The organism is Zoogloea sp., from assembly GCF_030157465.1.
Taxonomy (GTDB): Bacteria; Pseudomonadota; Gammaproteobacteria; order Burkholderiales; family Rhodocyclaceae; genus Zoogloea.
The window spans coordinates 1-55,494 of the sequence record NZ_JAOAUU010000005.1 but is presented as its reverse complement, the minus strand read 5'-3'; the positions used below and the strand labels follow the sequence as shown (position 1 = coordinate 55,494).

General features: G+C 62.4%; 54 protein-coding genes and 2 tRNA genes (1 of these 56 only partly in view). 36 read left to right on the top strand and 20 right to left on the bottom strand.

The window, feature by feature from the left end:
• From tig to Q1W26_RS00995, 10 genes are all read left to right on the top strand, one after another.
• Positions 1-935: the 3' portion of a trigger factor gene (tig, locus tag Q1W26_RS01040; RefSeq protein WP_300434688.1), read on the top strand. It extends 370 nt beyond the left edge of the window; 935 of the gene's 1,305 nt are visible here — the last part of the coding sequence; its start codon lies beyond the left edge, outside the window; it ends in the stop codon at positions 933-935.
• A gap of 25 nt (positions 936-960) precedes the next feature.
• Complete coding sequence (gene clpP / locus Q1W26_RS01035) at positions 961-1,605, top strand: ATP-dependent Clp endopeptidase proteolytic subunit ClpP (RefSeq protein ID WP_300434685.1); 645 nt, start codon at positions 961-963, stop codon at positions 1,603-1,605.
• Positions 1,606-1,642: 37 nt separating this feature from the next.
• A complete protein-coding gene (clpX, locus tag Q1W26_RS01030; RefSeq protein WP_300434682.1) occupies positions 1,643-2,914 on the top strand; it encodes an ATP-dependent Clp protease ATP-binding subunit ClpX in 1,272 nt (423 codons plus the stop codon).
• 86 nt (positions 2,915-3,000) lie between these two features.
• Complete coding sequence (gene lon / locus Q1W26_RS01025) at positions 3,001-5,427, top strand: endopeptidase La (protein ID WP_300434679.1); 2,427 nt, start codon at positions 3,001-3,003, stop codon at positions 5,425-5,427.
• A gap of 217 nt (positions 5,428-5,644) precedes the next feature.
• The gene (locus Q1W26_RS01020) at positions 5,645-6,421 is read left to right on the top strand and encodes an alpha/beta hydrolase (protein ID WP_300434676.1); all 777 of its coding nucleotides are present in this window, start codon (positions 5,645-5,647) and stop codon (positions 6,419-6,421) included.
• 231 nt (positions 6,422-6,652) lie between these two features.
• Positions 6,653-7,435, top strand: coding sequence for a type I 3-dehydroquinate dehydratase (gene aroD / locus Q1W26_RS01015; protein WP_300434673.1), 783 nt, complete (start codon positions 6,653-6,655; stop codon positions 7,433-7,435).
• A gap of 69 nt (positions 7,436-7,504) precedes the next feature.
• Positions 7,505-8,320 carry a shikimate dehydrogenase gene (gene aroE, locus Q1W26_RS01010; RefSeq protein WP_300434814.1) on the top strand — a complete coding sequence of 272 codons (816 nt, stop codon included), beginning with the start codon at positions 7,505-7,507 and terminating at the stop codon, positions 8,318-8,320.
• A gap of 57 nt (positions 8,321-8,377) precedes the next feature.
• Entirely contained in the window at positions 8,378-9,109 is a 732-nt protein-coding gene (locus Q1W26_RS01005) for a TerC family protein (protein ID WP_300434670.1), read from the top strand.
• A gap of 12 nt (positions 9,110-9,121) precedes the next feature.
• Positions 9,122-9,547, top strand: coding sequence for a universal stress protein (locus tag Q1W26_RS01000; protein ID WP_300434667.1), 426 nt, complete (start codon positions 9,122-9,124; stop codon positions 9,545-9,547).
• Positions 9,548-9,752: 205 nt separating this feature from the next.
• Positions 9,753-11,069 carry a citrate transporter gene (locus tag Q1W26_RS00995; RefSeq protein WP_300434664.1) on the top strand — a complete coding sequence of 439 codons (1,317 nt, stop codon included), beginning with the start codon at positions 9,753-9,755 and terminating at the stop codon, positions 11,067-11,069.
• Positions 11,070-11,176: 107 nt separating this feature from the next.
• Here the strand turns inward: Q1W26_RS00995 and Q1W26_RS00990 are convergent, their stop codons facing one another.
• Positions 11,177-11,980, bottom strand: a complete 804-nt coding sequence (locus Q1W26_RS00990) for an alpha/beta hydrolase (RefSeq protein ID WP_300434662.1) — start codon at positions 11,978-11,980, stop codon at positions 11,177-11,179.
• Between the two features lie 164 nt (positions 11,981-12,144).
• Positions 12,145-13,044, bottom strand: coding sequence for a LysR family transcriptional regulator (locus Q1W26_RS00985; protein WP_300434659.1), 900 nt, complete (start codon positions 13,042-13,044; stop codon positions 12,145-12,147).
• An 83-nt stretch (positions 13,045-13,127) separates the two neighbouring features.
• Here Q1W26_RS00985 and Q1W26_RS00980 point away from each other — a divergent pair, with 83 nt between their 5' ends.
• Positions 13,128-14,504 carry an amidohydrolase gene (locus Q1W26_RS00980; RefSeq protein ID WP_300434657.1) on the top strand — a complete coding sequence of 459 codons (1,377 nt, stop codon included), beginning with the start codon at positions 13,128-13,130 and terminating at the stop codon, positions 14,502-14,504.
• A 96-nt stretch (positions 14,505-14,600) separates the two neighbouring features.
• Here the strand turns inward: Q1W26_RS00980 and Q1W26_RS00975 are convergent.
• From Q1W26_RS00975 to Q1W26_RS00955, 5 genes are all read right to left on the bottom strand, one after another.
• Positions 14,601-14,675: transfer RNA gene (locus tag Q1W26_RS00975), tRNA-Arg, on the bottom strand.
• 80 nt (positions 14,676-14,755) lie between these two features.
• Positions 14,756-15,232, bottom strand: a complete 477-nt coding sequence (bfr, locus tag Q1W26_RS00970; protein WP_300434655.1) for a bacterioferritin — start codon at positions 15,230-15,232, stop codon at positions 14,756-14,758.
• The gene (locus tag Q1W26_RS00965; RefSeq protein ID WP_300434653.1) at positions 15,229-15,462 is read right to left on the bottom strand and encodes a (2Fe-2S)-binding protein; all 234 of its coding nucleotides are present in this window, start codon (positions 15,460-15,462) and stop codon (positions 15,229-15,231) included. The genes bfr and Q1W26_RS00965 overlap by 4 nt, the downstream gene beginning before the upstream one ends.
• A gap of 35 nt (positions 15,463-15,497) precedes the next feature.
• Positions 15,498-15,659 (bottom strand): hypothetical protein, encoded by a 162-nt coding sequence (locus tag Q1W26_RS00960; protein WP_300434651.1) that lies wholly within the window; start codon positions 15,657-15,659, stop codon positions 15,498-15,500.
• A complete protein-coding gene (locus Q1W26_RS00955) occupies positions 15,656-15,847 on the bottom strand; it encodes a hemin uptake protein HemP (protein ID WP_300434649.1) in 192 nt (63 codons plus the stop codon). Before Q1W26_RS00955 ends, Q1W26_RS00960 begins: the two co-directional genes overlap by 4 nt.
• A gap of 213 nt (positions 15,848-16,060) precedes the next feature.
• Between Q1W26_RS00955 and Q1W26_RS00950 the strand changes: the two genes are divergently transcribed.
• Positions 16,061-17,986 (top strand): ATP-binding cassette domain-containing protein, encoded by a 1,926-nt coding sequence (locus Q1W26_RS00950; RefSeq protein ID WP_300434647.1) that lies wholly within the window; start codon positions 16,061-16,063, stop codon positions 17,984-17,986.
• Between the two features lie 9 nt (positions 17,987-17,995).
• Here Q1W26_RS00950 and Q1W26_RS00945 read toward each other — a convergent pair whose 3' ends face one another.
• Positions 17,996-18,880 carry an HDOD domain-containing protein gene (locus Q1W26_RS00945; protein ID WP_300434645.1) on the bottom strand — a complete coding sequence of 295 codons (885 nt, stop codon included), beginning with the start codon at positions 18,878-18,880 and terminating at the stop codon, positions 17,996-17,998.
• 149 nt (positions 18,881-19,029) lie between these two features.
• Here Q1W26_RS00945 and Q1W26_RS00940 point away from each other — a divergent pair, with 149 nt between their 5' ends.
• The 6 genes from Q1W26_RS00940 to Q1W26_RS00915 all read left to right on the top strand — a co-directional run bounded on the left by Q1W26_RS00940 (position 19,030) and on the right by Q1W26_RS00915 (position 25,684).
• Positions 19,030-20,022 carry an oxidoreductase gene (locus Q1W26_RS00940; RefSeq protein ID WP_300434811.1) on the top strand — a complete coding sequence of 331 codons (993 nt, stop codon included), beginning with the start codon at positions 19,030-19,032 and terminating at the stop codon, positions 20,020-20,022.
• A gap of 26 nt (positions 20,023-20,048) precedes the next feature.
• Complete coding sequence (locus tag Q1W26_RS00935; protein WP_300434643.1) at positions 20,049-21,230, top strand: diguanylate cyclase; 1,182 nt, start codon at positions 20,049-20,051, stop codon at positions 21,228-21,230.
• Positions 21,231-21,296: 66 nt separating this feature from the next.
• Positions 21,297-23,189, top strand: a complete 1,893-nt coding sequence (locus Q1W26_RS00930; protein ID WP_300434640.1) for a propionate--CoA ligase — start codon at positions 21,297-21,299, stop codon at positions 23,187-23,189.
• Between the two features lie 85 nt (positions 23,190-23,274).
• Positions 23,275-23,685 (top strand): hypothetical protein, encoded by a 411-nt coding sequence (locus Q1W26_RS00925; RefSeq protein ID WP_300434637.1) that lies wholly within the window; start codon positions 23,275-23,277, stop codon positions 23,683-23,685.
• Positions 23,682-24,650: a CapA family protein gene (locus tag Q1W26_RS00920; protein ID WP_300434635.1), complete on the top strand. Its 969-nt coding sequence runs from the start codon at positions 23,682-23,684 to the stop codon at positions 24,648-24,650. Before Q1W26_RS00925 ends, Q1W26_RS00920 begins: the two co-directional genes overlap by 4 nt.
• 173 nt (positions 24,651-24,823) lie before the next feature.
• Positions 24,824-25,684 carry a hypothetical protein gene (locus Q1W26_RS00915; protein WP_300434633.1) on the top strand — a complete coding sequence of 287 codons (861 nt, stop codon included), beginning with the start codon at positions 24,824-24,826 and terminating at the stop codon, positions 25,682-25,684.
• 6 nt (positions 25,685-25,690) lie between these two features.
• Here the strand turns inward: Q1W26_RS00915 and Q1W26_RS00910 are convergent, their stop codons facing one another.
• Both Q1W26_RS00910 and Q1W26_RS00905 read right to left on the bottom strand, forming a co-directional pair.
• The gene (locus Q1W26_RS00910; protein WP_300434630.1) at positions 25,691-26,299 is read right to left on the bottom strand and encodes a xanthine phosphoribosyltransferase; all 609 of its coding nucleotides are present in this window, start codon (positions 26,297-26,299) and stop codon (positions 25,691-25,693) included.
• 66 nt (positions 26,300-26,365) lie between these two features.
• On the bottom strand, positions 26,366-27,706 hold the full coding sequence (locus tag Q1W26_RS00905; RefSeq protein WP_300434628.1) for a TAXI family TRAP transporter solute-binding subunit: 1,341 nt from the start codon (positions 27,704-27,706) through the stop codon (positions 26,366-26,368).
• A gap of 147 nt (positions 27,707-27,853) precedes the next feature.
• Here Q1W26_RS00905 and Q1W26_RS00900 point away from each other — a divergent pair, with 147 nt between their 5' ends.
• The 6 genes from Q1W26_RS00900 (at position 27,854) to Q1W26_RS00875 (ending at position 31,501) form a co-directional block, all read left to right on the top strand.
• The gene (locus Q1W26_RS00900; protein WP_300434625.1) at positions 27,854-28,828 is read left to right on the top strand and encodes a tRNA-dihydrouridine synthase; all 975 of its coding nucleotides are present in this window, start codon (positions 27,854-27,856) and stop codon (positions 28,826-28,828) included.
• Positions 28,829-28,837: 9 nt separating this feature from the next.
• Positions 28,838-29,533, top strand: a complete 696-nt coding sequence (locus Q1W26_RS00895) for a methyltransferase domain-containing protein (protein ID WP_300434623.1) — start codon at positions 28,838-28,840, stop codon at positions 29,531-29,533.
• Positions 29,530-30,246 carry a UPF0149 family protein gene (locus Q1W26_RS00890; RefSeq protein WP_300434621.1) on the top strand — a complete coding sequence of 239 codons (717 nt, stop codon included), beginning with the start codon at positions 29,530-29,532 and terminating at the stop codon, positions 30,244-30,246. Before Q1W26_RS00895 ends, Q1W26_RS00890 begins: the two co-directional genes overlap by 4 nt.
• 3 nt (positions 30,247-30,249) lie before the next feature.
• Positions 30,250-30,582, top strand: coding sequence for a YkgJ family cysteine cluster protein (locus Q1W26_RS00885; protein ID WP_300434619.1), 333 nt, complete (start codon positions 30,250-30,252; stop codon positions 30,580-30,582).
• Between the two features lie 109 nt (positions 30,583-30,691).
• On the top strand, positions 30,692-31,180 hold the full coding sequence (lysM, locus tag Q1W26_RS00880) for a peptidoglycan-binding protein LysM (protein ID WP_300434616.1): 489 nt from the start codon (positions 30,692-30,694) through the stop codon (positions 31,178-31,180).
• A gap of 102 nt (positions 31,181-31,282) precedes the next feature.
• The gene (locus tag Q1W26_RS00875) at positions 31,283-31,501 is read left to right on the top strand and encodes an RNA-binding S4 domain-containing protein (RefSeq protein ID WP_300434614.1); all 219 of its coding nucleotides are present in this window, start codon (positions 31,283-31,285) and stop codon (positions 31,499-31,501) included.
• A gap of 63 nt (positions 31,502-31,564) precedes the next feature.
• Here the strand turns inward: Q1W26_RS00875 and gstA are convergent, their stop codons facing one another.
• Complete coding sequence (gene gstA, locus Q1W26_RS00870) at positions 31,565-32,173, bottom strand: glutathione transferase GstA (protein WP_300434611.1); 609 nt, start codon at positions 32,171-32,173, stop codon at positions 31,565-31,567.
• Positions 32,174-32,192: 19 nt separating this feature from the next.
• Positions 32,193-32,579: a YchJ family metal-binding protein gene (locus Q1W26_RS00865; protein ID WP_300434609.1), complete on the bottom strand. Its 387-nt coding sequence runs from the start codon at positions 32,577-32,579 to the stop codon at positions 32,193-32,195.
• Positions 32,580-32,767: 188 nt separating this feature from the next.
• Between Q1W26_RS00865 and Q1W26_RS00860 the strand changes: the two genes are divergently transcribed.
• The 5 genes from Q1W26_RS00860 to Q1W26_RS00840 all read left to right on the top strand — a co-directional run bounded on the left by Q1W26_RS00860 (position 32,768) and on the right by Q1W26_RS00840 (position 40,800).
• A complete protein-coding gene (locus tag Q1W26_RS00860) occupies positions 32,768-35,314 on the top strand; it encodes an ATP-binding protein (protein ID WP_300434607.1) in 2,547 nt (848 codons plus the stop codon).
• Positions 35,315-35,327: 13 nt separating this feature from the next.
• On the top strand, positions 35,328-35,708 hold the full coding sequence (locus Q1W26_RS00855; RefSeq protein WP_300434604.1) for a response regulator: 381 nt from the start codon (positions 35,328-35,330) through the stop codon (positions 35,706-35,708).
• A 210-nt stretch (positions 35,709-35,918) separates the two neighbouring features.
• On the top strand, positions 35,919-38,516 hold the full coding sequence (acnB, locus tag Q1W26_RS00850) for a bifunctional aconitate hydratase 2/2-methylisocitrate dehydratase (protein WP_300434602.1): 2,598 nt from the start codon (positions 35,919-35,921) through the stop codon (positions 38,514-38,516).
• Positions 38,517-38,776: 260 nt separating this feature from the next.
• Complete coding sequence (locus Q1W26_RS00845) at positions 38,777-40,045, top strand: putative Na+/H+ antiporter (protein WP_300434599.1); 1,269 nt, start codon at positions 38,777-38,779, stop codon at positions 40,043-40,045.
• Positions 40,046-40,149: 104 nt separating this feature from the next.
• On the top strand, positions 40,150-40,800 hold the full coding sequence (locus tag Q1W26_RS00840) for a helix-turn-helix domain-containing protein (RefSeq protein WP_300434597.1): 651 nt from the start codon (positions 40,150-40,152) through the stop codon (positions 40,798-40,800).
• A gap of 115 nt (positions 40,801-40,915) precedes the next feature.
• Here Q1W26_RS00840 and Q1W26_RS00835 read toward each other — a convergent pair whose 3' ends face one another.
• From Q1W26_RS00835 to Q1W26_RS00825, 3 genes are all read right to left on the bottom strand, one after another.
• Positions 40,916-41,155, bottom strand: coding sequence for a hypothetical protein (locus tag Q1W26_RS00835; protein ID WP_300434594.1), 240 nt, complete (start codon positions 41,153-41,155; stop codon positions 40,916-40,918).
• 213 nt (positions 41,156-41,368) lie between these two features.
• Entirely contained in the window at positions 41,369-42,037 is a 669-nt protein-coding gene (locus Q1W26_RS00830; protein WP_300434592.1) for a pseudouridine synthase, read from the bottom strand.
• Positions 42,038-42,171: 134 nt separating this feature from the next.
• The gene (locus Q1W26_RS00825) at positions 42,172-44,022 is read right to left on the bottom strand and encodes an ATP-binding protein (RefSeq protein ID WP_300434589.1); all 1,851 of its coding nucleotides are present in this window, start codon (positions 44,020-44,022) and stop codon (positions 42,172-42,174) included.
• Between Q1W26_RS00825 and Q1W26_RS00820 the strand changes: the two genes are divergently transcribed.
• The 5 genes from Q1W26_RS00820 (at position 43,990) to Q1W26_RS00800 (ending at position 47,742) form a co-directional block, all read left to right on the top strand.
• Positions 43,990-44,325: a hypothetical protein gene (locus Q1W26_RS00820; protein WP_300434586.1), complete on the top strand. Its 336-nt coding sequence runs from the start codon at positions 43,990-43,992 to the stop codon at positions 44,323-44,325. The genes Q1W26_RS00825 and Q1W26_RS00820 overlap by 33 nt on opposite strands.
• Before the next feature lie 168 nt (positions 44,326-44,493).
• Positions 44,494-44,934 carry a ProQ/FinO family protein gene (locus Q1W26_RS00815; protein ID WP_300434584.1) on the top strand — a complete coding sequence of 147 codons (441 nt, stop codon included), beginning with the start codon at positions 44,494-44,496 and terminating at the stop codon, positions 44,932-44,934.
• 307 nt (positions 44,935-45,241) lie between these two features.
• Positions 45,242-46,660 (top strand): circularly permuted type 2 ATP-grasp protein, encoded by a 1,419-nt coding sequence (locus tag Q1W26_RS00810; RefSeq protein ID WP_300434581.1) that lies wholly within the window; start codon positions 45,242-45,244, stop codon positions 46,658-46,660.
• A gap of 1 nt (position 46,661) precedes the next feature.
• Positions 46,662-47,609: an alpha-E domain-containing protein gene (locus tag Q1W26_RS00805; protein ID WP_300434578.1), complete on the top strand. Its 948-nt coding sequence runs from the start codon at positions 46,662-46,664 to the stop codon at positions 47,607-47,609.
• Positions 47,610-47,665: 56 nt separating this feature from the next.
• Positions 47,666-47,742, top strand: a tRNA-Pro gene (locus Q1W26_RS00800).
• 555 nt (positions 47,743-48,297) lie between these two features.
• Here Q1W26_RS00800 and Q1W26_RS00795 read toward each other — a convergent pair.
• The 5 genes from Q1W26_RS00795 to Q1W26_RS00775 all read right to left on the bottom strand — a co-directional run bounded on the left by Q1W26_RS00795 (position 48,298) and on the right by Q1W26_RS00775 (position 52,008).
• Positions 48,298-49,239 carry a branched-chain amino acid ABC transporter permease gene (locus tag Q1W26_RS00795; RefSeq protein ID WP_300434575.1) on the bottom strand — a complete coding sequence of 314 codons (942 nt, stop codon included), beginning with the start codon at positions 49,237-49,239 and terminating at the stop codon, positions 48,298-48,300.
• Positions 49,240-50,124, bottom strand: coding sequence for a branched-chain amino acid ABC transporter permease (locus Q1W26_RS00790; protein WP_366143623.1), 885 nt, complete (start codon positions 50,122-50,124; stop codon positions 49,240-49,242).
• Between the two features lie 118 nt (positions 50,125-50,242).
• Positions 50,243-50,950, bottom strand: coding sequence for an ABC transporter ATP-binding protein (locus tag Q1W26_RS00785; protein ID WP_300434570.1), 708 nt, complete (start codon positions 50,948-50,950; stop codon positions 50,243-50,245).
• Positions 50,950-51,756, bottom strand: coding sequence for an ABC transporter ATP-binding protein (locus tag Q1W26_RS00780; protein ID WP_300434567.1), 807 nt, complete (start codon positions 51,754-51,756; stop codon positions 50,950-50,952). Before Q1W26_RS00780 ends, Q1W26_RS00785 begins: the two co-directional genes overlap by 1 nt.
• 27 nt (positions 51,757-51,783) lie before the next feature.
• The gene (locus Q1W26_RS00775; RefSeq protein ID WP_300434565.1) at positions 51,784-52,008 is read right to left on the bottom strand and encodes a hypothetical protein; all 225 of its coding nucleotides are present in this window, start codon (positions 52,006-52,008) and stop codon (positions 51,784-51,786) included.
• A 298-nt stretch (positions 52,009-52,306) separates the two neighbouring features.
• On the opposite strand from Q1W26_RS00775, the gene Q1W26_RS00770 reads away from it, so the two are divergent.
• On the top strand, positions 52,307-53,587 hold the full coding sequence (locus Q1W26_RS00770) for an ABC transporter substrate-binding protein (RefSeq protein ID WP_300434563.1): 1,281 nt from the start codon (positions 52,307-52,309) through the stop codon (positions 53,585-53,587).
• 160 nt (positions 53,588-53,747) lie between these two features.
• Complete coding sequence (locus tag Q1W26_RS00765) at positions 53,748-55,106, top strand: porin (RefSeq protein WP_300434560.1); 1,359 nt, start codon at positions 53,748-53,750, stop codon at positions 55,104-55,106.
• Positions 55,107-55,494: the final 388 nt, after the last annotated feature.

The following is a 55,494-nucleotide window of genomic DNA, read 5'->3' as shown; positions in this document are numbered from 1 at the left end:
AAGTCGAGCGCCCGCTGCTTGAAGTCGGCGATGCCGAAGTCGACCAGACCCTCGAGGTCCTGCGCAAGCAGCGCACCACCTTCGCCGCCATCGAGCGTGCCGCCCAGGATGGCGACCGCGTGGTCGTCGACTTCACCGGCCGCAAGGACGGTGTCGAATTCGAAGGCGGCAAGGCCTCCGATTTCGCCTTCGTGATCGGCGCAGGCCAGATGCTCAAGGATTTCGAAACCGCTGTGCTCGGCCTGAACACCGGCGACAGCAAGACTTTCGACATGACCTTCCCGGCTGATTACCACGCGGCCAATCTGGCCGGCCAGACCGTCCAGTTCGACGTGGTCGTGAAGAAGGTTGAAGAGCCCAAGTTGCCTGAGGTCGATGCCGAGTTCGCCAAGTCCCTGGGTATCGCCGACGGCGATGTCACCAAGATGCGCGAAGAAGTGAAGGGCAACCTCGAGCGCGAAGTGAAGCGTCGCATTCAGGCCAAGATCAAGGAGCGCGTCATGAACGTGCTGATCGAGACCAACCCGATCGAAGTGCCGAAGGCACTGGTCGATCAGGAATCCCAGCAGCTGGCTGAAAACGCCAAGAAGGATTTCGAAGCCCGCGGCATGAAGACCAAGGATCTGCCGATCGACGCCGGCTGGTTCACCGAGCAGGCTGCCCGCCGCGTCAAGCTCGGCCTGATCATGTCCGAGCTGGTCAAAAGCAAGGAACTCCACGCCAAGCCCGAGCAGATCCGTGCCACCATTGAAGACTTTGCCGCCAGCTACGAAGATCCGAGCGAGGTGGTGAGCTGGTATTACTCCCAGCCCCAGCGCCTGGCCCAGGCCGAAGCGCTGGTGATCGAAGACAACGTGGTGGAGTGGGTCGTCAGCAACGCCAAGACGACCGACAAGGCCACCTCCTTTGACGACCTGATGGGCAATGCGGCTTAATTTCCGCGAAGAGAGCGACGTTTAAATGAATCCAATGACACCCCCGTATTCTCAAAGTGACTGGAATCCGGTCGGCCTCGGCCTCATTCCGATGGTGGTCGAGCAGAGCGGTCGCGGCGAGCGGTCCTACGACATCTACTCGCGTCTGCTCAAGGAGCGGGTGGTGTTTTTGGTGGGCCCCGTCAATGACATCACGGCCAACCTGATCGTCGCCCAGTTCCTGTTCCTTGAATCCGAAAATCCGGACAAGGACATTTTCTTCTACATCAACTCCCCCGGCGGTTCGGTCACGGCCGGCATGGCGATCTACGACACCATGCAGTTCATCAAGCCGAACGTGAGCACCCTGTGCATCGGGCAGGCGGCCAGCATGGGCGCCTTTCTGCTGGCGGCCGGCGAAAAGGGCAAGCGTTTCTCGCTGCCCAACTCGCGGGTCATGATTCACCAGCCGCTCGGCGGTTTTCAGGGCCAGGCCTCGGACATCGAAATCCACGCCCGCGAGATCCTGGCGCTGCGCGCCAAGCTCAACGGCATGCTGGCCAAGCACACCGGTCAGTCGATCGAAAGCATCGAGCGGGATACCGACCGGGACAACTTCATGTCTGCGGAAGACGCGGTGCGCTACGGTCTGGTGGACAAAGTCCTGACCAGTCGCGCCGAAGCGGCTTGATCCTCCCCTAGCATCAGTACAGAGAGAAAGGGCAGTAATGGCGGACAAGAAAACGAGCGGAGAAAAGCTCCTTTATTGCTCGTTCTGCGGCAAGAGCCAACACGAGGTCCGCAAGCTGATTGCGGGCCCGTCCGTGTTCATCTGCGATGAATGCATCGAGCTCTGCAACGACATCATTCGCGATGAAATTACTGCAGATACCGGCGGCGCCAAGGGCGTCAAGGGCGAGCTTCCGTCACCCCGCGAGATCAGCGAGATCCTCGACCAGTACGTGATTGGTCAGGGCCCGGCCAAGCGCATCCTCGCCGTGGCGGTGTACAACCACTACAAGCGACTGCGTCACCTGTCCAAGACCCACGACGATGTCGAGCTGTCGAAGAGCAACATCCTGCTGGTCGGCCCCACCGGCTCCGGCAAGACGCTCCTCGCCCAGACGCTGGCTCGCCTTCTCAACGTGCCTTTCGTGATGGCGGATGCGACGACGCTCACCGAAGCCGGCTATGTCGGCGAGGACGTCGAGAACATCATCCAGAAGCTCTTGCAAAAGTGCGACTACGATGTGGACAAGGCGCAACAGGGCATCGTTTACATCGACGAAATCGACAAGATTTCCCGCAAGTCCGATAACCCGTCGATTACCCGCGACGTGTCCGGCGAAGGCGTCCAGCAGGCACTGCTGAAGCTGATCGAAGGCACCATCGCATCGGTGCCGCCGCAAGGCGGACGCAAGCATCCGAACCAGGATTTCGTGCAGGTGGATACCACCAACATCCTGTTCGTCTGTGGCGGTGCGTTCGATGGTCTCGACAAGGTGATCCGCAACCGTACCGAGAAATTCGGGATCGGTTTCGGTGCCGAGGTGAAGAGCCGCGAGAACAAGAACATCTCCGAGTCGCTGCGTGAAGTGGAGCCGGGTGACCTGATCAAGTTCGGCCTTATCCCCGAACTGATCGGTCGTCTGCCGGTGGTCGCGACCCTCCAGGAACTCGACGAGGAAGCCCTCATCCAGATTCTCGTCGAACCTAAAAACGCGCTCATCAAGCAGTACCAGAAACTGTTCTCGATGGAAGGTGTCGAACTTGAAGTGCGTCCGGCGGCCCTGCAGGCGATTGCCCGCAAGGCCCTGAAACGCAAGACGGGTGCCCGCGGCCTGCGTTCCATCCTTGAAGGCACGCTGCTCGACACCATGTATGAATTGCCCTCCATGGAGAATGTGTCCAAAGTAGTGATCGACGAGGGCATGATCGACGGCGGTACCAAGCCGATCCTGATCTACGCCGATCAGCCCAAGGTCTCCGGCTCCAACTGACATCGAGCAGAAGTTTTTTTCCGGACTGCTTGAATTGATGTCGCTAGGGCCCCATATGGGGCCTTAGTGCCTTTTAAGGAATAATCATGTCGAGCACGCTTGACCTACCCGAAGACCAGATCGAACTCCCGCTGCTCCCCCTGCGCGACGTGGTGGTGTTTCCGCACATGGTGATCCCGTTGTTCGTGGGTCGCCCCAAGTCCATCAAGGCGCTTGAAAACGCGATGGAAGCCGGCAAGAGCATCCTGCTGGTGGCACAGAAATCCGCCGCCAAGGACGAGCCTTCGGCTGAAGACCTCTACGACCTCGGTTGCATCGCCAACATCCTGCAGATGCTCAAACTGCCCGATGGCACCGTGAAGGTGCTGGTCGAAGGCGTGCAGCGTGCCCGCGTGCTGTCGGTGGAAGACCTGCGCACCCTGTTCGTGGCCAAGGCCCAGCCGTTGCCGGCGGTCGAGGCGCCCGACAATGAAGTCGAGGCCATGCGCCGGGCGATCATCAGCCAGTTCGACCAGTACGTTAAGCTCAACAAGAAGATTCCGCCGGAAATCCTCAGCTCCCTGTCGGGCATCGAGGATCCGGGTCGTCTCGCCGACACCATCGCCGCTCACCTGCCGCTCAAGCTCGAGCAGAAGCAGGAAATCCTCGAAATGTTCGATGCCGGCCAGCGCCTCGAACGGCTGCTTAACCAGCTCGAAACCGAGCTCGACATCCTGCAGGTCGAGAAGCGCATCCGCGGCCGCGTCAAGCGCCAGATGGAAAAGAGCCAGCGCGAGTACTACCTCAACGAGCAGGTCAAGGCCATCCAGAAGGAGCTCGGTGAAGGGGAGGACGGCGCCGATCTCGAGGAGATGGACAAGAAGATCAAGGCTGCCGGCATGACCAAGGAGGCCATGGCCAAGGCCCAGGGCGAGCTGAAGAAGCTGCGCCTGATGTCGCCGATGTCTGCCGAAGCGACCGTGGTCCGCAACTACATCGAGACCCTGATCGGCCTGCCCTGGAAGAAGAAGTCCCGCATCAGCAAGGATCTCGCCGAAGCCGAGAAGGTGCTCGACACCGAGCACTACGGCCTCGAGAAGGTCAAGGAACGCATCCTTGAATATCTTGCCGTGCAGCAGCGCGTCGACAAACTCAAGGCGCCGATTCTGTGCCTGGTCGGCCCCCCGGGTGTCGGCAAGACCTCGCTGGGCCAGTCAGTCGCCCGTGCCACGAACCGCAAGTTCGTGCGCATGAGTCTTGGCGGCGTGCGTGACGAGGCCGAGATCCGTGGCCATCGCCGCACCTACATCGGTTCGATGCCTGGCAAGATCCTGCAGAACATGTCGAAGGTGGGCGTGCGCAACCCGCTTTTCCTCCTCGACGAGGTGGACAAGATGGGCCAGGACTTCCGTGGCGATCCGTCGTCGGCCCTGCTGGAAGTGCTGGACCCGGAACAGAACTCGACCTTCGTCGACCACTACATTGAAGTGGAATACGACCTGTCGGACGTGATGTTCGTGGCGACCGCCAACACCCTCAACATCCCGGCGCCGCTGCTCGACCGGATGGAGCTGATTCGCTTGTCGGGCTACACCGAAGACGAAAAGGTGAACATCGCCGAGCGTTACCTTGTTCCGAAGCAGATGAAGAACAACGGGATCAAGCGCGAAGAGCTGTCGGTTACCGAGGATGCGCTGCGCGACATCGTTCGTTTCTATACTCGCGAGGCGGGCGTGCGCGGCCTGGAGCGTGAAGTCTCCAAGGTGTGCCGCAAGGTTGTGAAGGCGCTGGTGCTGGGCAAGCGCAAGACCAAGGTGGTGGTTAACTCCAAGAACATCGACAAGTACCTGGGCGTGCACAAGTACAGCTTCGGTGTTGCCGAGAAGGAAAACCAGATCGGCCAGGTTACCGGGCTTGCATGGACCGAAGTTGGCGGCGAGTTGCTCACCGTCGAAGCGGTCGCCCTGCCGGGCAAGGGCAAGATCATGACCACCGGCAAACTCGGCGAGGTCATGCAGGAGTCCATCCAGGCGGCCTTGTCGGTGGTGCGTCGGCGCTCGAAGTCGCTGGGCATCCAGGAAGATTTCTACCAGAAGTCCGACATTCACATTCACCTGCCGGAAGGCGCGATTCCGAAGGACGGTCCGTCGGCCGGTATCGCGATCTGCACCGGCCTGGTGTCGGTGCTGACCGGTATCCCGGTGCGTTGTGATGTGGCGATGACCGGCGAAATCACCCTTCGCGGCGAAGTGTTGCCGATCGGCGGCCTGAAGGAGAAGCTGCTTGCCGCTGTACGTGGCGGCATCACGAGGGCGCTGATTCCGCAGGAAAACGTCAAGGATCTCACCGAGATTCCGGACAACGTCAAGAACTCGCTGGAGATCATTCCGGTCAAGTGGATCGATCAGGTGCTCGAACACGCGCTGGAGCGCGTGCCCGTCGCCCTGCCCGAGACGACTGCGGCCCCCGCAGCAGAAGTGGCTGCGGCCCAGCCGGCCGAGCCGGTTGAAAACGGTGGTCTGGTCAAACACTGACCCTGCCACATGAAGTTCGACAAGGCCGGCAGATATTGCCGGCCTTGTCGTTTCCGGCCGGAGCCCGCCGTTTGCCGAATTCATTGCGTCGACGCCTCATCCAGTGCTTTCCATGACCACAAGCGCAAACCCGTCTTCCCGCTGCGAGCGAATCGAAGTGAATGGCCTCGGCTGCACTGTGCGGCACTGGGGGCCGCCGGACGCGCCGATACTTTTCATGCTGCACGGCCGCCAGGATGCATCACCGACTTTCCAGTTCGTGGTTGAAGCACTCCGGAAGGAGTGGCATGTGATTGCCCCGGACTGGCGGGGGCATGGCCAGTCGGAATGGCAGGGGCGGCCATACTGGATTCCGGATTTCTGTCCGGATCTCCTGACCCTGCTTGACCGGTATTCGCCGGGGAGACCGGCGCGAATCCTTGGGCACAGCATGGGTGCCCGCATTGCAGCGCTGCTTGGCGGGGCACGCCCGGAACGGGTGGCGCAGCTTTTGATGATCGACCATTTGGGCCTCTTGCCCGACTACCCGCTGGATGCTCCGAAGCGCATGCGGGCCTGGCTCGATGCCTTTGCCGAGGCGCCGCAGATGCGTGGCTATCCAGATCGCCAGTCACTGGCCGCGCGCCTGGTCAAGGCCAATCCGCGCCTCACGCCTGGGCGGGCGGAATTTCTCGCGGCGGAAATCGGCTTTCAGCGCAGCGATGGGCTGTTTGCAATGGCTTTCGATCCGTGGCTGAAAGTGCTTCCTCCGGTGCCTTACCTTCCCGATGACGAGATGAGCCTGTGGCGCTCGATCCGTGCGCCGGTGTTGCACGCGATTTCCGATGAAGGTTTTATCCAGGAACGTTTTAGCGATGATCCTGCTGAGTTCGAACGGCGGATTGCCTGTTTTGCGACGCACACCCGCGTGGATATCAGCCAGTCAGGGCACAACGTCCAGCACGACCAGCCGGAGCGGCTGGCAGAAGTGATCGAGGATTTCTTTGTGCGCTGACGCTTGGTGCGGCGTGAGAAAACAATCTGCAAGCGCGTGCATCAGGCTCTGAGCGTAGCTGACATGCGTCGCTCATTGGTATTTCGATAGTTGCGGATAGGCTGAATTTGCCCGACTTTACGGTCAGATTGCAGGATATGGCTGCCTTTTCTCGCCTGTGAGGTTTGCTTATGGTAAAACTCTGCAGTGCTGGACAAAATTTTTGCTTTGACTGCAACCGGAGTGTGACTGATGACGTTTTCGAGGCCGATCGAACTGAAGAACACGGTGCTGGCGGCCGGCAAGGAACCCCTGGTGTGTACGCCGCTGGTTGGCGCGGATGAAGATGCCGTGTTTCGCGAACTGGCCGCGATTCTCCCCAAGAAGCCGGATCTGCTGGAATGGCGGGTGGATTTCTTTGTCGGCATTGCGGATGTCGCCCGGGTTGTTGCGCTGTGCCGGGCCATCCAGGAAAAGTCCGGCGGCGTGCCGCTCGTTTTTACCCGCCGTTCGATCCGCGAAGGTGGCAATCCGATTGTTCTCGATGAAGCGCAGGTTTTTGAGCTGTGCGCGGCGGTGTGTCGCTCGGGTGCGGTCGATCTGCTCGACTACGAGCTCAGCGTCGGGGAAGACTATTTTGGGCAGGCGGTTGGTCTGGCCAGGGAAACCGGTGTTCGGCTGATTGCGTCCTTCCACAATTTTCAGGAAACGCCGAGCGCCGAGGCGCTGGTGGCCAAGTTCGTCGCGATGGAAAAGGCTGGTGCCGATTTGGTCAAGATTGCCGTGATGCCGCGGGAGCTGCGCGATGTGCTCACGCTGCTCGATGCAACGCTGACGGCGCAGAGCGCGGTTTCCGTGCCGGTCATCAGCATGTCGATGGGCGGCTTCGGCTCGCTGAGCCGCCTGTTTGGCTGGGTGTTTGGTTCGTCGGTGAGTTTTGCGGTGGGCGAGGCGAGTTCGGCGCCGGGGCAGGTGCCCATCGAGCAGTTGAACGCGGTGGTGGATGTCGTCCATCGCTGCCTCAAGGGGCAGTGATGCCCGGTCATCGGGATTGTGCGGGGCGGAGCCCTGGAGTCGTCTTTTTTGCCCATCGAGGTTGTTGCCATGACTGATCGCTACGCCGTAATTGGCAATCCCATTGCGCACACGAAGTCGCCCGTTCTTCATGCGGCGTTTGCGCTTCAATGCCATCAGGACATGAGCTACGAGGCGATATTCGGGCCGATCGGCGAGTTCCGGGAAACCGTCGAAGCCTTTCGCCGTGCCGGTGGGCGGGGCATGAACGTGACGGTGCCCTTCAAGGTCGAGGCGCTTGCCCTGGCCGACAAGCTGACGACGCGGGCCCGGCTAGCCCAGGCCGTGAATACCTTGCGCTTTGACGATGACGGAATCTTCGGCGACAACACCGATGGCATCGGGCTTGTCCATGATATCCAGGGCCGTCTGGGCTTCGGTGTGGAGGGCAAGCGCATCCTGATCCTGGGGGCTGGCGGGGCAGCACGGGGTTCCGTGCTGCCGCTGGCCGAACAGCGCCCGGCTTGTCTGACCATCGTCAACCGCACGCCGGAAAAGGCTGAGGCCCTCAAGGCGCAATTCGCCGAGTTTGCGACGCTGGAGGCCGGAGGCTATGGCGATGTTGCGGGAAGGTGCTTCGATCTGGTCATCAACGCCACTTCGGCAGGCTTGCATGGCGAGCACTTGCCCTTGTCCGCGGGGCTCTTTGCTCCCGGTGCGCTGGCCTATGACATGGTCTACGGTGGAACTGAAACGCCCTTTTTGAAAGACGCGCGTGCCTTGGGTGCCGCGCAGGTGTCCGACGGCCTTGGCATGCTGGTCGGGCAGGCTGCGGAATCCTTCTTTTTGTGGCGGGGCGTGCGCCCGGATACCGGCCCCGTTCTGAAGAGCCTGCAGGGCGGTTGAACCGCGCGCCGGACTCACCCGCTTTCACCGTTTTCAACCGCAATCCCGAAACAGGTCATGGACGCCTCTACCTTTTTGCTCGCTGTTCTCCAGATCATCATGATCGACATCCTCCTGGGTGGCGACAACGCGGTCGTCATCGCGCTGGCCTGCCGCCGCTTGCCGGAGGCCCAGCGCGCCAAGGGGATTTTCTGGGGTGTTGTCGGCGCGATTGCCGTCCGGATCGTGCTCATCTTTTTTGCGTTGCAACTGCTTGCGCTGCCCTACCTCAAGCTGCTGGGTGCGGCGCTGCTGCTGTGGATCGGCATCAAGCTGCTGACTCCCGACGAAGAGGATGGCCATGAAGGCCTGGCGAGCAGCGACAACCTGTGGGGGGCGGTCAAAACCGTGATCGTCGCCGATGTGGTGATGAGTCTCGACAATGTCATCGCCGTGGCGGGCGCCGCGCACGGCAATCTCACGCTGGTCGTGTTCGGCATTCTCGTGAGCGTGCCGATCATCGTCTGGGGAAGCCGCTTCGTGCTCAAGCTGATGGACCGCTTTCCCGTGGTCATCACCCTGGGAGGGGCGCTGCTGGGCTGGATTGCCGGCGAAATGGCGGTTTCCGATAACGCGGTGACCGGCTACGTCGGTGCCGGGATGCCAGGCTGGGTCAAGTACGCCTGTGGCGTGACGGGCGCCCTCCTGGTCGTGGTGGTCGGCAAGTGGCTGGCCAGTCGCAAGGTCGTGACGACTGAAATCGTGGAAGTGCCCCTCGACGCCTCCCCGGCGTCGCCCCAGGACAAATAAGGCGGTTTGGACATGATTACAACTTTGATTGCCGTCGATGGTTCCGAGCACAGCCTGCGGGCGGTCGAATCCGTGTGCCGGCTGGCGGCAGCCGGGCTTGTCATGGATGTGCATGTGCTGAATGTCCAGATTCCGGTGGAGTCCGGGCATGTGCGTATGTTTGTCGAGGCCGACATGATCGAGGACTACTACCGGCAAGAAGGGCTCGCGGCCCTGAAGGATGCCTGCGGCCTGCTCGACGGGGCCGGCATCAAATACACGCGCCACATTGCCGTTGGCCATGTCGCCAACACCATCGCCCATTACGCGACAAAGCTGCAGGCCGAACAGGTGGTCATGGGCTCCCATGGCCGGGGGGCGCTCAAGCACATGTTGATGGGCTCTGTCGCGAGCGATGTGATTCGCCAGGCTGGCTGTGCGGTGACGCTGGTTCGATAGGGCGGCTGGCGCGCGGGGTCACCGTCGTCGTCACGCCACCGTTTGACGCGTGTTTGCTGCCGTGGAAGGGTGTCCACGGCAGCACACACGCGTCGATCCTGTCAGAATGCCGGGTTGCCGTCCTGGTCTTTCGTTGATCCAGCTGTCGGGCCGGTCGGGATCTCCATGAGGTACGGCTGGCCTGATGTACCCCCGTGGAGATCCCATGCATCGCGTGTTGTTGTTGCTTTTGCTGTTACCCCTGTCGGCTTTTGCCGCGGGCGATCTGCCGTCTGTCGGCGGCATTCCCGTCGAATTCATCCTCTTTGCCCTGACCCTGCTCGGCGTCGCGCTGTTTCACCATGCCACGCTGAATGTTGCTCTGACCGGCCTCTTCACGATCAGCGCCTACAAAATATGGGTTACCGGTTTCAAGACCGGCGCCGGCCTTGCCGGCTTCGTTGGCCACCTGGGCCATGAATGGGTGACGATCGTCAATCTTTTCTGCCTGCTCACCGGTTTTGCGCTGCTTGCCCGGCATTTTGAAAAGAGCCACGTGCCGGTGATTTTGCCGAAGTTTTTGCCCGCCGACTGGAAGGGCGGTTTCATGATGCTGGTGATGGTCTTCATCATCTCGAGCTTTCTCGACAATATCGCCGCCGCCCTTATCGGTGGCGCGATGGCTCACCAGCTGTTCCGGGCCAGGGTGCACATCGGCTACCTTGCCGCCATCGTGGCGGCCTCGAACGCCGGCGGTTCCGGCTCGGTGGTGGGCGACACCACCACCACCATGATGTGGATCGATGGCATCAGCCCGCTGATCGTCCTAGACGCCTACGTGGCGGCCGTCGTGGCGCTGGTGATCGTCGCCTATTTTGCCGCCAGGCAGCAGCACGCCTATTCGCCCATCATCAAGCACGTGCACCAGCACACTCACATCGACTGGGGGCGCATCTTCATCGTGGGCACCATGCTGGTGTTTGCGGTGGGCACCAATGTCACCATCAACGTGAAGTTCCCGGAGCTTGCCGAACACTTTCCGTTCATTGGCGTCGCGGTGTGGGTGGCGCTCATCCTGACTATTCCGGTACGCCGCCACGACTGGGAGCTGATGCCGGAAGCCATCAAGGGCTCGGTCTTTCTGCTTTCGCTGGTGCTGTGCGCCTCGATGATGCCGGTGGACAAGTTGCCGCCGGCATCATGGGTTTCGGCACTGGCGCTGGGCTTCATCTCGGCGGTTTTCGACAATATTCCGCTTACCGCGCTGGCCTTGCGCCAGGGCGGCTACGACTGGGGCTTCCTGGCCTACGCGGTCGGCTTTGGTGGCTCGATGCTGTGGTTCGGTTCGTCGGCTGGCGTGGCGTTGTCGAATATGTATCCGGAAGCCCGGTCGGCAGCCCAGTGGATCAAGCACGGCTGGCATGTGCCGGTGGCCTACGTGGTGGGCTTCATGGTGCTGCTGTTCACGCTTGGCTGGCACCCGGATGCCAGCCACAAAAACGGGGTCGAGCCGCCGGCTGTTAGCGCTGCTCCGGCGCACTGAACCCTGCGGGTTCAGTAAAAAGAGGCTGCTCCCGCAAGGTGCAGCCTCTTTTTTTGTCTGATTCAAACGTCGAGGTGGGGCAGGGCAGAGGGATACGTGAAGAAGGTTCAGTTCAGCCCCTGCAGGAAATCCGCGACCATGGCAACGACCGTACTTTCCCGCTCGCGATGGGGAACGTGCCGCGTATCGGCCATGACCTCGACCTGGGCCGTTCCGCCTGAAAGCTGCCCGATCAGTTCGGGGTGCCGCGACGAGCCGTACTCGTCATCGATACCGTGGACAACCAGCACGGGGCATTTCACCCGGGGCAGCACCGGCAGCAGCGACCAGGACGCAAAATCCGGACTCAGCCAGGAGCCAATCCAGGCACCCAGCACCCATTCCGCTTTTTCGCCGTGATACTTCTTCAGGCGGTCTACCTGGGCGGGGTCCTTGAATAGCTCCCGCGCTTCTTCAATGCCCTGAATGGTTCTGTCCTCGACAAATGCCTGGGCCGATTCGGTAATCAGGCCGGCGCACGCCTCGCCAAAGCTCGCCGCACAGTTGACCGCCATGCCGCCGCCCACGCTATGACCGAAGACGATGAAGCGGTCGATGCCGAGCTGCTGCCGAAGCGCTGCGAAATCGGTTTCGGCTTCACGGGCGACGAAATCCACGCCCAGTTTTCCTGGATGGCTATCGGATTGCCCAAAGCCGAGCCGGTCGTAGGCAATCACCTGTCGCCCGGATCGGGCACACAGTTCGGCAGGAAAGTTTCGCCACAGCTCAACGCAGCCCAGTGAATCGTGGAGCAGAAAGACGGGAGACTGCGCGCCCGGCCTTTCAGGCGACCAGATGCGCACGAACAGCGTGCCGTTCGCACCCTGGATCCATTTTTCTTGTGAAGTGACTGGATTGCTGGAGTGGGTCATTTTCGGGATGTGTCCTGGTCGTGCAGGTGTGTCGGTGACACCAGATGGTGATGGCCTTCAAAACATCATTGGACATTACGTTTACGTAAACGTCAATTGGGGGCGACCTTGATCTGTACCGTCTTTGCGCCGTCAAGCTGGGTCGGGGCAAGTCATCATTTTCTTCAGTCGTGAAAGTGGCTGAAGGCGAAATTCCGGAAAAGGGTCATCGCGGGAGAGTCGCTGCGCCTCGCCAGGGTGACCAGGGCGTATCGCCCTGCGCGTTCGAAGTGGGGTTGAACCTTTATTTCCTGCAACTGGCCAGCGGAAATTCTTGCTCTGGCGCTGGCAAAGATGCCAAAAAATACCGCATCTGTTGCTTCAACGACATCAAGAAGGCTGTTCACGTCCTCGCTGTTTATGGTCATCAACTGTGCGGGCCGGGCCTCGATTCCCAATTGGGTGACCAGGTTTTGCGCAATCTCGTCACTTAGCGGCATCGATGCCACCGGGTATTGCTGCAGCGCGGCCAGATCAATCCGTGCCAAGGCCCGCAAAGGGTGCTGACTCCGGCACAGGAACCCGCCTCGAAGGGGAGGCAGGGCTTCGATCCGCAGGTCTTCGGCGGCGCTCAGGGCGCGCAGATCGACAACGATGACATCGACCGTTTCATCACGCAGTGACTGGGTGAGCAGGGGCACGGAGCCGCGCGCAAGCTTGACCTGGACTTTCGGATGGTGGTTTGCCATCTGAATCAGGAACGGAGTCATGAGGATCGAGGCCGGCGTGGGGCCGAACCCGATGCCGATCGTGCCGAGCTCACCGTCCTTGAGCAGCGTGATGCCGCGTTGCAGTTCGCGGGCTTCGAACACGATGCGCCTGGCGCGACTGACGACTTGCTGGCCGTAGGCGGTGAGCGTGTTCCGTTTGCCATCCCGGTCGATGAGCCTTACGTCGAGTTCGTGCTCCAGGGCCTGAATGCTTCGGCTCAGTGCCGGCTGGGTCAGGCACAGTGCATCGGCCGCCTTGCGGAAGGATTGATGCTCCGCCAGCGCAATCAGGTGCCGCAGATGGTTCAGGTTCATTGATTACACCTTGTAATCGAAATACAAAAATATTCGCATTGGACGCATATTAATCCGGTTTGTATGATCGCCGTGGCGCTGCGTTGGCCTACTCGAACCAGCCTGTTCGCCCAATAATAATCAGGAGACAAATCATGAAATTCAATAAATTGGCGATGGCCTTGGGGGCCAGCCTGCTTGGCGCCATGTCGTCTGCCCATGCCGTCGACGAGCGCGTGTTGCTGGACATCGACTCCCACATCCGCACTGTTGAAAGCAGAATGATCGGCTGGCGCCGGGATATTCATCAGCATCCGGAACTCTCCAACCAGGAGTACCGCACCGCCAAACTGGTGGCCGATCACTTGCGCAGCCTGGGGCTGGAGGTGAAAACGGGCGTGGGCGGCACGGGCGTGCTGGGCGTGCTCAAGGGCGGAAAGCCCGGCAAGGTCGTGGCGCTGCGCGCCGACATGGACGCCTTGCCCGTCAAGGAGCTGGTCGATCTTCCGTTCGCCTCGAAAGCCAAGGGCAAGCACATGGGCAAGGAGGTGGACGTCATGCATGCTTGCGGTCATGACGGACATACCGCGATCCTGATGGCGACCGCCGAAGTGCTTGCCAAAATGAAGGACCAGGTTCACGGCACCGTGAAGTTCATTTTCCAGCCGGCTGAAGAAGGGCCGTCCGAGGCGTCCCACAAGGAAGGCGATCACATTGGCGCGCTGGCCATGGTCGATGCGGGTGTCCTGGACAATCCGAAAGTCGACGCCGTGTTCGGCCTGCACCTGATTCCGGCTTTCCCGACAGGCACGATTGGCTACCGATCAGGGCCGATCCTGGCTTCGGGCGACACGTTTTCGATGAAGGTCACGGGCAAACAGACCCATGGCGGCTTTCCGTGGAATGGAATCGATCCGATCGTCAGCACCTCGCAGATCGTCATGGGGCTGCAAACCATCGTCAGTCGTCAGCTCAATCTGTCGAAGGAGCCTGCAGTCATCTCCATCGGCTCGATTCACGGTGGCAATCGGGAGAACATCATTCCGGAGAGCGTCGAACTGCTCGGCACGGTGCGTGCATTCGACGATGGCATGCGGGACGATATTTTGAAGCGCATGCAGGTCACGGCCGAATCGATCGCCCAGTCCAGCGGCGCGAAGGCCGAAGTGAAGTTTCTCAAACCGGGCTACTCGACGACCGTCAACGACGAAAACCTGTCCGCCCGGATGCTCCCGACCATGAAGCAGGTCACCGGCGGCAAGGCCGTGGTTGCCCCCAAGCTGAGTGCGTCCGAAGATTTTTCCGAGTTCCAGAAGAAGGTTCCAGGCGTGTTTTTCTTCCTCGGTTCGACCGACCCGAAGAAGGGCACCGCAACGGCCGCACCGAACCACTCGCCGAAGTTTGAAATCGACGAGGCCGCGCTATCCGTCGGAGCCCGCGCCATGACTGCGCTCGCGCTGGATTTTCTGAATCAGCCGTAACACCACGTTGCATGGACGCCCAAAACGAAAAAGCCCGCGATTGCGGGCTTTTTCGGGTGTTTCTGATGCTGCTTGATACTGCCTGAATCAGTATCTTGGTCCCCCCGACAGGAATCGAACCTGTATCTGGCGCTTAGGAGGCGCCCGTTCTATCCATTGAACTACGGAGAGAGGGCAGCATTCTATCCCGGGAGGGCGGGAAAACGCCACGCCTGTTTGTTCTCCGTTGACCAGGGGGGGCGCAGATTGGGTCAGGAGCCGGCTTCCATCTGGGATTGAAGGTAGTTCTGGAGCCCGACCTTGTCGACGAGTTCGAGCTGGGTTTCGAGGTAGTCGATGTGTTCCTCGGTGTCTTCGAGGATGTGCTGGAAGATGTCGCGGCTGACGTAATCGCGGACGGACTCGCAGTAGGCGATGGCGTCCTTCAGGTGGGCGTGGCCGCCTTGTTCGACTTTCAGGTCGCCCTGCAGGCATTCGGGAACGTTCTCGCCGATGAGCAGCTTGTCGAGGTTTTGCAGGTTGGGCAGGCCTTCGAGAAAGAGCACGCGCTCGATCAGCAGGTCGGCGTGTTTCATTTCTTCGATGGATTCGTCGTACTCATGCTTGCCGAGTTTTACGAGACCCCAGTTTTTGTACATTCGCGCATGCAGAAAATACTGGTTGATGGCGGTCAGTTCGATGGTGAGCTGCTTGTTGAGGTGTTGCAGGACTTTCTTGTCGCCTTTCATGCTGCCTCCTGTATCAATGAAAAATGGCCGGGGCCGGGCCTGGGGCGAAGAACGGGCTGGCTGTTTCCGTCGAGGGCGGCGGCGAGGCATTGTCGGGCGCATTTGGCGCAACGCCCGCACTCTTCGGTAACACCCAATTCTAGGCGTAGATCACGCAGCCGGCGAGCGCCACCTGCGACCGCGGATTCGATGTCTTTTTCGGTGACTGCACGGCAAACGCAAACGTACATGGTCCTGATTCCTTTGCAGTTGTTGCGGCCGGCGCTTAATTGAGCGGGTAAAGCCGGAGCACCATCAGCATTGCCGCGATGCCTCCGGCCAGCCCGATGATCAGCACGGCCGCCACGGCGGTGGAGGGCAGGGGGCGTTGTGGCGGGGTGCCAAACCCGTTGCCGGGCAGGGCGGTGTGGCGGGTCGGAGTCATCATTTGGTCAGTATCAGCTTGCCGGCGCGGGTGGTGCGCAGTGCGTAAAGCATGCCTTCGTGCTCGATGAAGACACAGGCGCGATCCTTGAGTAGATCCTTGCTCCGGATCGGGGCATCGAACGGGCCGGAAGGGAGCGCGGGGGCTTCGCTGGGCTGGGTCGCGGCGGGCGGAGCAGAGGAGGTGGTCACGGAGGAATTAAAGCAAATGAGAGTGATTCGTATTAAACATTCAAGCCCGGGCTTCGTCAATACGCTCGATGAAAAATTGAGAGAAGGCGTCACGCTGGTGGTGACACAAGCGGCCAAGCAGCGGGTCGGCTTGAGCGATCTCAGGCCTGCCGACGGTTGGGCGGTCTGGCGGGGTAGAATTCGCCCCTTTCCGCCTGACTGCCTTCACGCCCCATGCCGCTGATTACTCTCGATGATGCCTGCCTTGCCTTTGGTCACGTTGCCCTGCTCGACAAGGCCGCCTTTCAGCTCGACCCCTCTGAGCGGGTGTCGCTGATCGGGCGCAACGGCAGCGGCAAGTCGAGCCTGCTGAAGGCGCTGGCTGGCCAGGCAATGCTTGACGACGGCCGCCTGTGGCGCCAGCCGGGTGCCCGCGTGGCCTATGTGCCGCAGGAGGCTGACTTTCCGCCCGATCGCAGCGTTTACGCCACGGTGGCCGACGGCCTGGGTGATGTGGCGCAACTGCTGGTCGATTACCACGCGGCGATGCTGGCGGTAGCTGACGATCACAGCGAGGCCGCGCTGGCCCGCCTGGAGGATGTGCAGCACCGCGTCGAAGAGGCCCAGGCCTGGCGGCTGGAGCAGAAGGTCGAGCAGGTGCTGGCCCAGATCAAGCTGCCCGGTGACGCGGTGGTGGGCAGCCTGTCGGGCGGCGGCATGAAGCGCGTGGCGCTGGCCCGCGCCCTGGTTGGCGAGCCTGAGATCCTGCTGCTGGACGAGCCGACCAACCACCTCGACATCGACGGCATCCTGTGGCTTGAAGAGTTGATCCGGGATTTTCCGGGGGCGGTGGTGGTGATTACCCACGACCGGGTGTTTCTCGACCATGTGGCAACGCGCATCGTCGAGCTGGACCGGGGCGTGTTGTCGAGCTTTCCCGGCCGTTTCAGCGAATACCTGCTGAGGAAGGCCGATCAGCTGGATGCCGAGGAGAAAGCCAACGCGCGCTTTGACAAGATGCTGGCGCAGGAGGAGGTGTGGATTCGCAAGGGCGTTGAAGCCCGCCGGACCCGCAACGAAGGCCGCGTGCGGCGACTCGAAGCCCTGCGCCGTGAGCGTGGCGCGCGGCGTGACCGCTTTGGCAACGTCAAGCTGGCCCTCGATCGGGGCGAGGGCAGCGGCCAGATGGTGGCCGAGCTGGATCACGTGACCAAGCGCTTTGGTGATCGCACGATCGTGCGCGATTTTTCCACGCGCATCCTGCGCGGCGACCGCATCGGCCTGATCGGCCCCAACGGCGCCGGCAAGACCACGCTGCTCAAGTTGATCCTGGGCGAGCTCGAGGCGGACGAAGGCACGATTCGCCGCGGCACTCGCCAGACGGTGGCCTATTTTGACCAGCTGCGCGCCCAGCTCGACCCGGAGGCGCCGCTCACCGAAGTGATCAGCCCGGGCTCGGATTTCGTCGAAATCGCCGGTCACCGCACCCACATCATCGGTTACCTGGGTGATTTCCTGTTCTCGCCCCAGCGTGCCCGTTCGCCGGTCAAGTCGCTGTCGGGGGGCGAGCGCAACCGCCTGCTGCTGGCCCGCCTGTTTGCCCGGCCGGCCAACGTGCTGGTGCTCGACGAGCCGACCAACGACCTGGATATCGAAACCCTCGACCTGCTCGAAGACCTGCTGGCCCAGTACGACGGCACGGTTTTCCTGGTCAGCCACGACCGGGCCTTTCTCGACAACGTGGTGACGCAGGTGATCGCCTCCGAAGGTGACGGGGGCTGGAAGGAATACGCCGGCGGATACGATGACTGGCTGCGGGCCCGGAAGAGCGCCGGCGCCGCGGCGGTTGCGGCCAGCAAGGCTGCGGCGGCTGCGCCCAAAAAGGAGGTGGCGCCGGTCGCCGCGCCTGCTCCGGCTGCCGTCAAGCCGGCCAAGCTGAGCTGGAAGGAGCAGCGCGAACTCGAAGCCCTGCCGGATCGCATCGCTGCGCTTGAAGAGGAGCAGGGCGTCATCCAGGCCAGGCTGAATGACCCGGCCACCTATCAGGATGCGTCGCAGGATGTGCCCGCGTTCAATGCCCGCCTGCAGGCGATCGAGGCGGAAGTCGAGGCCGCGATGCTGCGCTGGGAAGAACTGGAAGCCCGCGCGGCCGGCAAGTAAAAGGACGCTTCAGCCGACCGGCAGCGCCCCGTCGGGGTTGCCGCCGGCGGCAAGCAGCAGGGCTGCTGCGTCGTGAGGGACGTTGAGCCGGTGGAGCAGGTTTTCGCGGCTGATGTGCAGCAGTTTTTCGATGGCCGAGAGGTCGTCGGGGATGGCCGGGTTGTCCCAGCCCTGGGCCGTATGGCGGGCCAGGCTGGTGGCCAGTTGCACCGTGCTGACCCGTGGGTTGCCGAGCTGGCGCTCGTCCATCATCGAAATCAGCAGCTCGGGCAGGTGCCAGTGGTGCACCAGCGCAAGCTGCAGCTCCTTGGCCGAAAAATTGAAAACCGAACGCTGGGCCGTGGTCGAGCGCAGGCTGCGGTCGACCCGCTGCATTTCATAAACCTGCTGGGTAAGGGTGGGGGCGAAGCACCAGCACAGGATGTCGGTGGCCTCCGAGAGCAGCGCTGCAACGGTGACTTCATCCACGTCCAGGTCGTGACGCACGATCGCCCAGTCGCGGGCGTAGCGGGCGGCGCGGCGAGCCCGGCTGATCACCTTGAGCACGCCGACCAGTGCTCGCGGGTGGGCTGCGAGCTGGCCCTCGATGGTCGGGAGTTCGGAAAACTCCCGCAGGAAGGGTGAGATACCCATCATCATCACCGCCCGCTCGATGGTGGTGATGTCGTGGTTCTGGCGCGCGCGCCGGTTTGCCTCGATATGCATCAACACCTTCAGCGTCATCATCGGATCGCTCAGCACAAGCGCCGCCACCGTACGGCCGTTGATGCTGTCCTCCTGCTCGCGCATGGCCTGGAGTTCCTTGACCGTGTGCTTGAGAACGGGAATGGACTCGTGGTTTAAAAATGCGGTGTAGGCGTCGAGGCTGTCGAAAGCATGGGTAATCAGGGCCATAGTGGTCCTCCGGCGGGTGGTGACTCCGTTTACGGCGCGGCGGCACCGGGGTTGAGGGCGCGCGCGGTGTGGCCGCTATAATCAAGAGACAAACAACAAGGGGCGCGGCCGCGCACCCTTTCAAGAGGAGAACAAACATGTCCGGTGCCATTCCCCCGTTCCAGGCCTTCCTTATCCGCCAGGATGAAAATCGCAAGGTGTCTGCCGCGATGGAGTCGATGACGGTCGACGCGCTCGATGCGGGCGAAGTGCTGATCCGTGTGGCTTATTCAAGCGTGAATTACAAGGATGCGCTGGCTGCGACCGGCGCCGGCAAGATCATCCGCCGCTTCCCGTGCGTGGGCGGCATCGACATGTCGGGTACGGTGGTCGAGAGCGCCGATCCGCGCTTCAAGGCCGGCGACGAAGTCATCGCCACCAGCTACGACATCGGCGTCGCCCACCACGGCGGCTACGCCGAATATGCGCGTGTTCCGGCTGGCTGGGTGGTGCCGTTGCCCGCGGGCCTGTCGTTGTTCGACGCGATGGCGCTGGGCACGGCCGGCTTTACCGCGGCGCTGGGCATCGTGCGCATGGAAGACAACGGCCTTGCGCCGGCCAATGGTTCGGTCGTCGTGACCGGCGCCAGCGGCGGCGTGGGCGGGCTGGCCATCGACATGCTGGCGGGCCTGGGCTATCACGTGGTGGCGCTCACCGGTAAAGCCCACGAAGAGGGCTACCTCAAGAGCCTGGGTGCCGCAGAGATACGCCTGCGCGACACCATCGACCCGGCCACCACGCGCCCCCTCGATGCGGGCCTGTGGGCGGGTGCGGTGGATAACGTGGGCGGCGACATCCTCGCCTGGGTGCTGTCGACGATGAAACAGGCCGGCACCGTGGCCAGCATCGGCAACGCCCAGAGCATCAAGCTCAACACCACCGTGTTCCCGTTCATCCTGCGCGGTGTGAGTTTGCTCGGCGTTGATTCGGGTTACATCGGCGAGCCCACCCGCACGCGCGTGTGGCAGCGACTGGCCACCGACCTCAAACCGCGTCACCTTGCAGCAATGACAAAAACGGTGTCTTTTGCCCAACTTCCGGGCGTTTTTAACGACTTCATCGAAGGTCGGGTCAAGGGGCGCACGGTGATTGCCGTTAAATAGGAACGTTCCCTACAGCGAGCCCCAGCATGAGTGATGAAAGCGATCAGACCCTTCCCCGAGTACTGATCATCGACGATTCCCGGATGGTGCGGGCTTCCATCATCCGGCATGTGCGGGGCCGCTTCGAGGTTCGCGAAGAGGCCGATGGCGAGGCCGGCTGGCAAACCCTGCTGGTCGACCCCACCATCCAGGCCGTGATCACCGATATCGGCATGCCCAAGCTCGACGGCTACGGGCTGCTGGAGCGGATTCGCAGCTCCCGGCTGTCACGCATCAGCACCTTGCCGGTGGTGGTGATATCCGGTGACGACGAGCCGGAAGTCCGGATCAAGGCCAAGAGCGCCGGGGCCACGGACTTCATCTCCAAGAGCATCGGCAACGTCGAACTGCTGGCCCGTCTCGAGGCGCTCACCCAGCTTGCCCGCACCCAGCGCGACCTGGAGGAGAGCCGCGCGGCGCTCGCCACCGCCAGCCCGGTCGACCCGACCTCGGGCCTCGCCACCCAGTCCTACCTGCACTACCACGCCAGCCAGGAACTCTCCCTCGCCCGGCGCCACAACGGCGAGCTGTCGGTGATGGTCATCGACATCGACCAGTTCGACACCCTCGTTGCCCGCTATGGTGCCCACGTGGCCCAGCTGGTCAATCGCAAGCTGTCCAAGATCCTGTCCACCCGTCTTCGCAAGGAAGACACGGTGGCCGAGCTCAACACCGGGCGTTTCGCGGTGGTGTCGCCCAGTACCAGCATGAGCGGCGCAGGCACCTTTGCGATGCGCCTGTGCGGAGCCATCGACCAGATCGTGATGACCTATCGCGAGGAGCGAATCCGCATCCGCCTGACCATCGGCCTTGCCACCTCCGAGGCCGGCCGCATGCAAACGGTCAGCGAGCTGATCGGCATCGCCATCCAGCGCCTGGCGGCGGGGCAGGCCGCCGGTGGAAGCCGGGTCATCGGCGATCACGGCGAACTGACGCCGGAGATGCTGCCCCAGCCGGCGCGGGCCGCGGTCAGCATTGACCAGATCCTGCAGCAACTGCGCGCCGCCGGCGCCGATGCCGGCCTGCGCAAGCAACTCCCGGATGCGATCCGAACCCTCCTGCCACTGCTGGAGTTGATAGAATCCGAATACCATTCCGGCCTGCCGCTTGCCGCCCTCGCACGCATCGTTGAAACCGGTTTGGTGACTGCAGTGCACAAAAACGAATAGAGCGGGCGCCATGACGCCTCGCCATCACCGAAAGTGGTTTGACATTCAAAAATGGGAGAGGAAGACATGGCGTCATACAAGGAATTTCACAAGCGCTCCATCGAGGACCGCAACGGCTTCTGGGGTGAGCAGGCCGAGCTGATCCACTGGAACAAGCAACCCGCGCAGATTTACGACTTCTCCAATCCGCCCTTTGTCAAATGGTTCGTCGGCGGCGAAACCAATCTCTGCTACAACGCGGTCGACCGGCACGCCGAGGCCCACCCCGACCGCAAGGCGCTGGTCTACATCTCCACCGAAACCAACGAAGAAAAGATCTACTCCTTCGCCGAGTTGCGCGCCGAAGTCATGCGCATGGCGGCCATCTTCCAGGATCTTGGGGTTAAAAAGGGCGATCGCGTCCTGATCTACATGCCGATGATCGCTGAGGCCGCCTTTGCGATGCTGGCCTCCGCCCGCATCGGCGCGATCCACTCGGTGGTGTTCGGCGGCTTTGCCTCCGGCTCGCTGGCCACCCGCATCGATGACGCCAAGCCCACGGTCATCGTCTCGGCCGACGCCGGCATGCGCGGCGGCCGTCCGGTGCCCTACAAACATCTGCTCGACGAGGCAATCGGCCTGGCCGAACACAAGCCCGCCAAGGTCTTGATGGTCAATCGCGGCCTCGACAAGGACATGGCCGTCGTGGCCGGCCGCGACGAGGATTACGCCACCCTGCGCGCCAAACACATCGACGCCCAGGTGCCTGTTACCTGGCTCGAATCGTCCGACCCCAGTTACATCCTGTACACCTCCGGCACCACCGGCAAGCCCAAGGGCGTGCAGCGCGACACCGGCGGCTATGCCGTGGCGCTGGCGGCGTCCATGAAGCACATCTACTGCGGCAATGCGGGCGAAACCTTCTTCTCCACGTCGGACATCGGCTGGGTGGTGGGCCACAGCTACATCATCTACGGCCCGCTGATTGCCGGCATGGCCACCGTGATGTACGAAGGCACCCCGCTGCGCCCCGACGCCGGCATCTGGTGGAAGATCTGCCAGGACCAGGAAGTCACCGTGATGTTCAGCGCGCCGACCGCCATCCGCGTGCTCAAGAAGCAGGATCCGGCCTTCCTCAAGAAATACGATCTTTCGAAGCTGCGCGCGCTTTACTGCGCCGGCGAGCCGATGGACGAAACCTCCCACAAGTGGATGATGGACGAGCTGGGCATCCCGGTCATCGACCACTACTGGCAGACCGAAACCGGCTGGGCCATGTTGTCGCTGATGCCCGGCGTTGAAAACAACCCCGTGCAACTCGGCTCGCCGGGCTTTCCGGCGTATGGCTTCGACGTGCGCCTGTTCCGCGACGATGGCAGCGAGTGCGGTGCCAACGAAAAGGGCATCGTCGGCGTCGTGCCGCCGCTGCCGCCCGGCTGCCTGTCCACCATCTGGGGCGACGACAAGCGCTTCGTATCCACCTACTTCACGCTCTTCCAGGAACCGCAGGTGTATTCCAGCTTCGACTGGGGCATCAAGGACGACGCCGGCTACTACAAGATCCTCGGCCGTACCGACGACGTGATCAACGTAGCCGGTCATCGACTGGGCACCCGCGAGATCGAGGAAGCCGTGCAGTCCCACCCGGCGATCGCCGAAGTGGCGGTGGTTGGCGTGGCCGATGCGCTCAAGGGCCAGATGCCCATGGCCTTCGCGGTGGTGAAGGATCCGGCCTCCGTCGATACCCCCGAAAAGATCGCCGCCCTTGAAAAAGCCGTGATGAAATTGGTCGACGGCAGCCTGGGCGCCATTGCGCGTCCGGCCCGCGTGCACTTCATCTCCGGCCTGCCCAAGACGCGCTCCGGCAAGATGCTGCGCCGCTCGATCCAGGCGCTGGCCGAAGGCCGTGATCCGGGTGATCTCACCACCATCGACGATCCTTCCACGCTGGAACAGATCAAGGCCGCGCTAACCGCCTGACCTGCCGGTCACCGGAATTTATCCGAAGCAAACCTCAAGCCGACCGCTCATCCGGTCGGCTTTTTTACGCCTGACCGCCCCCATCATGACCCGCTCCCTGTTGCTCGTTCTCGCCATGCTGCCTGCTGCCGCGCTGGCCGGTCATCGCATCGACTGTTATGTCAGCAACGAAGGCGAGACCCGTGTCATCGTCGCCCGCCCGGCCAAATCGTTGTATACCGATGTGCATAACGCTATCGGCGACACCTTTTTGTTCAAGCTGAGCGTTCAGGACCAGCCGGCCGACATCGCCGGCGTGAGCATCGCCACCTATGCGCCGGCAGCCGACACGCAGAGCGGCCCGGTGATGATCCACCAGGCCCGCTACCCGTGGCCGCCACCGCTGCCGGGGCGCCACGCGCGGCACGGCTTTACCGGCCTGCAGCGTGTCTTCGAGCCGGCCTTCGACGGTGAGCTGGAATACTGGTGTGAAGCGGTGAAGGAGCGCGCGCGATGAAACGGATTTATCAGATTGTGCTGATCGGGCTGTTGATGCTTGCCGGCAGCGTGCGTGCCGAAACGGTGCGCCTCGTCTTCGCCGGCGACGTCATGCTCGCCGACGGCCCCGGCCAGCTCATCGCAGCCGGAGGCGATCCGCTGGCGCCCTTTGCCCAAGTGCTGGCCGATGCCGATTACCGCATCGCCAACCTCGAATGCGCCGTGTCGTCGGGCGGCACCGCACTGCCCAACAAGCGCTACACCTTTCGCGCCGATCCCCGCGTGACTGCCGTGCTCAAGGGGCGTTTCGATGCGGTAGGCGTGGCCAACAACCACTCCGGCGACTTCGGCAAGGACGCCTTCCTCGATACCATCGCCCACCTCGACAGCGCCGGCATCGGCCACTTCGGCGGTGGTAGTAACCTCGCCGAAGCCCACGCGCCCCTGTGGATCGAGCGCAAAGGCCTGCGCATCGCCGTGCTCGGCTACAACGAATTCAAGCCGCGCTCCTTCGAAGCCGGCGCCGCCCACCCCGGCATAGCCTGGAGCGAAGACGCGCAGGTGATCGCCGACATCCGCGCGGCCCGCCGTGCCGGCGCCCACATCGTGATCCCCTTCATGCACTGGGGCTGGGAATACGATGAAGCGCCCAGCCTGCGCCAGCGCGAACTGGCCCGGCAAATGATCGACGCCGGCGCCGACGTGGTCGTCGGCGGCCATCCCCACGTGGTGCAAAACGCCGAGATCTACCGCGGCCGGCTGATCGTCTACAGCCTCGGCAACTTCGTCTTCGACGGCTTCGACGCCCCCGAAGCCCGCCAGGGCTGGCTGCTTCGTCTCGATCTCGACAAGCGCGGCCTCGCCGCCTGGGATACCCGGCTCGCCCAGCTCGATGAGGGCGGAACCCCCTCGCCGGTGCCGGGCGCGCTCACGCCTTGCGGCAAGCGCGGGCAGCGGAAGATCGGGGAATGCCGGAACCCGTAAGCGGGAATCACCGGCCGTTCAGCGTAGGTCGGGTTAGCCCGCAGGGCGTAACCCGACAACATTGCGCGGATGTCGGGTTCCGCTACCGTGGAAGCGGCTTTCGCGCGCGTCGCCAGTCGATCAGAATGTGTTGAATGTCATTTTTTTCGTTCATTTTTCAGGAGACGCCACCGATGAAAACTTCCCTCGCCGCCCTTGCCCTGGGTTTGGCTGCACTGCCTCTGGGGGCTCACGCCGCCTGTCCGACAGATCTGGAAGCTGCTACGGTTGCCGCCGCCATCGTCGCCCGCCAGCCTGTTACCGCGCCTGCCGGCGAGATGAGCATGGAAGACGGCCTGTGCGGGCAGGGCAAGGTGGTGCGCTACCTTGCCCAGGCTTACGGCGAGCCGGTTGGCTACAAGGCCGGGCTGACCAACCCGGTGGTGCAGAAACGTTTCAATTACAACGCGCCGCTGCGCGGCACGCTGTTCAAGTCGATGATCGTCGAGGACGGCGCGGAAGTGCCGGCGGCCTTTGGCGCGCGGCCGGTTTTCGAGGCGGATCTGGTGGTGGAAGTGGGCAATCCGGTGGGCCTCGCCAAGGCCGCCACGCCCGGGGAGGCACTGCGCCACATCAAGGCGGTTCGGCCTTTCATCGAGCTGCCTGATCTGATGGTCGGCGATCCGTCGAAACTCGGCGGCCCGATGCTGGCGATGATCAACGTCGGCGCCCGCCTGGGCGTGCTGGGCAAGCCCGTTGTCGCGAAGCACGACAAGGCGCTGGCCGAGGCGCTTGCCTTGATGACGGTAAGCCTCACCGACGGCGCCGGCGCCGTGATCGATTCGGGCAAGGGCAGCGCAACCCTGGGCAATCCGCTCAACGCGGCAATCTGGCTGGCGCAGGATCTGGCCAGGGCCGGCACGCCGCTCAAGCGTGGTGACCTGCTGTCGCTGGGTTCATTCACCAAGCTCACGCCGCCGAAGCCGGGCTTGGTGGTAACGGCGCGCTACGAAGGCCTGCCGGGCAATCCGCAAGTGGTCGTGAAGTTCAAATAGCCCGCCTTATTCTTTCCGCGGCTGGGTGAGGATCGCCCGGCCGTTTTTCAGGTGCTCGACCTGGGCCAGGCTGGATACCGGTACGTGCAGCGACTCGATGTATTCGCGGCCGTGCTTGAAGCGTTTTTCGACGACGAAGCCGGCGCCCAGCACGTCGGCGCCGGCTTCGCGGGCCATGTCGATCAGCGCGGCGGCGGTGCGGCCGTTGGCGAGGAAGTCATCCACGATGACGATCCGCTGGCCGGGTTTGATGTAGCGCCTGGAGATGACCAGCCGGGTGTTGTCGCCCTTGGTGGGCGAGTGGATCTCGCGGGAGAGGGCCGGCGCCTCGACCTGCGTGGAGTACTTTTTGGCATAGACCATCGGCACGTTGAGGGTCTGGGCCACGATCAGCGCAGGGGCGATGCCGCTGGCTTCGGCGGTGAGGATGATGTTGGGCTGGAAGAACGACAGCCGGCGGGCCAGCTCGTGGGCCAGCTCGAAGATGAAGCCGGGCTCGATGCGGTGGTTGAGAAAGTGGTCGATGCGCAGGATCTGGCCGTCGACGCTGCCTTCGGATTCGATGCGGCGAACGAGCGGGGCGTAGGGGGCGGTGAGGTCGAGATGGGGGCTCATGGCGGGGCTCGGAAACGACTGCCCGTGTCGGGAAACACGCGCAATCTCAATGTATCAACTGGGTGGTCAGGGTTTTGTGACGGTTTCCGCAAGGCGGAGCAGACGGCGACGGACGAGGGCAATGTGTTCGCGCAGGGTGTAGAGCTCGTTGCTGAAGGCAAGCGGCAGCTTGCGGTGGGTGGCGCGTTGCTCGATGCGGTCGAGGCGGGCGATGAAGGCGGCAATGTGTTGTGCATTGTTGCCGGTGTCATCGCTGGCGTCGACTTCCGCTTCGAGAAATTTCAGTTCGCCATACCAGCGATAAACCCGTGATCGCATGCGCCAGTTGTACGCCGCCGGCAGCACCTTGGAGAGCGGAATGACCACCGCGATGAGCGGCAGGATCATGATGAACAGGCGGTCGATCAGCACCGCGAGCCAGAAGGGCAGGTAGCGCTGCAGCAGGGGTGGGCCGCTGTCGTAGAAGCGCCGGGCCATGGTGTGCAGCGGCAGGGCGTGATCCTGGGGCGTGGGGAAGGCATTGGCGGCCTGCAGCAGGCCGGGCGCGCTGTGGATTTCGCGGGCGTGCTTGAGCAGCAGGGTGACGATCGCCGGGTGGATGTCGGCCTTGACGACCAGGTTGGCGGTGGCGGCGAGGAGCTGGATGTCGCGGGGCGGCTGGTCGCCCCGGATGTCGATGGCGCCGCGGGGCAGGGTGATCTTGAGCAGATGCGGAAAGTGGCGCACGTAGCCGTCCGCCTGGGCAAAGTTGAGCAGGCTGATGCCGTCGGTGTGAAGCAGGGCATCGACCACCGGTGCCTGCGGTGCGCCCACCACGAAGAAGGCGTCCACGTCGCCGCGCTTGAGGGCGTCGACGGCCGTCATGCCGCCGAGGGTGACGAGGCGGGGATCATCGGTGGCCACGCCGTTGGCGGCGAGCAGTTGCAGCGCAAAAAGCTGGGCGCCGCTGCCGGGCTGGCCGACGGCGATTTTCAGGCCCTTGAGCTGGTCGAGGCGATCGAATTGCGTCTTGCCCCGGTAGAACACCCACACGGGTTCGAGATACATGCTGCCGAGGGTGGCGAGGTCTTCCGATTCCGGCTCGTTGGCAATGCCGCCCTGAATGAAGCCGATGTCCACGCTGTCGTCGGTCTTGAGGCGGAGCAGGTTTTCGACGGCGCCTGTTGACGGCCGCAGCTCCACTTCGATGCCTTCCTGGGCGAGTTTTTCGCGGTAGCGCTCGCCAAAATAATGGTAAGCACCGCCGGCGGCACCCGTGCTCATCACGATTTTCTTGGGCGGCGCCGGGCGCACGAACTGCCACGCTAGCAAAAAGGCGGCAATCACGACGATCAGCGCCGGCAGGGCGAGCTGCAGGAGATCGCGGCGGCTGGGCGAGTCGTCGGTGGCGTGGCTTGGGCGGCGCATTTTTATGGCATTCGTGGTGCGGCGAGGGGGCGAATCTTACCGCGCCTTGCCGATGCCCGCGGGCCGGCGCAAAGTCCTTTGTTCCGGGGGCAAAGTCCGGTACATTGCGCGCCCGGTCAGGTGTTGATAAATCAGGAAATTTTCGCCATGCCCCGTCTTTTGCTCGCACCCATGGAAGGCCTCGCGGACGATGTGCTCCGTGAAGTGCTGACCCGCGTGGCGGGCTACGACCACGCGGTGACCGAGTTCGTGCGCGTGTCCGGCACGCTGTTGCCGCCGCGGGCCTTCCGGCGCATCTCGCCGGAGCTCTTGGCCGGCAGCGCCACCTCGAGCGGCACGCCGGTGCGGGTGCAGTTGCTGGGTTCCGATCCGGTGTGCATGGCCGACAACGCCGCGCAGCTGGCGGCGCTGGGTCCGGCCGGCGTCGATCTCAACTTTGGCTGCCCGGCGCCTACCGTCAACCGTCACCGGGGCGGCGCTGCGCTGCTCGACGAGCCGGAGCTGCTTTACGCCATTGCCTGCGCGGTGCGGGCGGCCGTGCCGGCGCACATTCCCTTTACCGCCAAGATGCGCCTCGGCGTCACCGACACCGCCAGGGCGCTCGACTGTGCCCGTGCGCTGGCCGCTGGCGGCGTGGTGGGACTGGTGGTGCATGCCCGCACCAAGACCGATGGTTATCGGCCACCGGCCCACTGGGAGTGGGTCGGGCGGATCGCCGACGTGGTGAGCGTTCCGGTGGTGGCGAACGGCGAGGTGTGGAACGAGGACGATTGGCGGCGCTGCCGCTCGGTGAGCGGGGCCACTGACGTGATGCTCGGCCGCGGTGCGGTGGCCGATCCCTTTCTGGTGCGGCGCATCCGGCAGGGCGGTGAGGCGCCGGCCGATCGCGATGCCGAATGGGCCGAGCTGCTGCCCTTGATCGGCGAGTTCTGGCAGCGGGTGCTGGCCAAGGTGGAGGCCCGCCATGCGCCAGGGCGGCTCAAGCAGTGGCTCAACCTGCTGCGCCGCAATTTTCCGCAAGGCGAAATTCTATACACCGCGGTGCGAGCGAAAAGCGATGTGCCGTCGGTAAGCCAGGTGCTCGCTGCCCACGAAATCCCCTTCCTCAAGGCCGCCGCGTAAAATCACCGGATGTACGCCAATTCAAGCATTCCCGAAAGCGCCCAGCAGGGCGTTCATGAACATCTCGCCCAGCGGGTTGCCAAGCACGCCAGCTCCGAGTTTCGCAAACCCTATCTCGACTACAACAAGGCCGCCTTCGAGGCGAGCCTTGCCGGCTGGGACGGCAAGGCGCCGCTGATCCTCGACGCCGGCTGCGGCGTGGGGCACAGCACCATCCAGCTGGCCCGCGAGTTTCCCGATCACTGGGTGATCGGCGTCGATCAATCAGAGGATCGCCTGAGTCGCAAGAAGCCTTACCCCGACGCGCTGATGCCGAAGAACATGGTCTTCGTGCGCGCCGATCTGGTCGATTACTGGCGCCTGATGGCCGATGCCGGCATCAAGCTGGCGCGGCATTACATCCTTTACCCGAACCCGTGGCCGAAAGTCGGCCACCTGGCCCGGCGCTGGCACGCGCATCCGGTTTTTCCGTTTGTGCCGCGCCTCGGTGGCCGCCTGGAATGTCGCAGTAACTGGAATATTTATGTGGAAGAATTCGCCGTAGCGCTGGGTCTGTTGATCGGCCGCGAGGTGAAATGGGAATCCTTCGAGGCCCCGTCTCCGCTCACCCCTTTTGAACGCAAATACCGGGATTCCGGCCAGACCCTTTACCGGTGTGTGGTCGAGCTCGATAGCCAACCGAACCTGGAGCACAACCCGTCATGACCCAAGCCCAATCCAACCCCCTCTCCGACGCCGAACTCGAACAGCTCGAAGACCTGCTCGTCTCGGACGATGTGCCCGCCGACTGCATGAACATGGAGATGCTCGACGGCTACCTCGCCGCCATCGTCTCCTGTCCGCTGCCGATCCCGGTCGAGCGCTGGCTGCCGGCCGTCTGGACCGCCGACGAGGGCGAAGTGGGCTTCGGCTCCGGCGCCACGCTGCAAAAGGCCATCGAACTGGTGCTGCGTTATTACAACGATCTGCTGGCCACGATCGGTGACGAAGAAGGCGACGAGGAGGGTGAAGCCGAAGGCTGGGCGCCGTTCTGCTACGCCCAGGGCGGCGAGGACGACCCCGCCATCGGCGAGGAGTGGACCAACGGCTTCGAGCAGGGCTTTGAGATGTGGCCCTCGGAATGGCCCGATGCCGTGAGCGACACCACCATCGCCGAGGCGCTGCTGGAGACCATTCTCGGTGCCGAGGAAGAAGTCACCGTCAAGCCCGAACTCGAAGCCCAGCTGGCCGAGCTGGAAGAAAAGGGCCTGGCTGTTCAGCGCCTCTACCAGAACTGGCGCGCCCTGGGTCTGCCGGCCCAGCAGGCGGTGCCGGTGAGCGCCGCCACCAAGGCCGGAAAAGCCGGCCCGGGCCGCAACGACGCCTGCCCCTGCGGCAGCGGTAAGAAGTACAAGAAGTGCTGCGGCGCCGACGCCTGAACCGTGGCTGATCCCTGCCTCAGTTGCGGCGCCTGCTGCGCGAGCTTCCGGGTGGATTTCCATGTCTCCGACCTGGAAAATCACTCCGGCGGCGGTGTGCCGGTGGCGCTTACCGTTCCGGTGACGGCAACGCTCGTGCGCATGCGCGGCACCGACGACGGCCCGCCGCGCTGCATCGCGCTGGAGGGCGAGATCGGCAGCGCAGTGCGCTGCACGATCTACGACCGGCGCCCCGGCCCGTGCCGTGATTTTGCCCCCTACGCGGCCCTCAACATCGGTGACGAAGCCTGCGCCCGTGCCCGGCGGCGGCATGGCCTGGCGCCGCTGGGGGAGTGACATCTGCCCGCGTCAGCCTGTGTTTTGACGCTTAGACACAAATTTGTCCCGCGATTGTCGGCGTGCCGGCTTAGTCTGTTGTCTTGACCACAACCACCGGGAGTCGATTATGGGTTTGCTGAGTTTTGTACGTGAAGCGGGCGAGAAGCTGTTCGGTCGCAAGGACGTGGAAGCGGCTGCCGCCGATACCAGTGCCGCCGACAAGCTGGCCGATCTCAACCAGAAGGCCGCTGCGTCCATCGTCGCCTACATTGCCAAGCAGGGGCTGGATACCAGCGCCCTGAGCGTGAGCTTCGACGGCGCGAGCAGTGTGGTAAGCGTTGCCGGCACGGTGGCTGACCAGGCCACCAAAGAAAAGGTTTTGCTGTGCTGCGGCAACGTGGATGGCGTCGACAAGGTTGATGACCAGTTGAACGTGACCAATCCCGAGCCGGCCGCAACTTTCCACACCGTGGTGCGTGGCGACACCCTGTCGGGGATTGCCAAGACCTGCTACGGCAATGCCAATGCCTACATGAAGATCTTCGAGGCCAACAAGCCCATGCTCGGCCACCCCGACAAGATCTATCCGGGCCAGGTGCTGCGCATTCCCGCCTGATTCATTGCGCTAGCAAGGGCGGGACGGATTGGCGGATTGGGTCGGCTCTGACACAATCCGCCGCTCCTGAAACACTTCTGCAACACACCGGAACCCGCCACCATGACCATCCGCTTCCCCGTTGAAGGCGACTTCATCCAGCTCGACCAGCTTCTGAAGGCTACCGGCCTGTGTGGCTCGGGGGGCGAGGCCAAGCAGCGCGTCGCCGATGGCGATGTGTTCGTGGACGGGGAAATCGAAAACCGCAAGCGGGCCAAGCTGCGTCCGGGTCAGCGCATCGATTTTGCCGGCGAAACCATCGAACTCGTTACCGGGGCTTGATGCCGCGGTAATGCAGTGTGTGCGGGGAAGAAGCCTTTCTCCCCCGCAAGCCAACTACCGGATTCAGCCCGTCAGGCCTTCGGCTGCCATCGCAGCCTGAACGGCAGGGCGGGCCTTTACACGTTCAAAGTAGGCGCCGAGGCTGGGCCAGGGCGTGATGTCCACTTTCACGTAGCCCGTCCAGGACAGCACGGTGAACAGGTAGGCATCCGCCACCGTGAAGCTGTCGCCGGTGAGGTAGGGCTGGGCGTCGAGTACGCTTGCAGCAAAGGCCAGGCGCCGGTCGATGAGGGCGCGAGCTGCGGCCTTGGCATCGTCGCTTGTGGCCGGGTTGAACAGCGGGCTGAAGCTCTTGTGCAGTTCGGTGCCGATGAAGTTCAGCCATTCCTGAACGCGGGCGCGGGCCAGGGTGCCGGCCGGCGGAACGAGCTTTTTCTCGGGCACCAGGTCGGCCACGTACTGAATGATGGCCGGGCCTTCGGTCAGGATCTCGCCGCCGTCCAGTTCCAGTGCCGGCACGTAGCCCTTCGGATTGATGGCGAGGAAGTCGCCGCCCGATTCCATTTCCTTGGTGCGCAGGTTTACCTTTTCGAGCGTGATGTCGAAGCCCGCTTCGCGCAGCACGATGTGGGGGGAGAGGGAGCAGGCGCCGGGGGAGTAGTAGAGCTTCATGGGTGGTTTCCTGGTGGTCTCAGTGGGGATGGATGTCGCCATCGGTGTAATGCCAGCACTCGCCAATGCGGACGAAGCGGCTGGTTTCGTGCAGTCGGTGGGCACGCCCCCCGATCTTGTAGCGGGCAATGAATTCCACGGTGGCGTGGTTTGGGTCGGATTCTTCATGGTGCCTGATCTGCAGGCCCAGCCATTTTGTCGGCGGGTCGTCTGCAAGCGTCAATTCTGCAGGCCGGAAATCCGGATGCCAGGTGGCCATCAGATAGGCTTCCCGTCCAAGGACGAAGGCCGTGTAGCGGGAGCGCATCAGCGCTTCGGCAGTGGGAGCAGGCTGGCCGCCGTCGAGGTAGCGCCCGCAACAGAGCGAATAATCGGACGAGGTGCCGCAGGGGCAGGGCTGGGCCATGGATGGATCGCGGATGAAATCGAAGGCGCATTTTGTTACGCCCGCAGTTTGACGGCAAGCTGGCGGTCTTCCGCCCCTTGAGATTACTGAAAAGTTGCCGATAAATTCGCTGGCGTGCAGATTGCATGACGACAATCCGAAGGCTTTGGCAGCGTTGCTCCAGGCGCGTCCGCCGGACAGGGGAAGGCATGGGACTCAAGCGATGGATAGTGGGGATTCGCGGCAAGCTGATCGCGATCTTCGTGGTGATCAAGGTGTTGCCGCTGCTGCTCCTGGCACTGCTGGCCTGGAGCATGGCTCAGCGACTCGGCGATACGGTCAGCTTGCAGGCCGGCACGATGGCCGAATCGATGCTGGCTACCATCAAGCAGGTGGGCGAAGCCGCTACCGGCGATGCCATCAAGGCGCTGGACGACCGGGCCCGCGAGGCGATCGAGCGTCTCACCACGGACACCGCCCGCGCCGTCGCGGCCTTTCTCTACGATCGTGACTCCGACGTACTGCAGGCAGCCCAGGTGGAACCGGGGGAGGCGGCCTATCGTGGTTTTCTGCAGCATCGCTCCCGCACGTTGCACCGGCACGGCGAGTGGAAACTCTCGGACGACCAAACACGCTGGGAGCCGGCGGCGCCTGCGGGCTGGGACGAAGCGCTGGCTGCCGATCCGCAGCAGGCGCTGGTCGACAATGCAAAATCCTTCAGTGCCCGCCCGCCCGAATACATCGGCCGCCCTGAAATACGCCCGCTGTTCGTCGAGATGACTTTCGTCGATACCCGGGGCCGCGAGCGCGTCAAGGTGGGGGCAGACGGGATGATGTCCCGTGAGCTGCGGGATGTCAGCGACGCCGGCCAGACCTTCCTCAAGGCCGAGCGCTACTGGCCTGAGCTGCAGAAACTCAAGCCGGGAGAAATCTACGTTTCGGAGGTGATCGGGGCCTACGTGGGCAGCCGGGTTGTCGGCGCCTACCTGCCGGCCAGTGCCAAGAAGGCCGGTGTGGAATTCAAGCCCGAGGAGTCCGCCTATGCGGGAACCGAGAACCCGGTGGGCAAGCGCTTTCGCGGCATCGTGCGCTGGGCGACGCCGGTGGTGCGCGGCGGCAAGGTCACCGGCTACGTAACCCTGGCGCTCGATCACGACCACATCCGTGAATTCACCGACCACATCAGCCCCACCGATTCCCGTTACTCCCCGATCAACGATGCCATCGTCGGCAACTATGCCTTCATGTGGGATCACCGGAGCCGGGCGATCTCCCATCCGCGGGATTACTTCATCCCCGGCTACGACCCGAAGACCGGCGAACCGGTGACGCCGTGGCTGGATCAATCCCTCTACGAGGCCTGGCAGGCGTCCGGCAAGCCGTCGCGGGAATTCCTCGAAACCGTTACCCCCTTCGACACCCAGTCCCTCAAGAAAAAGCCCGCCGGTGCGCAAGTGAAGGCGGGGACGGTAGGGCTGGATTGCCGCTACCTCAATTTCTCGCCCCAGTGCGCCGGCTGGAACCAGCTGACCGAAAAGGGTGGGTCGGGTTCTTTCGTGATCTTTTTTTCGGGTCTCTGGAAGCTCACCACGGCCGCGGCCATTCCCTACTACACGGGGCAATATGGCCATACGCAGCGGGGCTTCGGCTTCATCACCATCGGCGCCAACGTGGATGACTTCCACCGTGCTGCCACCGATTCGGCCACGCGCATCGGGCTCACCATTGCCGAAATGGACAAGGCCTTCCAGGGGCAGCGCCAGGGCCTGCGCGATGACATCGCCAGCAACCTCGCCCAGACCGCCGGCGCGCTCACCCTGTCCACGCTGGTGATGGTGGCACTGGTCATCATCGTGGCGATCTGGATGGCGCAGTTCATCACCCGCCGCATTACCACCATGATCGACGGCCTCGGGCGCTTTCAGGCGGGCGAATTGTCTTACCGGCTGGAAGTCCGGTCGAGCGACGAAATGGGCCAGCTGGCCCAGTCGTTCAACAGCATGGCGGATGAGGTGCAGCTCTCCTTCAAGCGTTCCGAAGAAGCGCGGAGCAGGGCCGAAGAAGCCAACAAGCTCAAGTCGGATTTTCTTGCCAGCATGTCCCACGAACTGCGCACGCCGCTCAACGGCATCCTCGGCTACTCCGAACTGCTGCAACTCGAGCTCGAGGATCCCGTCCAGCAGGAATTTGCGGCCACCATCCACAGCTCGGGTCAGCACCTGCTCGACATCGTCAACGACGTGCTCGACCTGGCCAAGGTGGAAGCCGGGCGAATGGAGTTGAAGCCGGTCGAGCAGGACATCGCCCGACTTGCCGCCGATCTCGTCAGCGCCCACCGGGCTCACGCCCAGGCCAAGGGTCTTTCCATCGAACTCACACTGGCCGACGGCCTGCCGGCGAGCGTGATGATCGACGCCCAGCGGGTCCGCCAGATACTCAACAATCTCTTGAACAACGCGATCAAGTTCACTGAAAACGGCCGGGTAGGCTTGCGCGTCAGCATGGAGGGCGCACGGATGGCGCTGGCCGTTTCAGACACCGGCCCGGGCATTTCGCCCGAAGGGCTGGGCGTGATCTTCGAGCGATTCCGCCAGCTGGACCGCTTCATTACCCGCGATCACGGCGGTACCGGCCTCGGCCTGACTCTGGCGCGGGAACTGGCGCATCTGCTGGAGGGTGATCTCGTCGTAGAATCACGTCTTGGCGAAGGCTCCACCTTCACCCTTTTCATCCCGCTGCGGGAGCCGCACCCCTGATATACGCCAGACCATGAGCGAATCGTCTTCATCCACCCCCAAAAACGTTCTGGTCGTTGACGACAACGTGATCAACCGGCGTCTGGCGTCGGCCTTCCTGGGTCGCCTCGGCTACGTAACCGACCAGGCGGAAGATGGCCCCTCAGCCCTTGCAAAGCTTGAAAACGGGCGCTTCGACATCGTTTTCCTCGATATCAGCATGCCCGGCATGTCTGGCGAAGAAGTGCTGGCCAAGCTGCGTACCGACAGCAGGTTCAATGGCTTGTACGTCATCGCCTATACTGCCCACGCGCTGCCCGAGGAAAAACAGCACCTCATCGACGCCGGATTCGACGACCTGTTGATCAAACCCATCACGATGAAGGCTGTCGAAGCGGTGCTGTCTTCCCGATGAAAGGCAGCGGGAGTCATTGAACTTGCTGGAAGAATCGGATTGTGCAGGCGCACAATCGATATAAAAATAAAATATAATATATATAAGACTTGGCTGTGCTTGATAAAAACAAGAGGCCGGTCTGCGAGGGAGAGTGCGGCGGGCCCGAAACGGCCGGTCGCTCATCACAGCATCACCGTAATGTAACCATCGTCTAGGAAGGATCTACCCATGCTTGAAGCCTACCGCCAGCATGTTGCCGAGCGCGCTGCACTCGGCATCCCGCCGCTGCCCCTGTCGAAGCAGCAAACCCAGGCTCTCGTCGAGCTGCTGCAGAACCCGCCGGCCGGCGAAGAAGCTTTCCTGGTAGACCTGCTGACCTATCGTGTTCCCGCCGGCGTTGACGACGCCGCCAAGGTCAAGGCCGAGTTCCTGGCCAAGGTTGCCAAGGGCGAGCTGGCCTGTGGTCTGGTTTCCCGTGTGAAGGCTACCGAACTGCTGGGCACCATGCTCGGCGGCTACAACGTCAAGCCGCTGATCGACCTGCTGGGCGACGCCGAAACCGGCGCCACCGCTGCCGAAGGCCTCAAGAAGACCCTGCTGGTCTTCGACTTCTTCCACGACGTGGCCGAGCTGGCCAAGGCCGGCAATGCCAACGCCAAGGGCGTGATGCAATCGTGGGCCGACGGTGAGTGGTTCACCTCCCGTCCGGAAGTCCCCGCCAGCCAGAAGCTGACCGTTTTCAAGGTTACTGGCGAAACCAACACCGACGACCTGTCGCCCGCTCCGGACGCCTGGTCCCGCCCCGACATCCCGCTGCACGCGCTGGCCATGCTCAAGAACCCGCGTCCGGGCATCGAGGCTGACGAGCCGGGCGCCCGTGGCCCGCTCAAGCAACTCGAAGCGCTGGCTGCCAAGGGCAACCTGATCGCCTACGTCGGCGACGTGGTCGGCACCGGTTCCTCCCGCAAGTCCGCCACCAACTCCGTGCTCTGGTTCACCGGCGAAGACATCCCCTACGTCCCGAACAAGCGCTTTGGTGGTGTCTGCCTCGGCTCCAAGATCGCTCCGATCTTCTTCAACACGATGGAAGATGCCGGCGCGCTGCCGATCGAAATCGACGCCGGCCAGATGGACATGGGCGACGAGATCGAACTGAAGGTCGATCACGCCACCGCCAAGGTCACCGCGCTGAAGAACGGTACCGTCATCGCCGAATCCCAGCTCAAGACCGCCGTCATCCTCGACGAAGTCCGCGCTGGCGGCCGTATCCCCCTGATCATCGGCCGTGGTCTCACCACCAAGGCCCGTGAAGCCCTGGGCCTGCCGGTTTCCACCCTGTTCCGCCTGCCGCAGAACCCCGCCGACAACGGCAAGGGCTTCTCGCTGGCGCAAAAGATGGTCGGCAAGGCCTGCGGCCTGCCCGAAGGTCAGGGCGTCCGTCCCGGCACGTACTGCGAACCGAAGATGACCACCGTCGGCTCCCAGGACACCACCGGCCCGATGACCCGCGACGAGCTGAAGGATCTGGCTTGCCTCGGCTTCTCTGCCGACCTGGTGATGCAGTCCTTCTGCCACACCGCCGCTTACCCCAAGCTGGTGGACGTGAAGATGCACCGCGAGCTGCCGTCCTTCATCTCCACCCGCGGCGGCGTGTCCCTGCGCCCGGGCGACGGCGTGATCCACTCCTGGCTGAACCGCCTGCTGCTGCCCGACACCGTCGGCACCGGTGGCGACTCCCACACCCGCTTCCCGATCGGCATCTCCTTCCCGGCCGGTTCCGGTCTGGTGGCCTTTGCCGCTGCCACCGGCGTGATGCCGCTGGACATGCCGGAATCCGTTCTGGTGCGCTTCAAGGGCGAAATGCAACCGGGCATCACCCTGCGTGACCTGGTCAATGCAATCCCCCTTTACGCCATCAAGGCCGGTCTCCTGACCGTCGAGAAGAAGGGCAAGAAGAACGTCTTCTCCGGCCGCATCCTCGAAATCGAAGGTCTGCCGAACCTCAAGGTCGAACAAGCTTTCGAGCTCTCCGACGCTGCTGCCGAGCGTTCCGCCGCCGCGTGTTCCGTGCGCCTGAACAAGGAGCCGATGGTCGAGTACATGCGGTCCAACATCACCCTGATGAAGTGGATGATCTCGGAAGGCTACGAAGATGCCCGCACCCTGAAGCGTCGCATCAACGCCATGGAAGACTGGATTGCCAACGGCGTGCTGCTGCAGCCGGACGACGTGGCCGAATACGCCGCCGTGATCGAGATCGACCTGGCCGAAGTGACCGAGCCGATCCTGGCCTGCCCGAACGACCCGGATGACGTGAAAGTGCTGTCCGAAGTCGCCGGCGCCAAGATCGACGAAGTGTTCATCGGCTCCTGCATGACCAACATCGGCCACTTCCGCGCCGCTGCCAAGGTTCTCGAAGGCCGTGCCGACATCCCGACCCGTCTGTGGATTGCTCCGCCGACCAAGATGGATGCGCTGATCCTGACCGAGGAAGGCTACTACGGCGTGCTCGGCAAGTCCGGCGCCCGCATGGAAATGCCGGGCTGCTCGCTGTGCATGGGCAACCAGGCTCAGATCCGCAAGGGCTCCACCGCAATCTCCACCTCGACCCGTAACTTCCCGAACCGCCTCGGCATCGACACCCAGGTTTACCTGGGCTCCGCCGAACTGGCCGCCATGTGCGCGCTGGCTGGCCGGATCGTTACCAAGGAAGAGTACATGGAGCAGATCAAGCTGGTGAATGCCAAGGCTGCCGAGGTGTACCGCTACATGAACTTCGACCAGATCCCCAGCTTCGTGGAAGCTGCCGAAACCGTCGAGATGTAAGTCATGCTGCCTGAAGTCCAGGCTTGGGCCTGGGCTCGGACATAAAAACGCCCCTGACGGAGTTGTCCGTCAGGGGCGTTTTTCATGGCGGCGAGCCGGCTGCATCTGCCTGCGGACGCGGGGATAGGCCGTTTAAATCCTGGTGGGGACAGGTTCCTCCGGCCGGGTTTCGGTTTTTGCATCGCGTTGTGCAACTATTTTCGACGCCGCCGGGGGCCGGTAACGGATACCCTTGAGCAAACCTTTTACGTCATTCCGTCATGAGCTTTCCGGCTGCCTCCACCCCCGAAATCATCGCCGCCATCGTTTTTGCGGTAGCGGTCGTGCATACGTTTTCCACGAAATTCTTTGCGCATCTGGCCCATATCCAGCCGCGCCACGCCGGGCTCTGGCATTTGCTGGGCGAGGTGGAGGTGGTGTTTGGCTTCTGGGCTTTCGTGCTCGTTGCCGTGCTGTTCTGGCTGTCTGGAAAGGATGCGGCCGTAGGCTACGTGGAGGGGCGCGATTTTACCGAGCCGATGTTCGTCTTCGTGGTGATGGTGATCGCGGCGAGCCGGCCCATCGTCACCAGCCTGATTGGCGTGGTTCGCCTGCTGGCTTCGGTGCTTCCCATCCACAGTTCGCTGGCTGTCTACTTTCTTTGCCTGTCCCTGGTGCCACTGCTGGGTTCCTTTGTCACGGAGCCGGCGGCCATGACCCTCGCCGCGCTGATGCTGCGTGACAGCTACTTCCAGCGGGGCCTCTCCAACCGCCTGAAGTACGCCACGCTGGGCATGCTCTTCGTCAATATTTCGATTGGCGGAACGCTGACCCATTTTGCCGCGCCGCCCGTGCTGATGGTTGCGGCCACCTGGCAGTGGGATACCCCGTTCATGTTGTCCACGTTTGGCTGGAAGGCTGCCATCGCGGTGCTTCTGAATGCCCTTGTGATCACCTGGATCTTCCGGCGCGAACTCGTGGCCAAAGGACGGGTTGAGAGCGACTCCCACCGCGCGCCCACACCGCTTGCGGTGGCCGGCATTCACCTGAGCTTTCTGGTCGGGGCCGTTTTCTTTGCGCATCACCCCGTCGTGTTCATGGGGATTTTCCTGTTGTTCCTTGGCTTCACCGACGCCTACAAGACCCATCAGGATCGGCTGATCCTGCGCGAGGGCCTGCTGGTTGCCTTCTTTCTGGCGGGCCTCGTGGTGCTTGGCGGCTTGCAGAAATGGTGGCTGCAGCATGTGCTGGTGGGGGTCGAGCCGACGGCGCTCTATTTTCTTGCCACGTCACTCACGGCGCTTACCGACAATGCCGCGCTCACCTACCTTGCGGCCCAGGTGGACGGCGTTTCGGACAGCTTCAAGTATGCAATCGTTGCCGGGGCGGTGACGGGTGGCGGCCTCACGATCATCGCCAACGCCCCCAATCCGGCGGGGGTGGCAATCCTCAAGTCGAGTTTCGACGACGAGTCGGTGAGTCCTCTCGGCCTGTTTCTGGCTGCGTTGCCGCCAACCTGTGTGGCGATTCTGGCCTTTCAGTTGCTGTGACGGTCGCCTCACTGTGTTTTAAAAAACGTCAAAAACATTAAAAACGTCTTTATTTTTTTAATCGTTAAAAGTGATAATACAAAAAATCTGATTGTTCCATTGCTATGAACCACGACGCCCATCCTTCTTTGACATGCTCAACCCGTGACGCGGCCAGCCTGCTCGGCATCAGCGTTCGCACCGCCCAGCTATGGGTCGAGGACGGGCGTCTCAGGGCATGGAAGACGCCGGGCGGGCATCGCAGGATTCTGGTCGAATCGGTTGATCGGCTGCTCGACGAGCAGCGTCGGGCCGGCGTGGTCGAAGATCGGCCGTTCGGGATCCTGCTTCTGCGGGAGAACGATGAAGAGCGGGCCGGGTTGCAGAAGCAGCTTCGCCATGCGCTGTCCATGTGCACCATCAGTACGGCTGCGAGCGGCTTCGAGGGGCTCATCCGGATCGGCGAGACGCCGCCGGATGTCTTGATCATCGACCTGGGCGTGACCGGTCTGGATTTCTTCCGGATGATCCATTCCCTCGCCGGACACGTGCGCGAAAAGGCGATGCGGGTGGTGGTCCTGCTCGCTTCCGGCGCAGACCGGGCCACGGTGAGTGCGCGTCTGCCCGATGGGATCATGCTGGTCGACCCGCCAGTTGATGGCGCCGAACTTGCTGCGCTGGTGTGGGGGCTCCTGCGTCACCCGCCTCGCGTTGCCGCTGCGGGTGTTGGCGTCGTGCCGCTTCCCGCTGCGCAGGCGCAAGCTGCTGCGAGGTAAGCGCGGGCGAGCGTCGTCCGTTGTCGTAAAAGCGTGGCGACAAGCTGAGTTCGGTCAGCCCCGGTTAGAACCCTTTTTTTAGCGCCACCACCGCCCGGCCGCGGCCAAGCGATGGTTAGCAGGAGAGCGTCGCCAGCCTTCGTCCCGGCATCACGCTTTCCTGATAGGCGCGGGCTTGGGCACGATTGAGTTCGGATTGCTGTTCGCCGAAGGCGTCGCGCTCTTTCAGGCTGCCACGCGTCGCCTCGATGGAGCGGATACAGCGCCAGCGAACACCCGAGCGGGTCATCATTTTTCGCATCGTTTCCGGGTGGTGGTAGGTCATGCAGTGGTAGCAATAGACTTTGTTTGTCACTGTTTCCTCGTCACGGCGTATCCCATGCGTTGGCGTGGCCGGGGCTGCAGGCACGCCTCCAGAATCCTTTCGCAGGATGCTTTCTGCAGGTTTCAGGACGATGACGGAAGTTATCAGGCTGCCGGGTATTGCCGTCCGTTCAGCAGATCCTCGCCCGCAGCACGTGTCGGCGCTTGGCCGGCAGCGAGCGGAAGCAGGATCAGGCAGGGGCCTCTAGAACGGCGGCGGGCTTAGCAGCCGGATTGGCTGCCCCGTGAGCGGATGGGGCAGGGTCAGTTCCGTTGCGTGCAGAAGCAGGCGTGGAGCGGCCTTGCAGGTGGCTTCATCGGCGTAGAGCTCGTCGCCAAGAATGGCGTGGCCGATCGCCTGCATGTGCACCCGCAACTGGTGGGTGCGCCCGGTGTGGGGGCGCAGGTCGACGCGGCTGGTGTTGCTGGCGGTGTCGTGCGACAGCAGCGCGTAGACGCTGAGCGAGGCTTTGCCGAGTTCGAAATCCACCTTTTGCCGTGGCCGGTTAGGCCAGTCGCAGATCAGCGGCAGATTCACTTCGCCGCTCTGTGCGTCGGGTTTTCCGGTAACCACCGCCACGTAACGCTTTTCGACCTGTCGTTGCTGGAAGGCGATGCTGAGACGGCGCTCCATGGCCGCGCCGCGCGCCATGACGATCAACCCCGAGGTGGCCATGTCCAGGCGATGCACGATGCGCGCGTCGGGATATTCGGCCTGCACGCGGGTGGCCAGGCTGTCGGCGTTGGCCGGGCCGCGGCCCGGCACCGACAGTAGGCCCGACGGCTTGTCGAGAACGATCAATGCTTCGTCGATGTACAGCACGCAGGGTGCGCCAGGCGGGGGCGAGTAGATCAGCGGCGGCGGGGTGGGCATGGCGGAGCGGCTTCGGCGGGGGGCTGCATTCTGGCACAGTCTTTTCCGCGGGGTGCGCGGGCGCTGCGCCAGGCGTCGGGCGGTGCTATTGCCGTGCTTGTGTCAATCGCGTGTATCGATCGGGTGGGGGCCCGTCAGGCCACCCTGAGTTCCGGTTTCCGGGCTTTTACGTGGCGGACGATCATGTCCCGCAGCGCGGCCTGGCTATAGGGCTTGGGCAGGAAGTCGTCCATCCCGCAGGCACGGGCGCGTTCCTGGTCGTCCAGGCTTGCGTTGCCGGATACGGCGACGATGGGAATGTGGCGCGGGCCGCCCTGTTCGGCCTGGCGGATGCGGCGGGTGGTTTCGTAGCCGTCCAGAACCGGCATCTCTCCGTCCATCAGGATCAGGTCGAATGGGTGGCGTTCGAGCAGGGCCAGCACTTCGGCACCGTTGCTGGCCGTGGTGACTTCGCAGTGGAATTGTTCGAGCTGCATGGTGGCGAGCACCTGATTGACGCTGTCGTCATCCGCCACGAGCACCCGCGTGCCGGCCAGGGTGGCACGGGTGTCGGTGTTGTCGAGAGGGTGGTGCGGTACGTTTGCAGACAGGCGGGCGTCCTGGCGGATCGGTACGGTCACCGTAAACCAGAAGTTGGAGCCCTGGCCGGGATCGCTGTCCACGCCGATCTCGCCGCCCATCAGATCCACCAGTTGCTGGCAGATGGCCAGGCCCAGCCCGGTGCCGCCAAAGCGCCGCGCGTAGGAGCTGTCGGCCTGGGTAAAGGGGGTGAAGAGGCGCGGCACGACCGCCGGATCGATGCCGATTCCGTTGTCGGCGACGCTGAAGTGCAGCAGGGCCCGGGGGCCGTCGATGCTGTCGAGGCGTCGGTGGTCGAGGCGCAGCGTGATCTCGCCCTGGCTGGTGAACTTGAGCGCGTTGGCGATCAGGTTGCTGAGGATCTGGCGCAGGCGGATCGGGTCGGCTTCGATCACGACGGGCAGGGTGTCGGCAATCCGGCACTGGATCAACAGCCCCTTTTCACACGCCTGTGGCTGGAAGAAAGCGGCCACGTCCTCGACGATCTCCCGCGGGTTGCACGAAATGGCCTCGACCGCCATGCGCCCGGCTTCGAGCTTCGAGAAGTCGAGAATGTCGTTGATGACCCGCATCAGGCTGTCGGCCGACAGGCGGATGTGGCGGAGGAGTCGCTGCTGTTCGTCATCGAGCCGGGTGAAGGCGAGCAGATCGGCCATTCCGATGACGCCGTTCATCGGGGTGCGGATTTCGTGGCTGACGCTGGCGAGGAACAAGGACTTGGCCTGGTTGGCCTCTTCTGCAGCCTGTTTGGCCACGCGCAGATCGGCATCCCGGGCCTCGATCTGGTCGAGCATGGCGTTGAATCCGTTCATCAGCGTGCCGATTTCGTTGTCGCTGGCGGCCGCAACACGCACCGCGTAGTTGCGTGTGGTGCCGACTTTTTCCATCTGCCGGGCAAGGTGCCTGACGGGTGTTGCGATCAGGCGCTGCAGGCGGGCGGCGAGAATCCAGGCAAGCATGCCGGCGACGCCGAGAATGGCGAGTGCCGTGAGAAGCCGCTGGCGAACCAGATCGTTCAGGGGCGACAGGTCGAAGCAGGCCTCTACGGTGCCGAGGTGTTGCGTGCCGGAGCGCACTGGCCGGGTGACCTTCAGGAATGGTTCGAAGAGCAGGGCGTTCAGCGCACCGTGCGATCGGCCGGGCTGCGGGCAAGCCCCTGCGTTGCCGTGGGCGCGCTGCGGGCTGCGGTAGCGGGCAAATTCGCTACCGTCCGGCAGGCGCAGGGTGACGGCGATGACCGTGCTGTCGGCGCCGAGCGTGGCGAGAATTTCGCCAGCTGATTCCGGGGCACGGCTTGCGAGGGCGGTGGCGCCATTCACCGCAAGCAGCCGGGTCAGGCTTTCGGCGCTCTCCTGGCGCATGCGGGCCGCGGATTGAAGCTCACCGGCAAGAAGGAAGACGAGCACGGCAGCAAGTCCGACTACGGTCGTGAAAATTGCGACGAGAACGATCTGCTGCCTGATCGAAAGATCAAGCAGCAGGCGGCTCATCGCTTTGCGGATGCGGCGGGGGGAGAGGGGGAATGGGGGGCTTGGCAAGGCTGTGAGCGGTGCCCTCGGCATCTAAGCGAAAACCGGGCTAATTTTGGTAAGAGGCTGAAAACAGTCGGGATTGTAACGATTAAACCTATATCTAAAGAAATAGATTTTGATTTTCCCCGCATAAAGGCAAGGGGCTGGAAGGATTCCGTGCTGACCAACGCTGATTGAGCGGGCAGGCCCCGGTCGAACTCGAACTCTGCCCGCCGGTTGGCCATGCTGTGGATTCCGCGGTGCTTTCGGGTGTGCGTCATGCCGCGGCAAGCTTCGATACTCGGAGCGCGAGTCCGGCCGGGATGCTAACATCATTACCCTTCGAAAACTGAACCTTTATCCTCGATGGAAGAAAAAAACGCACCGGACTCTGCCGAAATCCAGACGTCGAAAGACATGCTCAAAGCCTTGCGTCAGGAGTTCGCGGTTTTTGGCGACTTCAAACCGCTCGCGATCGGCATCGACAAGCAACTGATGGCGCTGCGCCCCGACTTCAGCAAAAAGCTCCTGAGGCCGGCGATGGGCTTGCATACGCGATCGATTCCCTACCTGAAGTCGCTGCAAAGCGCAGAAGTGCGCTTCAATCTTGACGGCAGCCCGGCCGATCCGGTGTCGCCTGCCCAGCGCGAACTTGCCTCGCAGACCCTGCGCGAGCACTTCAAGGCCCGTGCCGACAAGCACAAGGCCGAGAAAGCCCAGCAGGCCGCAGCCGCCGCCGCCGTGGCCGCGGAACAGGAACGCCTCCGCAAACTGACTGAACTCGCTGAAAAGTTCGGCCGCAAGTAATACATTCTTCCGGGGGCGCCTTGGCTGCAGCTGCGGCCGAGAGCACCACGCCCCAGCCGTCATCAATCTTCTTGTGCGCGGCGTATCTCGTTCCCTCCGCCTGCAGCACCCCGGCGGCTACGCTTGATCTCTCACGCACCGATTTGTTGCATCGTGGAATCACCCATCCGGCGTAAGGGCACTGTTTTGGTGCAAGTTGGGCGCGATGTGCCGTCAAGTGTTTTGTTTTTCGGGATTTTTTGCCTGGCACGCTTCTCGCTAATCAAAAAGTGGTATTCCCGCTTCAAAACATGACAGGCGACTGCTGATGGCCAACAATAAATTCTTCAATGAAATGACGGCGGACGACGGGAGCGTTCGTGCCCATTACGCGGCTTACGCCGCGTGGCTGCGCGACACACCTTCAGAGCGCATCGCCCGCAAGCGTGCAGAGGCTGATTCCCTTTTTCATCGCTACGGCATCACTTTTGCTGTGTATGGCGAAGAGTCGGGAACCGAGCGACTCATCCCCTTCGACATCATCCCGCGCATCATTCCCGCTGCGGAATGGAAGGGGCTTGAAACTGGCATGCGCCAGCGGGTCAAGGCACTCAATGCCTTCATCCACGATATCTACCACGACCAGGACATTCTCCGGGCCGGCCGCATTCCTGCCGAGCAGGTTCTCAATAACGCCCAGTACCGCCCCGAGATGAAGGGCGTTGATGTGCCGTGTAACGTCTATGCCCACATTGCCGGTGTGGATGTGGTGCGCGCCGGGGCCGGCGAGTTCTACGTGCTGGAAGACAACCTGCGTGTGCCCTCCGGCGTGTCCTACATGCTCGAAGACCGGCGCATGATGATGCGTCTCTTCCCCGAGCTTTTTGCACGCCACCGGATTGCGCCGGTCGAGCACTATCCGGACGTTCTGCTGCACACGCTGCGCAGCGTCGCGCCAGTGGGCGTGACCGATCCGACCGTGGTCGTCATGACGCCGGGAGCGCACAACAGCGCCTATTTCGAACACGCCTTCCTGGCCCAGCAAATGGGCGTGGAACTGGTGGAAGGGCAGGATCTCTTCGTTCGCGAAGACCAGGTCTACATGCGCACCACCCAGGGGCCGCGCCGGGTGGACGTAATCTATCGCCGCGTGGATGACGACTTCCTCGATCCCAAGGCCTTCCGCAAGGATTCGATGATCGGCGTGCCGGGCCTGCTCGACGCCTACCGCGCGGGGCGGGTCACGCTCTCCAACGCAATCGGCACCGGCGTAGCCGACGACAAGTCGATCTACCCCTACGTGCCCGAGATGATCCGCTTCTACCTGGGCGAGGAGCCGATCCTCAACAACGTGCCCACCTACATGTGCCGCAAGCCGGAAGACCTCGCCTACACCCTGGCGCACCTGTCGGAGCTGGTCGTGAAGGAAGTGCACGGGGCGGGTGGCTACGGCATGCTCGTCGGCCCGGCTTCGACGAAGGAGCAGATCGCAACCTTCCGCAAGTATCTCGAAGCCAACCCCGAAAAATACATCGCCCAGCCCACGCTGGCCCTTTCGAATTGTCCGACCTTCGTCGATAGCGGCGTTGCGCCGCGCCACCTGGATCTGCGCCCCTTCGTGCTTTCCGGCAGCGAAGTGCAACTGGTGCCGGGCGGGCTGACCCGCGTCGCGCTGAACGAAGGATCGCTGGTGGTGAACTCGTCGCAAGGCGGCGGCACCAAAGACACCTGGGTACTGGAGGCCTGACATGCTAAGCCGAACCGCAGACCATCTATTCTGGATGGCACGCTACATGGAGCGTGCCGAAAACACCGCGCGCATTCTCGACGTAACCTATCGCCTGAGCCTCCTGCCCCAGAACGGAGAGGACGTCGAGGCGATGTGGGACGGAATGCTCAAGATCATGGAGCTGCAGGACGCATTCCTCGCCCGGCATCCGGTCTTCAGCACCGAGGCCGTGCTCGAGTTCATGATCTTCGATCGCGACAACCCGGGCAGCATCTACCGCTGCCTGCGCGCCAGCCGCGAGAATGCCCATGCCGTGCGCGGCACCTTGACCTCGGAGTTGTGGGAAACCTCCAACGCCAGCTGGCTCAAGATGCGTGATTTCACGCTGGCCAAGCTCATGGAGAGCGGGCCGGAAGCCTTCTTCGAATGGGTCAAGTACCGCTCGCACCTCTCTCGCGGCGTCACCATCGGCACCATGCTGCAGGACGAAGCCCTGCGCTTCATCCGTCTCGGCACCTTCCTCGAGCGTGCCGACAACACCGCGCGCATCCTCGAGGTCAAATACCTCAACCTGTTGCCCGGGGCCGAGGATGACACCCACACCAGCGACTACTACCAGTGGAGCGCGCTCCTGCATTCGGTGTCAGCCTTCGAGGTCTATCGCAAGGTCTACCGCGATCAGATCACCCCCATGCGCGTTGCCGAACTGCTGATCCTGCGTGCCGACATGCCGCGCTCCCTGGCGCGCTGTCTGAAGGAAGTCCACACCAACCTGAGCCGCGTCGCCAACGCCCGCTCGGCCGAAACCGAGCGACTCGCTGGCGAACTCGAATCGCATCTGCACTTCGGGCGCATCGAGCGGATCTTCGAACGCGGCATGCGTAAGTACCTCGAAGATTTCCGCGATCGCATCTTCGATCTGGGCTGCCGCATCTCCGACGACTTCCTGATTCCGGCTACTGCATAAAAAATTGAATTTAGACTTGGCAAAATCGGAATCGATGTCTATAATGCGCAGCTTGTCGGGGCGTAGCGCAGCCTGGTAGCGCACTTGCATGGGGTGCAAGGGGTCGCGAGTTCGAATCCCGCCGCCCCGACCAAAGGAAACAAGCACTTAGGCCACTCTTCGGAGTGGCCTAAGTGCTTTTCAGCGTTTGATGTTTAGATTTTTCCCCACAAAATCAAAAGCTGGCAGTCTGCACGCTGCTGCAGCGTGCCTCCCACTGGCTGCGCGTCCGCTGGACGTAGGCAAAGCAAAAGAGGGCGTTGCCTGCCAGGGCCGGTAGTCGCTAATTCCAACTGGCTTCGTGGGGCAGGGTTCCGGGCTGCTTCAAGCTCCGCTTCCACGAGTCCGAAGAACTCAGGCGGGCGAGCCCTCAAGGCCGTGCCCAGCTCGAAAACCGTCTTCACGCTTGCGGAGTTCTTCCCGAGTCGATCACCGAGATGTCGTTCCAATCAAGGCCCGCTGCGAAGGCGGGCTTTTTCTGCGACAAGCGTTTTCGCTATCGAAGTTTCCGTATGGATCGTCCGGATGCCTGATGTGGTTCTGCTGCCTTGCTTGTTGCGTTGGCGAGGGGCGCGTGGGGCACAAAGGCCGGTGCTGATTTCCGGTCAGTGCGGACCTGGTTGAAGACCTCGTGACGGGCTGGCGGGCTTCACTGGACTTTCTCTCCGATCATGCGTTTGTAGAGCGCAATGATTTCTCCGACCAGGCCGCGCCTGAAGGCCATGACGCAGGCGGCGAAGATAAAGCCCATGATGACGGTGACCATCGAGCCGACCTTGTCGGCCAATTCGTTCTGGAGGGTAACGATGACTGCGGCACCGACAACGGGCCCAAACACGGTGCCGACGCCGCCAAGAAGCGTCATCAGGACGACTTCGCCCGAGGTGTGCCAGTGGGCGTCGGAGAGTGTGGCAAAGGTGAAGACCAGGGTCTTCAGTGCGCCAGCCAGGCCGCTGACGGCGGCCGAGAGCACAAAGGCGAGCAGTTTGTATTTATTGACGTCATAGCCGAGTGATATGGCACGGGCTTCATTTTCACGGATGGCCTTGAGGATCTGCCCGAAGGGCGAATGGATGCTGCGGTGAATGAGCCAAAAGGCGCTAACGGAGACGGCGAGGACCAGGTAGTACAACGTGGTGTCGGACGACAGGCTGATGCCGAAGAGTGAGCCGCGGGGCACGCTCTGTAACCCGTCTTCACCGCCGGTGAATTCGCTTTGCAGGAAGATGAAAAACATCAACTGAGCCAGGGCGAGGGTGCTCATCGCGAAGTAGATGCCTTGTCGCCGGATGGCCAGTGTGCCGACGACCCAGCCGAGGGCGCCTGCGCCGAGCGTGCCTATGACAAGGCCCGCGAGGGTGGGCAGCTCCCACACCTTCAGGGCATGCCCCGTCAGGTAGGCGGCGCTGCCCAGGAAGGCGGCGTGGCCGAAGGACAGCAAGCCGGTGTAGCCCAGCAAGAGGTTGAACGCGCAGGCAAAGACCGCAAAGCACATGATTTTCATGAGCAGCACCGGATAGACCAGTGTCGGAGCCACCAGGAGGAGTGCTACGGCAGCCAGGTAGCCGTAGGGCAGGCGTTGTGGGTTCATTTATGCTCCTTTTCCGAACAGGCCTGCCGGGCGGAGCCACAGGACGATGGCCATGATGACGAAGACGATGACCGCGCTGGCTTCCGGGTAGAAAACCTTGGTCAGGCCCTCAACCACTCCGAGGCCAAGACCGGTGATTACCGAGCCGAGAATGGAACCCATGCCCCCGATTACGACCACGGCGAAGACGAGGATGATCATGTTCGAGCCCATGAGCGGGCTGACCTGAGTGGTTGGCGCAGCCAGCACGCCGGCCAGCCCGGCGAGGCCGACGCCGAAGCCGTAGGTGAGCATCACCATTACGGGGACGTTGATACCGAAGGCCTGGGTCAGTTTGGGGTTCTCGGTGGCGGCGCGCAGGTAAGCGCCCAGCCGGGTCTTCTCGATCATGTACCAGGTAAACAGGCATACGGTCAGCGAGGCGCCAATGACCCACGCTCTGTACTTGGGCAGGAACATGAAGCCCAGATCGAGCGCACCGGTGAGTTCGTCCGGGATCGAGTAGGGCTTGCCGGTCGCGCCGAACAGGTAGCGAAAGCCGCCTTCGATCATTAGGGCGATGCCGAAGGTGAGGAGCAGCGCGTAGAGGTAATCGAGTTTGTACAGACGCTGCAGCAGCAGGCGCTCCAATACGATGCCGATGGCGGCAACGCTGAGGGGAACGAGGAGCAGCGCCCACCAGTAGCCAAGGCCAAAGTATTCCATGGCCATCCAGGTGAACAGCGCGCCCAGCATGTAGCAGGCGCCATGACAGAAGTTGATGATGTGCAGCATGCCGAAGATCACGGCCAGGCCAAGACTCAGCACCGCATAGAAGGAACCATTGACCAGCCCGAGGGTGAGCTGACCCATCAGGCTCGGAAGGGGGACGCCAAAAATTTCGATCATCGGATGAGGCTCCAAAAATGTGGGCAGGGTGCGAGGGAGGCACCCTGCCCGATAGCCGACGAGGGCCAAGTGGAGACGGGCTGAGGCGCAGACGGATGGGGGAGGGGCGTCGAGTTCATACGCCCAGCGTCTCTTGAAGGAACGCCTGCTTTTCCTGGAGTTCGTGTTGTGCGATTTCGGCGACGACCTGGCCGTGCTCGACGATGAACATGCGATCGGCCAATGGCGCGGCGAAGCGGAAGTTCTGTTCCACCAGCACGATGGTGTAACCCCGTTGTTTGAGGGTCTGGATGATTTCGGCCAATTTTTGAACAATCACCGGGGCCAGCCCTTCGGAGATTTCGTCGAGCAACAGAAGGCGCGCGCCGGTGCGCAGGATGCGGGCCATGGCCAGCATCTGCTGCTCGCCGCCAGACATCTTGGTGCCCTGGCTGTGGCGCCTCTCCTTGAGGTTGGGGAACATCTCGTAGAGTTCCTCGACGCTCATTCCGCCGCTGCCGACCTTGGGGGGCAGCATCAGGTTCTCTTCGCAGGTGAGGCTGGAGTAGATGCCGCGCTCCTCCGGGCAGTAGCCCACGCCAAGCTGGGCGATTTTGTGGGGCGCCAGATTCACCGCCTCACGGCCGTTGATCATGATTGAGCCAGTCCGCTTGCCGGTGAGGCCCATGATGGCGCGCAGCGTGGTGGTCCGCCCGGCACCGTTACGGCCGAGCAGACTGACGCATTCGCCACGCCGAACGGTGAAATCCATGCCATGGAGCACATGGGATTCACCATAAAAGGCATGCAGGCTGGAAACCCGCAGGTATTCGGTGGATTGCATCAATGCCCCCCTGTGGCCTGATGGGCCGCTTCGGTGCCCATGTAGGCCTCGATGACGGCCGGGTTGGTGGACACGGAGGCATAGTCCCCCTGAGCCAGAATGGAACCGCGGGCGAGGACGGTGATGGCGTCACAGATGCCGGAAACAACCTTCATGTTGTGCTCGACCATCAGGATGGTGCGGTTTTCGGAGACTTTCTTGATGAGTTGCGTGACCTTGTCCACGTCCTCATGCCCCATGCCCTGAGTGGGTTCGTCAAGGAGCATCATTTCGGGCTCGAGGGCGAGGGTGGTGGCGATTTCCAGGGCCCGCTTGCGGCCGTAGGGGAGCTCGACTGCGACCATGCGGGCGTAGGTTTCCAGCCCGACCAGGGCGAGGATTTCCATGGCTTTGTCGTCGAGCTTGTCGAGGCTGCGTTCCGTCTTCCAGAAATGAAAGCTGGTGCCGAGCCGTCGTTGCAGGGCGATCCGGATGTTTTCCCGCACCGTGAGATGCGGGAAAACCGCTGAGATCTGGAACGAGCGGATGACCCCCATGCGGGCGATCTTCTGCGGTGCTTCGCGGGTGATGTCGACACCCTTGAAATGGATGCTGCCCCGGGTGGGCTCCAGGAACTTCGTCAGCAGGTTGAAACATGTGGTCTTGCCTGCACCGTTGGGGCCGATCAGGGCGTGGATATGACCTTTTCGGATCTTCAGATCCACGCCATTCACCGCCACGAAGCCCCGGAATTCCTTCACCAGACCGGAGGTCTCGAGGATGAACTCCGGAGCAGAGCCTGCTGCGGTCGGGTTGTGTCCGCTCATTCTGGCTTTCTCACTCGGACCAGCCGATTAGTTGCCAAACGCGGCGATGCCGGTTTGGGGGCGGCCAATGTTCAGCGCGCGGATGTCGTGGGGGCCTTCGCAGGTGAATTCCGCTGCGCCGAGATGCTCTTGCTCCGGGCGCCGGCAGCGCTGCAAGCCGAAATCGATTGCAGTGGGAGCACAGCCGCTTCCGGCAAAGCGGCTGGCGGATTCAACTCGCGCTTTTTGTTCGTCAGTAAGGCTGAAGTCCATCTTTGATCCCTTTCCTGTTACGAGTGGCTGGATTCTAGGAACGCACCTTATTTCTGTCAATATATTTACTTAAATGGTCAGTTGTTTTTTTGAATTAAAAATCGATGTGCGATAGCAAAGTCAAAAAACTATTTTAAAACATTGGTTTAAAACTTTGCTTTTTTGCATCGCAGCATGTGAATCAAGCAGTCTTTTTTCAAAAAAGGTAAATATGTTGACTTAAATCCGTCTTGTCGATACGTTGCGTGCCATCGCGGAACCCCCGTGATCAACGAAGGCCACAACAAAGGAGCGAGACATGCAGAAGAAAATAAAACGAAGCGGTGTTGCAGGCGATTCCATGCCACGCGGGATCGGCGGCAGCCGAAAGTGGATCGGGATTGTGGTTGCGGGTGTCGTCCTGGGCGCGGCAGGAAGCGCGTTCGCCCAACAGAAGATCAGTGACGATGTTGTGAAAATTGGCGTCCTGACCGACATGTCTGGCGGCTACTCGGACTTCACCGGATCGGCGTCGGTGATTGCAGCTCAAATGGCGGTCGAGGACTTCGCGAAAAGCGGTGTGGTCGCTGGCAAGAAGATCGAGATCGTCAGCGCGGATCACCAGAACAAGGCGGATATCGGCGCGGAGCGAGCACGCAACTGGTTTGACCGGGACAAGGTCGATGTGATCGTCGAGCTGGTATCCACCAACGTGGCGCTGGCCGTCATGGATGTGGCCGAGCAGAAGAACAGGCTGGCCCTGGTGTCGGGCGCGGCAACCCAGTCGATCACCAACGAGCGCTGCAATGCCAGCACCGTGCATTGGGTGTACGACAGCTATGGCCTGGCATCGGGCACGGCCAAGGCGGTAATGAATGCGGGCAAGAAAAACTGGTACTTCATCGCGGCCGATTACACCGCGGGTGCGGCGATGGTCAAAGATGCCAGCCAGGTCGTCAGCGCTGGCGGCGGGAAGGTGCTGGGGGTCGCCAAGCACCCCTTTCCCAATCCGGATTTCTCGTCCTATCTGCTGAGCGCCCAGGCTTCCAAGGCGGACGTCATCGCGCTGGCCAACGGGGGGCAGGACACCATCACGGCGATCAAGCAGGCGGCCGAGTTCGGCATTGCCGGGTCAAAGCAGAGCCTCGTGCCGATCGTGCTCTTCATCAACGATGTGCATGCCCTCGGACTCAAGACCGCGCAGGGCTTGACCCTCACCGAAGGTTTCTACTGGAACCGTGACGCCAAGAGCCGTGCCTGGTCACGGCGTTTCTTCGAGCGTGCAAAGAAAATGCCCAGCATGGCCCATGCAGGTGTCTATTCCTCGGTCCTCAATTATCTGAAGGCTGTCGAGAAGACCGGCACCGACGACGCGGCGACGGTAATGAAGCAGCTCAAGTCGACAGACATCGACGACGGCCTGTTCAAGGGGCGCATTCGAGCGGACGGCAAGTTCGCCCACGACATGATGCTCCTCGAAGTGAAGAAACCCAGTGAATCCACCGAGCCGTGGGATTACTACCACGTCCGTGGCGTCATTCCGGCCGCCGATTCGGCGATGCCCCTGGCCCAGTCCAAATGCAAGTTGGTCCAGCGCTGATCCCCCTTATGCATTGATTTCGAAGAATGGGCCGATGACATTGGCCGTCAGTACTGCGTGCGCTGCTTAGGGTGCCAATAAAGGCGGTCGGCCCGGGGCGGGACGACGCGCAGCATAAAAAACCAGGACTGTATTGAACACATCCAAAGGAAAAACGATCATGAAAAATTGCAACGCATCACGGATTCGACCGCGCAAATTGGCCTACGGCATAGCAGTCATGGGTTTGGCTGCAGCAATGCCCGCATTTGCAGAAACGGAGGTCGAGGCGCTCAAGAGGGAGCTCGCCGAACAAAAGCAGTTGATTCAGAAGCTGATCGCCAATCAGGACTCGCAAACCCGGGCGATCGCCAAAATGGAAACCCAATCCGCTTCTGGCGCGACTGCAAAAGGATCGTCTGGTACGGCGATTCCGGGCATTACCTTCTACGGTACCGTCGATGTCAATGTCGCCAGCACGAATAGCGGCTTTGGCTCCAAGACCAGCATCAATTCCGGGGGCATGACAGCGTCGAGCGTAGGCGTCAAGGGGCAGAAGGATCTGGGTCATAAGCTCAGGGCAGTCGGCGAGGTGGAGGTCGGATTCGACCTGTCGACAGGGGGCGTAGGCAATGGTGCGGTCACGCCAGGCGTCAACGCCACATCTCCTTCTTCCGGTGGCTATCTTGGCAACGGCAATCAGATATTTTCGCGCCAGGCGTATGCAGGTCTGGCAAGTGACGACTTTGGCACCCTTACGCTGGGGCGCCAATATACCGGGTCGTATGTCGCTGCGGCGATCCTCGGCAATGCTTTTGGGCCGGGCTTTTTTGGCAGCGGCGCAACCTTTCTGCCCGTGGTTGGCGGAATGCCGACCCGCGTCAACAACTCGGTGGTGTACCGCACGCCTAACCTGAGCGGATTCAGTGGCTGGCTGACATATACGGTCGGTAGCGAGAACAACACCAGCCTCAATACCGCAGTTGGGAGCACCACGACAACCGATCAGGCCGGGTCAGGCTGGGATCTGGCTCTCTTTTACAAGACAGGTGCCCTTAGTACAGCCCTCACATCGTGGAACGTGCTTAACACCAGTTTCGTCACTGCAGGCGAGACGGCTCTGGCCAGGAAGTCAGGCTGGCAGGCTGTTGTGAATTACGACTTCGGGTTTGTCAAACTATATGGAACCCTGCTGTCCGGAAAAATTTCTGGCGGCAACTACGAAAATATAACCAGGACGCTATCTGAGTCTTCCGGTTGGAGCACCAGCGCAGCCATACCGTTTGGAGACGGCACGATAATAGCCAGCTACTCGAAACTCGACGACAAATCCTCGCTGAACAAGGATGGCAACCTCATCGGGCTTGCTTACACCTATCAATTGGTAAAAGGCACCAAGGTGTACGGCAGTTATGGCAAGTTGACCAACAATCAGAAGGCCAGCTACTCCTTGGCTAATGGTGGTGATCTGGTTGGCAATGTAGCCCGCCCAGGCTTTGACCCGACGGGCTACATGGTAGGCGTCAACTCGTCGTTCTAGCACTGGCACGTCAATAATAAGGCTGGCCCTGTGGCGTCAGCCTTATTTACCTGGCCGCTCCAACTCTGAACCACCCGCCTTCCGTGACGTGAGCGGCGATTCCTCCGTGCAGCGAACGAATGCGCTTCGCCTGTGGCGCAAAAGCAGCCGTCGGGCTCTGTGCGCGCCGCGCCGCAGGCCACTGATCAGGAAGGCGAGCAGGGCGGAGTTGGTGGAGGCGCTGTAGGCAGTGCATGAACTTGAGAGGGGCGACGGCGGATGCTGCTGATGTTTTTCTGATTTATCTCTCTAATCTCTTGACTGTTTTTGATAGTTCTCTATAATGCGGCCTCTCTTGCTGCAGCGGCTCCGGTGACGGAGCCGGGTGGTGAGGAGGTTGAGTTCGGAA

What these genes read in the sequence shown, in the direction of transcription:
- clpP (WP_300434685.1), top strand. Translation starts at nt 961, where the DNA reads ATGAATCCAATGACACCCCCGTATTCTCAAAGTGACTGGAATCCGGTC.
- clpX (WP_300434682.1), top strand. Translation starts at nt 1,643, where the DNA reads ATGGCGGACAAGAAAACGAGCGGAGAAAAGCTCCTTTATTGCTCGTTC.
- lon (WP_300434679.1), top strand. Translation starts at nt 3,001, where the DNA reads ATGTCGAGCACGCTTGACCTACCCGAAGACCAGATCGAACTCCCGCTG.
- Q1W26_RS01020 (WP_300434676.1), top strand. Translation starts at nt 5,645, where the DNA reads ATGCTGCACGGCCGCCAGGATGCATCACCGACTTTCCAGTTCGTGGTT.
- aroD (WP_300434673.1), top strand. Translation starts at nt 6,653, where the DNA reads ATGACGTTTTCGAGGCCGATCGAACTGAAGAACACGGTGCTGGCGGCC.
- aroE (WP_300434814.1), top strand. Translation starts at nt 7,505, where the DNA reads ATGACTGATCGCTACGCCGTAATTGGCAATCCCATTGCGCACACGAAG.
- Q1W26_RS01005 (WP_300434670.1), top strand. Translation starts at nt 8,378, where the DNA reads ATGGACGCCTCTACCTTTTTGCTCGCTGTTCTCCAGATCATCATGATC.
- Q1W26_RS01000 (WP_300434667.1), top strand. Translation starts at nt 9,122, where the DNA reads ATGATTACAACTTTGATTGCCGTCGATGGTTCCGAGCACAGCCTGCGG.
- Q1W26_RS00995 (WP_300434664.1), top strand. Translation starts at nt 9,753, where the DNA reads ATGCATCGCGTGTTGTTGTTGCTTTTGCTGTTACCCCTGTCGGCTTTT.
- Q1W26_RS00990 (WP_300434662.1), bottom strand. Translation starts at nt 11,980, where the DNA reads ATGACCCACTCCAGCAATCCAGTCACTTCACAAGAAAAATGGATCCAG.
- Q1W26_RS00985 (WP_300434659.1), bottom strand. Translation starts at nt 13,044, where the DNA reads ATGAACCTGAACCATCTGCGGCACCTGATTGCGCTGGCGGAGCATCAA.
- bfr (WP_300434655.1), bottom strand. Translation starts at nt 15,232, where the DNA reads ATGAAAGGCGACAAGAAAGTCCTGCAACACCTCAACAAGCAGCTCACC.
- Q1W26_RS00965 (WP_300434653.1), bottom strand. Translation starts at nt 15,462, where the DNA reads ATGTACGTTTGCGTTTGCCGTGCAGTCACCGAAAAAGACATCGAATCC.
- Q1W26_RS00960 (WP_300434651.1), bottom strand. Translation starts at nt 15,659, where the DNA reads ATGATGACTCCGACCCGCCACACCGCCCTGCCCGGCAACGGGTTTGGC.
- Q1W26_RS00950 (WP_300434647.1), top strand. Translation starts at nt 16,061, where the DNA reads ATGCCGCTGATTACTCTCGATGATGCCTGCCTTGCCTTTGGTCACGTT.
- Q1W26_RS00945 (WP_300434645.1), bottom strand. Translation starts at nt 18,880, where the DNA reads ATGGCCCTGATTACCCATGCTTTCGACAGCCTCGACGCCTACACCGCA.
- Q1W26_RS00935 (WP_300434643.1), top strand. Translation starts at nt 20,049, where the DNA reads ATGAGTGATGAAAGCGATCAGACCCTTCCCCGAGTACTGATCATCGAC.
- Q1W26_RS00930 (WP_300434640.1), top strand. Translation starts at nt 21,297, where the DNA reads ATGGCGTCATACAAGGAATTTCACAAGCGCTCCATCGAGGACCGCAAC.
- Q1W26_RS00925 (WP_300434637.1), top strand. Translation starts at nt 23,275, where the DNA reads ATGACCCGCTCCCTGTTGCTCGTTCTCGCCATGCTGCCTGCTGCCGCG.
- Q1W26_RS00920 (WP_300434635.1), top strand. Translation starts at nt 23,682, where the DNA reads ATGAAACGGATTTATCAGATTGTGCTGATCGGGCTGTTGATGCTTGCC.
- Q1W26_RS00915 (WP_300434633.1), top strand. Translation starts at nt 24,824, where the DNA reads ATGAAAACTTCCCTCGCCGCCCTTGCCCTGGGTTTGGCTGCACTGCCT.
- Q1W26_RS00910 (WP_300434630.1), bottom strand. Translation starts at nt 26,299, where the DNA reads ATGAGCCCCCATCTCGACCTCACCGCCCCCTACGCCCCGCTCGTTCGC.
- Q1W26_RS00905 (WP_300434628.1), bottom strand. Translation starts at nt 27,706, where the DNA reads ATGCGCCGCCCAAGCCACGCCACCGACGACTCGCCCAGCCGCCGCGAT.
- Q1W26_RS00900 (WP_300434625.1), top strand. Translation starts at nt 27,854, where the DNA reads ATGCCCCGTCTTTTGCTCGCACCCATGGAAGGCCTCGCGGACGATGTG.
- Q1W26_RS00895 (WP_300434623.1), top strand. Translation starts at nt 28,838, where the DNA reads ATGTACGCCAATTCAAGCATTCCCGAAAGCGCCCAGCAGGGCGTTCAT.
- Q1W26_RS00890 (WP_300434621.1), top strand. Translation starts at nt 29,530, where the DNA reads ATGACCCAAGCCCAATCCAACCCCCTCTCCGACGCCGAACTCGAACAG.
- lysM (WP_300434616.1), top strand. Translation starts at nt 30,692, where the DNA reads ATGGGTTTGCTGAGTTTTGTACGTGAAGCGGGCGAGAAGCTGTTCGGT.
- Q1W26_RS00875 (WP_300434614.1), top strand. Translation starts at nt 31,283, where the DNA reads ATGACCATCCGCTTCCCCGTTGAAGGCGACTTCATCCAGCTCGACCAG.
- gstA (WP_300434611.1), bottom strand. Translation starts at nt 32,173, where the DNA reads ATGAAGCTCTACTACTCCCCCGGCGCCTGCTCCCTCTCCCCCCACATC.
- Q1W26_RS00865 (WP_300434609.1), bottom strand. Translation starts at nt 32,579, where the DNA reads ATGGCCCAGCCCTGCCCCTGCGGCACCTCGTCCGATTATTCGCTCTGT.
- Q1W26_RS00860 (WP_300434607.1), top strand. Translation starts at nt 32,768, where the DNA reads ATGGGACTCAAGCGATGGATAGTGGGGATTCGCGGCAAGCTGATCGCG.
- Q1W26_RS00855 (WP_300434604.1), top strand. Translation starts at nt 35,328, where the DNA reads ATGAGCGAATCGTCTTCATCCACCCCCAAAAACGTTCTGGTCGTTGAC.
- acnB (WP_300434602.1), top strand. Translation starts at nt 35,919, where the DNA reads ATGCTTGAAGCCTACCGCCAGCATGTTGCCGAGCGCGCTGCACTCGGC.
- Q1W26_RS00845 (WP_300434599.1), top strand. Translation starts at nt 38,777, where the DNA reads ATGAGCTTTCCGGCTGCCTCCACCCCCGAAATCATCGCCGCCATCGTT.
- Q1W26_RS00840 (WP_300434597.1), top strand. Translation starts at nt 40,150, where the DNA reads ATGAACCACGACGCCCATCCTTCTTTGACATGCTCAACCCGTGACGCG.
- Q1W26_RS00830 (WP_300434592.1), bottom strand. Translation starts at nt 42,037, where the DNA reads ATGCCCACCCCGCCGCCGCTGATCTACTCGCCCCCGCCTGGCGCACCC.
- Q1W26_RS00815 (WP_300434584.1), top strand. Translation starts at nt 44,494, where the DNA reads ATGGAAGAAAAAAACGCACCGGACTCTGCCGAAATCCAGACGTCGAAA.
- Q1W26_RS00810 (WP_300434581.1), top strand. Translation starts at nt 45,242, where the DNA reads ATGGCCAACAATAAATTCTTCAATGAAATGACGGCGGACGACGGGAGC.
- Q1W26_RS00805 (WP_300434578.1), top strand. Translation starts at nt 46,662, where the DNA reads ATGCTAAGCCGAACCGCAGACCATCTATTCTGGATGGCACGCTACATG.
- Q1W26_RS00795 (WP_300434575.1), bottom strand. Translation starts at nt 49,239, where the DNA reads ATGAACCCACAACGCCTGCCCTACGGCTACCTGGCTGCCGTAGCACTC.
- Q1W26_RS00785 (WP_300434570.1), bottom strand. Translation starts at nt 50,950, where the DNA reads ATGCAATCCACCGAATACCTGCGGGTTTCCAGCCTGCATGCCTTTTAT.
- Q1W26_RS00780 (WP_300434567.1), bottom strand. Translation starts at nt 51,756, where the DNA reads ATGAGCGGACACAACCCGACCGCAGCAGGCTCTGCTCCGGAGTTCATC.
- Q1W26_RS00775 (WP_300434565.1), bottom strand. Translation starts at nt 52,008, where the DNA reads ATGGACTTCAGCCTTACTGACGAACAAAAAGCGCGAGTTGAATCCGCC.
- Q1W26_RS00770 (WP_300434563.1), top strand. Translation starts at nt 52,307, where the DNA reads ATGCAGAAGAAAATAAAACGAAGCGGTGTTGCAGGCGATTCCATGCCA.
- Q1W26_RS00765 (WP_300434560.1), top strand. Translation starts at nt 53,748, where the DNA reads ATGAAAAATTGCAACGCATCACGGATTCGACCGCGCAAATTGGCCTAC.